Origin of the sequence: Mycolicibacterium chengduense, from assembly GCF_033741155.1 — a bacterium.
Taxonomy (GTDB): domain Bacteria; phylum Actinomycetota; class Actinomycetes; order Mycobacteriales; family Mycobacteriaceae; genus Mycobacterium.
Genome location: NZ_JAWQNH010000001.1, coordinates 283,744 through 340,381, shown reverse-complemented (window position 1 = coordinate 340,381; position 56,638 = coordinate 283,744). Strand labels below are relative to the sequence as shown.

Sequence of the window (56,638 nt, the reverse complement as noted above, 5' to 3'; positions counted from 1 at the left end):
CGGTCATTTGGCTGCAGTCCAGCCGCCGGATGCGGCCCTCGACCACCGGGTTGTCGGCGCCCAGCGTCCAGTCCCGGGTCTGGGCATTCGGGTTGGCCTTCGCGTTGGTGTGGTTCAACGCGGAGATGGCGTCCAGGTGCTGGTCGTCCAGCCCGTAGCGGCGGTCGTACTCGTCGGCGATCCGCGAGAACATGTGCGGCCACATGAACGTCGCCTCGGCGCCCTCGTGGCCCGTCCACGCCGCTGCCCCGAGGTGTCCTGCGGCGATGTCACCGGGCACGGTCTTTTCCAACTCGAGGCCGAGCACCAGCGCACAGTCGTAATTGCCCGCCCGCAGATCGGCGATCGCGGCCAGGGCGGCGATGCTGCCCGAGGCGCACGCGGCCTCGTGCCGGGCGGCGGGGACGTCCCATAGCTGGTTCTCGACCGTGGCGGGCATGGCGCCGAGGTGCCCCTGGGCTGCGAACATCTCACCGAAGGCGTTGCCGACGTGCACGACGCCAATGGCGGCACCAGGGGCCGTCGCGGCCGCCAGCGTCTCGCGCACCACCTCGGCGGTCAGCACCGCGAAATCGGCGTCCTCGCGGTGCAGGTTGCGGGCGAAGTCGCTCTGATAGCCGCCCAGGATCCACACGCCGGAGTTCACCGTGCGGACGCTACTACAACTAACAGAGTAAATCCGCGGAATCGTGGTCATGCTTGCCCGGACACTTTCCGGCAAACGAGGGATTGAACGGGAGCAAAACGGGGAACCCCCGGTGTGCCGTCAAAGGGGAGGGTGAGGCCAGACCATGGAAGTGGTGTTCTTCGTTGCGGGAGTGCTCAGCGGCGTCGCGCTGATCCGGCTGTTCATCGACATCAACCGATCCGGTGAGCAAACCATCGAACGGATGCGGCAACACTGGGAGTCCGGTAGCAGGTGACGCAGTCGGCTCGCTGGTTTGCGGCGGGGGCGCGCGGGGGATCCCCCGGGCATGGCTGAACACCCGACCGTCGGCGTCGAAGAAGAGTTCCTGCTCGTCGACCCCGGCGCCGGTGAACCCGTCCCGCGTAACCGGGAGGTGGCCGATCGCGCCGAAACCCTGGGCGTCGAACTGCAATTGGAGCTGACCAGCTGTCAGGTCGAGACGACGTCGTCGGTGGCGCATCGAGCCGAAGAACTGCGAACGGAGTTGGCCGGGTTACGCCGGGGAGCGGCGCAGGCGGCCGCCGACGCCGGCGCTCGGCTGCTGGCTGTCGGCCTCCCACCGAGCGTCCCGCACCACTTCCCGGTCACCGATAAGCCGCGCTACCGGGAGATCGGGGAGCGGTTCGGGATGATCGCGCACGAGCAGGGCATCTGCGGATGCCATGTGCACGTGGCGGTTCCGGACCGCGAGACGGCCATCGAGGTGAGTAACCGGTTGCGCCCGTGGTTACCCACCCTGCTCGCGTTGTCGGCGAATTCGGCGGTGTACCGCAGTGCCGACACCGGATACGCGAGCTGGCGCAGCGTGCTGTGGGCGCGCTGGCCGACCGCCGGGCCACCGCCGCATTTCGAGAGTGTCGCCGAATACGACGCGCTGGTGGAGATCATGCGTGCCTCCGGAGCCGCCCTTGATGACGGGATGGTCTATTGGGATGTCCGTCCGTCGGCCAAGTTTCCGACCGTCGAGGTGCGGGTGGCCGATGTGCCCGCCACGGTCGGGGACACCGTGCTGCTGGCGGCGCTGGTACGCGGGCTGGTGATGACGGTGCTCGACGATATCGAGCAGGGCTGGCCGGTGAAACCCGTGTCCGGACATGCCCTGACCGCCGCGTACTGGCGGGCGGCACGCGATGGCTTGAGCGGCTCGGCGCTGGATCTGATCGACAGTCATGCGCTGGTGCCGGCGCCGCAGATGCTGGAACTGATGCTGGAAGAGGTGACACCCGCGCTGCAGGCCGTCGGTGACTACGAGACCGTGCACGCGGAGTTGCAACGGGTGCGCGCCGACGGCAACGGTGCCAGCCGAGCCCTGGCGGCCTGGCGGCGCCGAGGAGAAGTCTCCGACGTCATCGACGAGGTGGCACGGGCGACGTTGGACGGGCTCGGGTGAAAACCGCAAAAAAGTGCCCCCGGCAGGATTCGAACCTGCGACACCGGCTTTAGGAGAGCCGTGCTCTATCCCCTGAGCTACGGGGGCCAGGGACGGTGGAAGCTTACCGAAGCCGGGCCCACGGACCTACGTCAGCGGCAGCTCGGCGAAGATCGGGGTGGTCGGGGTGCTCGAACCCTTGCCCGGCTCGACGGTGAATGCCAAGGCCGTCGCATTGCCCAGATCCGGCAGCACGGCAGTGGTCGACGGTGCGACCGCGGCCTGATCCATGGTGCCGGCCGACTCCGGTCCGTTACTGCGCAGCAGCCACATCTGGTACACGGTGCCGTCCGCGGGCGGCGCGACGTTGTTCATCACCAGCACGCCGGCGTTGCGCTCCTTGGAGAACACCACGGTGGCAGTACCGCCGGTCGGGATCGGGCCGGACACGGTGCGCACGTCGGGCGCGGCGAACACCTGTTGCGCGGTGGTCGGTGCGGGAGTGGCGGGGCGCAGGGCGATACCGATTCCGACACCGCCGGCGGCAACGATGATCGCCGCGGCGGCGGCCAGCACGGCCGTGCGCCAGCGCTTGGGGCGAAGTTCGCGCACCTGGGCGGGATCGATGGCGGCCAGAATCCTGGCGCGCAGTTCGGCCGGCGGCTCCACGGCGGTGGCGGCCGACGCCCGCGCCATGGCCTCGCGCACGGCAACCACCTCTTCGGCGAACTGGCGGGCCACCTGCGGCGGTGCGTCCGCCAGGTGCCGCTCGACTTCGCCGTCGTCGACGGCGTGCAACGCGTACGGCGTCGCCAGCGTCATCACCTCGTGCTCAACCGGTTCGGTCATGCGGTCCCCAGACAACTACGCAATGCGCGCAGACCGTCGCGCATCCTGGATTTCACGGTGGCCAAGTTGGCCGAAAGGCGTTCCGACACTTGTCGATAGGTCAGCCCACCGTAGTAGGCCATATCGATGCACTCGCGTTGCACATCGGTCAGCGAGCCCAGACAGTCCACCACCCGGCGATGTTCGTCGGCGGTGATCACCGAATCGGCCACATGGTCGGTCGGGGTGTCGAGGGTGGTCGCGCCGTAGCGCGATTCGCGTTGACTGGCCGACTGCTCGGAGCGCACCCGGTCCACGGCCCGCCGGTGCGCCAGCGTCATGAGCCAGGACAGGGGCGAGCCCGCCGACGGATCGTACGAGTCGGCGTTGTGCCACACCTGCAGGTAGATCTCTTGAGTGGTCTCTTCGCTGTAGCCGGGATCGCGCAGCACCCGGACCACCAAGCCGTACACCCGGGCTCGGGTGTGGTCGTAGAACTCGGCGAATGCCTCGGCGTCACCACGGGCGACCTCGCGCAGCAAGACGTCGAGGTCGGCACTCACGAGCGGTAGCCTAACGTCAAGCACGCTCACACCACCCATAGGTTCGTGGTTGTGCATCGGCGGCCGCCCTCGAATTGGTTTCTCATCGGCATTCGGCGCGGCCCCCGGCTCGGATGGGTTGGGTACGGACAGTCGGCGGGCCCAAATTTGTTAAAGCTCACATCGTCGGCTGCGCTCGGTCGCTTCTGCGACCGTCGCCGAACAGCGCGTTGGCAGGGCTTTCCTGGTGATATGGCAGGCTTTATTGACAACGAGTGAGTTGGCTCACATACTCGTACGGCGGAGTGTTAACGTTCACATTTGGATGTTGCGGTCGCGATGAGCGGGCAGGGCCCGCCGCGCTGAGCGCGTCCACGTGTCTGCAGGAGGAAAAATGCGAAAACTGAGCTGGTGGGTGGCCGTGCTGATGGCCGGCGCCCTGGCATCGGTCGGTTGCGGCCGCTCCACCGAGAGCGCCGGGACGGGCACATCTCAGAAGGGCACGATCGGCATCGCCATGCCGACCAAGTCCTCCGAACGGTGGGTTGCCGACGGCCAGAACATGGTCGACCAGTTCAAGGCCATGGGCTACCAGACCGACCTGCAGTACGGCGACGACGTGGTGCAGAACCAGGTGTCCCAGATCGAGAACATGATCACCAAGGGTGTGCAGCTGCTGGTGATCGCGCCGATCGACGGGTCCTCGCTGACCAACACCCTGCAGCGCGCCGCGGACGCGCACATCCCGGTGATCAGCTACGACCGGTTGATCAAGGGCACCCCGAACGTCAACTATTACGCCACCTTCGACAACTTCAAAGTCGGTGTCCTGCAAGCCAAGTACATCGTCGACAAACTGAACCTCGCCGGCGGTGCCGGGCCGTTCAACATCGAGCTGTTCGCCGGCTCACCCGATGACAACAACGCCACCTTCTTCTTCGACGGCGCGATGAGCGTGCTCAAGCCCTATATCGACAGCGGCAAGCTGGTGGTCCGCAGTGGCCAGACCTCCTTCGACCAGGTCGCCACCCTGCGTTGGGACGGCGGGCTGGCGCAGTCCCGGATGGACAACCTGCTCAGTCAGGCCTACACCACGGCGCGGCTGGACGCGGTGCTCTCGCCGTACGACGGCATCTCGCGCGGCGTCATCTCGGCGCTCAAGAGCTCCGGCTACGGCAATGCCGCCAAACCGCTGCCGATCGTCACCGGCCAGGACGCCGAACTGGCTTCCGTGCAGTCGATCGTGGCCGGCGAGCAGACCCAGACCGTGTTCAAGGACACCCGTGAGCTGGCCAAGGCGGCGGTGCAGGAATCCAACGCGGTGCTCACCGGTGGCACACCCATGGTCAACGACACCAAGAGCTACAACAACGGCGACAAGATCGTGCCCGCCTACCTGCTGGACCCGGTCAGTGTGGACAAGTCCAACTACCAGAAGGTGCTGGTCGACTCCGGTTACTACACCAAGGACCAGATTCAGTGACGGCCCCGCCGATCGCCCCGCCGCTGTTGGAGATGCGCGGCATCACCAAGGAATTCCCCGGTGTGAAGGCGCTGTCCGGGGTGGACCTGACCGTGCGGGCCGGCGCCATCCACGCCATCTGCGGTGAGAACGGCGCGGGTAAGTCGACCCTGATGAAGGTGCTCAGCGGGGTGTACCCGTACGGCAGCTACGACGGCGAGATCTTGTTCGACGGCAAGCCGTGTGAATTCCGGGACATCCGCTCCAGCGAACGCGCCGGTATCGCGATCATCCACCAGGAACTCGCGCTGGTGCCCTACCTCTCGATCGCCGAGAACATGTTCCTGGGCAACGAGATCGCACGCCGCGGGGTGATCGACTGGGGCCGCACCCTGCATGAGGCGCAGACGCTGCTGGACCGCGTCGGTCTGCGGGAAAGCCCGCAGACCCGGGTCTCCGATATCGGCGTCGGCAAGCAGCAGTTGGTCGAGATCGCCAAGGCGCTGTCCAAGGATGTCCGGCTGTTGATCCTCGACGAACCGACCGCCGCGCTCAACGACGCGGACAGCCGCCACCTGCTGGACCTCATCGTGGAGCTGCGCGAGCACGGCATCACCTCGATCATCATCTCGCACAAGCTCAATGAGGTGATGCAGGTGGCCGACTCGGTGACCACGCTGCGCGACGGCCGCACCATCGACACCGTGCCGGTCGACGAGCAGCTCACCGAGGACAAGATCGTGCGCGCCATGGTCGGGCGCGATCTGGTCGACCGGTTCCCGTCCCGGGACGGATGCGAGATCGGTGACGTGGTGTTCTCGGTGGCGAATTGGACCGTGCTGCACCCGATCGACCAGCAACGCAAGGTGGTCGACGATGTCACCCTCAATGTCCGGGCCGGGGAGATCGTCGGTATCGCCGGGCTGATGGGCGCCGGCCGCACCGAACTCGCGATGAGCGTGTTCGGGCGATCCTACGGTCGCTACGTCGGCGGCAAGGTGTTCAAGGGTGAGCGCGAGATCGACACCAGCACCGTGCCGCGCGCGATCGACAACGGGATCGCCTACGCCACCGAGGACCGGAAAACCTTGGGGCTGAACCTGATGGACAGCATCGCCACCAGCATCAGCCTGGCGTCACTGGACAAGGTCAGCCACCGGACGGTCATCGACCACCACGAGGAGACCCGCATCGGCGAGCAGTTCCGCGCCTCGATGCGGATCAAGACCGATTCGGTACAGACCGCCACCGGCAAGTTGTCCGGCGGCAACCAGCAGAAGGTGGTGCTCAGCAAGTGGCTGTTCACCGATCCCGACGTGCTGATTCTCGACGAACCGACCCGTGGCATCGATGTCGGCGCCAAGCACGAGATCTACGTGCTCATCAACGAACTCGCCGCCCGGGGCAAGGCGGTGCTCGTCATCTCGTCCGAACTTCCCGAGTTGCTGGGTCTCTGCGACCGGATCTACACCCTCAGTCAGGGCCGGTTGACCGGTGAGGTGCCCCGCTCGGAAGCGACCCAGGAAAACCTCATGCACTACATGATGAAAGGCTCCGCGTGACCATCACCACCAAGCAAACGTCACCGGGCAGCGCCCCACCGCAGAGCCCGGACGGCTCCGGCGCGCCCGCCCGCGGCGGAAATGCGTTGTCCCGTTTCCTGATGTCGCATGTGCGGCAATCGGGCATGGTCGTGGCGCTCATCGCCATCCTGCTGCTGTTCCAGATCTGGACCGGTGGCATCGTGCTCAAACCGCTGAACGTCACCAACATCATTCAGCAGAACGGCTACATCCTGGTGCTGGCCATCGGGATGGTCATCGTGATCATCAACGGTCACATCGACTTGTCGGTCGGGTCGGTGGCCGCCTTCACCGGTGCCATGGCCGGTGTCCTCATGGTGCGCAACGACGTGCCGTGGCTGTTGGCGACGCTGCTGTGCATCGGTATGGGGGCGCTCATCGGGGCCTGGCAGGGCTTCTGGATCGCCTACGTCGGCATCCCGTCGTTCATCGTGACTCTGGGCGGCATGCTGGTGTTCCGCGGCGCCACCCAGTACCTGCTGGAGGGACAGTCGATCGCGCCGATGCCGCGCGGCCTGGAACAGATCAGCAGCGGGTTCCTGCCCGAGCTCGGCAACGCCGCGCTGTACCACTGGCCGACCGTGATCCTGGGCGCTATCGCGATGGTGGCCACCGTCGTCATGCAGATCCGCAGGCGCCGCGCGCAACTGCGCTACGGACAACACGTTTCGAGCACGACGCTGTTCATCGCCAAGTGCGTCGGGATCGTCGCGGCGCTGGCCGCGGTCACCCTCCTGTTGGCCAGCTACCGCGGCGTGCCGATCGTCGGCATCATCCTGGTGGTGCTGACCCTGGTGTACGCCTTCATGATGCGCAACACCGTGTTCGGTCGTCAGGTCTACGCGGTGGGCGGTAACGCCGCGGCCGCCAGCCTGTCCGGGGTCCGCAACAAGCGCGTCACCCTGCTGGTGTTCGTCAACATGGGAATGCTGGCCGCCGTCGCGGGACTGTTGTTCGCCGCGCGGCTGAACTCCGCGACGCCCCAGGCCGGCATCAACTTCGAACTCGAAGCCATCGCCGCCGCGTTCATCGGCGGGGCATCGTCGAGCGGTGGTGTGGGCACCGTCTTCGGCGCCATCATCGGCGGCCTGGTGCTCGGTGTGTTGAACAACGGGATGTCCATCATCGGTATCGGCAGCGACGTCCAGCAGGTCATCAAGGGCCTGGTGCTGCTGGCCGCCGTCGGCTTCGACATCTACAACAAGCGCAGGGGCGGACGGTAAACCCGGTGCCCACCTTGCCTTCGCCGCTGTCGGCCCTGGTCGGCAAGACCGTGACCACCCTCGCCGATGGCCGTCGCCTGATCTACTTCGACGAACTCGATGCCGACGGTCGGATGCGGCGGACGGGTGGGCTGACCGACACCAGAAACCTCGAGCCGTTGGTGGCCGATTCGCACCTGCGGTATGACGTGCTGACCGGGGAGTGGGTCACCATCGCCGCACAACGGATGGACCGGACGTTCCTGCCGGCCGCCGACGCCTCACCGCTGGCACCCACCCGCCCCGGCCTGCCGGCCACCGAGATCCCGGCCCCGGACTACGACGTGGTGGTGTTCGAGAACCGGTTTCCGGCGCTGTCCGAACACGCGGGGGCGACGGCGCCGCTGGTCGACGGCGAGGCGTTGTGGCCGCAGGCCCCGGGCCGGGGCAGCTGCGAGGTGGTGTGCTTCACCAGTGACCCCCATGCCAGTTTCGCCGAGCTGGGGCATCGGCGGGCCCGCACCGTCATCGAGGCGTGGGCCGACCGCACCGCCGAACTCTCGCAGCTACCCGAGGTGCGGCAGGTGTTCTGCTTCGAGAACCGCGGCCGCGAGATCGGGGTGACCTTGACGCATCCGCACGGACAGATCTACGCCTATCCGTTCCAGCCACCGCGGACCCGCGCCCTGGTGGAACAGGCCCGCAAGCACGCCGCGGCGACCGGACGTAACCTGATGGCCGATGTCCTTGCCGCCGAACAGCATTCCGGTCGTCGGCTGATCATCGCCGGTGACCACTGGACGGCTTACGTGCCGGCGGCGGCACGCTGGCCACTGGAGATCCAGCTGGTTCCGCACCGGCACGTGCCCGACTTCCCGGCACTGTCGGGCGCCGAACGCGAGGAGTTGGCCGCGGTCTACCTCGACTTGCTGGCCAGGGTGGACCGCTTCTTCGACGGGGTGGCGCAGACGCCGTATATCGCGGCGTGGCATCAGGCGCCGATCGGCCCGGACCGCGACCACGCGCGTCTGCACCTGCAGTTGTTCTCGCTGATGCGCTCACCCGGCCGGATGAAGTATCTGGCCGGTTCGGAATCCGGTATGGGCGCCTGGATCAGCGACACCACACCGGAGCGCATCGCTGATCGGTTACGGGAGGTGGCATGAGAACGTCGACCGTTCGTCGCGTCGTGAACAGGCTAAACATGGTGGAGCCCGTTGCGCACGAAGAGCTTTGTGATCGGGCAGCCGCGCTGTTCCAGGACCGATTCGGTGGCGGACCCGACGGGGTGTGGGTGGCACCCGGTCGGGTGAATCTGATCGGCGAGCACATCGACTACATCGGCGCCAAGGTCATGCCTTTCGCGCTGCCGTACGCCACCGCGGTCGCGGTGCGGGTGAACAACCATGACCGGCTGCGGATGGTGTCCACCGGGCATGACGAGGGCTGGGAGGGCAGCGTCGCCGACGTCGCGCCGCGCCAGCCCCGCGGTTGGGCCGGATACGTGGCCGGTGTGCCGTGGGCGATGACCTACCACGACACCATCGCCCGCATCCCCGGCCTCGATATCGCCGTGCACTCGTCGGTGCCGCAGGGTGCGGGACTGTCCAGCTCGGCCGCGCTGGAGTCGGCGACGGCGCTGGCCATCGCCGAGTTGTTCGGCGCGGCGACCGACGATGCGGGCCGGCGCACGCTGGCACGGGACTGCATCACCGCGGAGAACGTGGTGGTGGGTGCGGCCACCGGCGGAATGGACCAGTCGGTGGCATTGCGCGCCAAACCCGGACACGCAATGCTGCTGGACTGCAGCACGTTTGGGGCCGAGTATCTTCCGTTCGACTGCCGGCCGTCTGGACTGGCGCTATTGGTGATCAACACCAACGCCGCGCACCGGCTGGTCGACGGCGGCTACGCTCTGCGCCGTTCCCGGGTGGAACGCGTGTGTGCCCGCATCCCGCGCACCGCGCTGTACGACAACGACGATGTCGACGCCGTCCTGCACTGCGCCGACGCCGACGATCCCGCGCTGCGGCGGGTGCTACGGCATGTGCTGACCGAGATCCGCCGGGTCACCGCCACCGCGACCGCCCTGCGCTCGGGCGAGATCGCCGCCGTCGGACCGCTGCTGTCCGCGTCGCACGTATCGCTGCGCGACGACCTGGTGGTCAGCTCGCCGGAACTCGACTCCGCGGTGGATGCCGCCCTGGCGGCCGGGGCCCTCGGGGCGCGGATGATCGGCGGTGGGTTCGGCGGATCGGCGCTGGCGCTCATCCGGTCCGATCGGGTCGGCTTCATTATCGAGGCGGCCCGCCGGGCCGCCAGGGACAACGGATTTCCGGAACCGGATTTCCTCTGTGCGATTCCCAGCGCGGCGGCGCGCCGGGTCTACTGACCGTCGGCGCGGTAGCTGATCGACCACGACGCCGACCAACTGTCGCCGGGCTCCAGCCAGCGCAGTCCCGCCCCGCTGTTGAGCGCATCGGCGGGGGCGGTCATCGGCTCGACGGCCACCGCGGTGACGAACCGGTCACCCATCGGGTAACGGCGGGTGGTGAACACCTGGATGTACGCGAATTGTTCGTCGGCCCAGACGGATACGGTTTGACCGTCGGGAGCCCGTAGCGAGTGCAGGCTGCCGCCGTCGGTGATGTGCAGTCCCGTCCAAGCGTCGTCGAGATCGAGGTCGGCCACCCGGCGGCCGGCCCGCAGATCCCAGTAGCCGCCCTGCACCGGACTGGTGCCGGTCGGATTCAGGCGTTCGTCGACATCGATATGGGTGTCGGCGGCCACGGTCAGGGTCAACTCGGAGGTCGGGACACCGCCGATGCACAGGAACGGGTGCGTGCCCAGCGCGACCGGCGCCGGATCCTGCCCCAGGTTGTCGACGGTGTGTGTGGCGTGCAGTCCGTCGTCGGTCAGCCGGTAGGTCACCCTGGTGTCCAGGTGGAACGGATACCCGTGCTGCGGAAAGACCTGCGCACTAAGCGTTACCGTGTTGTCGGTCTGCTCGAGGCGGCGGTACTCGGAGAAACACAACAGCCCGTGCAGCGCGTTGCCGCGCTGCGGTTCGGTGACATCGAGGAGCTGGGTGGTGCCGCGGTAGCTCCATCGGGCGTCGCGGACCCGGTTGGGCCAGGGGGCCAGCACGGTGCCAGAGTAGAACGGCCGCTGCCGATCGGGAGGGTAGCCCGGTGTGAGGTCGACACCGCCGACTGCCAACGTCCTGATGGCCGCGCCGACACCGGTGATGACCGCATGGACCGGCCCTTCCGCCAGGGTGTATTCCACGCCGTGGACGGTACGTTCGGTTGTCTGCACTAGCGCTTCCTGGGTGGTGCGGTGCTGTCCCGGATGACCAGATCCGAAGGCAACAGCGAGGTTTCGCATTCGGCACCGGTCAGCTGGGCCTTCACCATGGCGATGGCCTGGTGGCCGACCGCGGCGAAATCCTGTCGGATGGTGGTCAGTGCCGGGATGAGGTACGGGGCTTCGGGGATATCGTCGAACCCCACCACGCTGATGTCCTCGGGTACCCGCCGGCCCGCCTCGGCCAGCGCGTGCAGCACGCCGATGGCCATATGGTCGTTGGCGACGAAAACCGCGGTGAGGTCCCGGTCGGCGGCGATGTCACGGCCCAGGGCATAGCCGCGGGCCGCGCTCCAGTCACCCTTGTGTTCCGGGCGCGGCGCCAGCCGGGCCGCCAGCATGGCGTCGAGGTAGCCCTTGGTGCGGCCCGCCGCCTCCGGCCAGCCGTCCGGGCCTGCGACATGGGCGATCTCGGTGTGCCCGAGCTCGATGAGATGCGCTGTGGCGGTGCGGGCTGCGCCGACCTGATCGACCCCGACCGACAACCCGGAGCCGGACAGGTCGCCCTCCACGACGACCACCGGGACGCCGAAGTCCTCGGAGTACACCACGTTGAGGGCGTCCTGCTGCGCCGCGATCATCACGATGGCCTCGACCGCGAGCCGGGACAGGTGGTCGAGTGCGCCGCGGATCTCCTGCCGGGTGACGGCGGTCAGTGTCACCGAGCTGGAGAAGAACCCCGCTTCGCGAGCCGATTCCTCGACCGAACGCTGGATGCTGGACGGGCCGTACTGGGCGGTGCTGCTGCCGATGATGCCGATGATGCCCGACTTGCTGGTGACCAACGCGCGCGCCACACTGTTGGGCCGGTAGCCGAGTTGCGCGATGGCGTGCTGCACCCGTTCGCGGGTTTCGGGCCGGATACTGCTGGACCCGTTGATCACTCGGGACACCGTCTGGTGTGACACACCGGCGAGCCGGGCAACGTCGGACATGACTGGCTTGCGGCTCATCGCTCCATTATTGCCGCGGCTCATGTGGTCGGCCTCACCAGGACACGCTGAACCAGCACGAAGACCAGCAACAACGCCCCGGTCATGATTCTGGTCCAGTAGGAGTCCAGGCTCGCGGCGGTGACGAAGGTTTCGATGGTGCCCAACACCAGTACCCCGATCAACGCGCCGGCCACATACCCCACGCCGCCGGCCAGCACGACGCCGCCGATCACCGCGGCGGCGATGGTGTCCAGTTCCAGCCCGACGCCGTTGAGGCTGTACCCGGAGAGCTTCTGCACAGCCAGCAGAATCCCGGCAAGGGATGCGCAGAACCCGCTGATGACGTACACCGACACCCGGGTTCGTCCGGCGTCCAGGCCCATCAGTTGGGCCGAATGCCGGTTGCCGCCGACGGCGTAGACGGTGCGGCCGAACCGGGTCAGGTGCAACACGTAGAGGGCCACCATCACCACGGCCAACGCGATGATGACCGGCCAGCGAATGAACTTGTCGTCGTAGAGATACAGGTAGTGCAGGCCAAGGGTGCGGACCGCGGGATCCTTGATGGGCAGCGAATCGACACTGATGACGTAACACATCCCACGGGCGGCGAACATGCCGGCCAGTGTCGCCACGAACGGCTGCACGTCGAAGTATTCGATCATCACGCCCATGATCAGCCCGAGCGCCGGGCCGACGAGCATGACGGTCAGCATCGCCACCGGTGTGGGCCAGCCCAGTTGTAGCGTCTTGGCCAGGATCACCGTCGACAGCGCGACCACGGACCCGACACTGAGATCGATGCCGCCGGTGAGGATCACGAACGTCATCCCGACCGCCAGCACGATGAGATAGGCGTTGTCGACGAAGAGATTGAGGAAAACCTGGCTGGGACTGGCGAAGTCGAAGCGGTTGAGCACGCCGGCGAACAACACCACGAAGAGCACCAGGGTGGCGATCGGGCCGGTGAACCGGCCGGCGGCCAGCCGGCGGATGCTCGCGGTCGGGGCCGTCAACGTGGCTGTCATGCGTGCACCTTCGGCTCGACGGGATCGGCGACCGGCGTCGGTGGTGTGGGCGCGGCGGGCCGGACCCGGCGGGTGAACAGCGCCCGGAACCGGGCCGACTGCAGCAGGCATACCGCTACCACGACAAGGGATTTGAACACCAGGGTGACCTCCGGCCGAATGCCGAGGGTGTACACGGTGGTGGTCAGGGATTGGATGATCAGCGCCCCGATCAACGTGCCGGTCAGGCTGTAGCGGCCACCGAGCAACGAGGTGCCGCCGATCACGACGGCCAGGATGGCATCCATCTCGATCCACAGGCCGGCGTTGTTGGCGTCGGCTGCGGAGATGTTCGAGGCGATCATCAATCCGGCGATGCCGGCGCACAGCGCGCAGAACACGTACACCGCGAAAACGATGGTGCGGCTGCGGACTCCGGCCAGTCGGCTGGCTTCGGGGTTGATACCGACGGCCTCCAACAGCATGCCCAGCGCAGTGCGTCGGGTGAGCACGCCGATGACGACGAAGATGGCCAGGCTGACCAGGATGGCCACGGGCAGGCCGAAAAGGTAACCGGCGCCGAGCACTTTGAACGGTGCGCTGGTCACGGTGACGATCTGGCCTTCGGTGACGAACAGTGCGATCCCGCGCCCGGCCGTCATCAGCACCAGCGTCGCGATGATCGGCTGTATGCCCAAGAGCGCCACCAGCGTCGCGTTCCAGAGGCCCAGCACGCAGGACACCAGCACCGCGACGGCCATCGCCGACAGCACGGTGCCCGGGCTGTCCGGGGTCGGTGACGCCGCGATATGGGCGCAGGCCACGGCTCCGGCGATGGCCACCACCGCGCCGACGGAAAGGTCGATTCCGCGCGAGGCGATCACCAGCGTCATGCCCAGTGCCACCAGCAGGATCGGTGCGCCGTTGCGCAGGATGTCGATGAGGCTGCCGTACAGGTGGCCGTTCTGGATCCGAATGCTCAGGAACCCGGGGGACAGCGCGGTGTTCACCGCGAGCAGGGCGACGAGGGCCAGGAGTGGCCAGAACAGTTGATGGGCAACGAGTTTCTTGATCATGACGGGCTCGCCGCGATCAGTTCGGTCAGATTGTCGCTCTGATCGGAGTCCACCTGGGCGACGTTGTGCCGGTCGCGCATCACCGCGATGCGGTGCGAGACCCGGCTGACTTCGTCGAGTTCGGCGGAGATGAACAGCACCGCCATACCATCGGCGGCCAGGTCGGTGACGAGTTGCTGGATCTGGGCTTTCGCCCCGATGTCGATCCCGCGGGTCGGTTCGTCGAGGATGAACAGTTCGGGCTCGGTGATGAGCCAGCGGGCCAGCAATACCTTCTGCTGGTTGCCGCCGCTGAGATTCTTCATCAGCGCGTCGGGTCGGCGGGGCCGGATGTCGAGGGCTTCCATGTATTTGTCCACCAGGTCGTTCTTGGCCTTGGCCGACAGCGGTCGGGCGAATCCGCGCCGGGCCTGCAGGGCAAGAACCAGATTGTCGCGCACCGTGAGCTCGCCGAAAACACCCTCGTCCTTGCGGTTCTCGGAGGTGAAGGCGAAGCGGTGAGCGATGGCCGCGCGTGGGGTGCGGATGCCGGCCTTTGTGCCGTTGACCGCCAGCGCCCCGGTGGTGGCCCGGTCGGCGCCGAAGATCAGCCGGGCCAGTTCGGTGCGTCCGGACCCGAGCAAGCCGGCCAGGCCGATGATCTCGCCGCGGTGGATGTCCAGGGTGACCGGTGCCACGGCAGGTGGCCGGCCGAACCCGTCGAGCGACACCACCGGTGTGGTGTTGACGTCGACCGTCGTGCGGGCCGCGTTGTCGGCAACCTCCTCGAGGACATCCGCCGCGCGGCCCAGCATGGCGGTGACTAGTTGCACCCGGGGCAGCTCGGCGGTCGGGTATTCGCCGACCAGCTTGCCGTTGCGCAACACGGTGATCCGATCGGCGATCGCGTAGATCTGATCGAGGAAGTGCGACACGAACAAGATGGCGGTCCCCGCGTCCCGCAATCGCCGGATGACACCGAACAATTCGGCCACCTCCCCGGTGTCCAGACTGGAGGTCGGTTCGTCCAGGATGAGCACCCGGGCCTTGGCCGCGGTGGCCCGGGTGATCGCGACCAGCTGCTGGACGGCGATCGGATGGGAGCCCAGCCGGGACCGGGGGTCGATGGTCAGTTCGAGCTCGGTGAGCAGTTCGGCGGCACGGCGGTGCAGCGCCCGGTAGTCGATCCGGCCCCAGCGCCGGGGCTCGCGCCCCAGCAGGATGTTCTCGCCCACCGACAGATTCGGGCACAGGTTTACCTCTTGGTAGACGGTGCTGATACCCGCTTCCTGGGACTGGCGTGGGCTGCCGAAGGATCGGGGAACCCCGTCGAGCAGGATCTGCCCCGAGTCGATGGGGTACACCCCGGTCAGTGCCTTGATGAGCGTGGACTTGCCGGCGCCGTTCTCGCCCATCAGGGCGTGCACCTCGCCGGGCAGCAACCGGAAGTCCACGCCGTCAAGCGCTTTCACGCCGGGGAACTCGATACCGATATCCCGCATCTGCACCACGGCGGCATGCTGGTCCATGAGTCGGTCGCTCAGTACTGACGCGAGGGCAGGGCTTTGATCGCCTGCTGCTGATCAAAGGCCTCGTCGGGGGTCACGATCCGCGGCGGAACCTGCTCGCCGGCAGCCACCTTTTTGACCAGATCCATCAGCTGGGGGCCGAGCAGGGGGTTGCACTCGACGATGTAGTTGAACTTGCCGTCGGCCAGGGCCTGCATACCGTCATGGGTGGCGTCGATCGCGACGATCTTGATGTCCTTGCCCGGCACCTTGCCCGCAGCTTCGATGGCATCCATCGCGCCGAGGCCCATATCGTCGTTCTGCGCAAACACCACATCGATCTGCGGGGTGGATTTCAGCAGCGCCTCCATCACCTGCTTACCGCCGGAGCGGGTGAAGTCACCGGTCTGCGATGCCACGACGTGCAGGTTCGCGTTGGCCGAGATCCCTTCCTTGAAGCCGGTATTGCGGTCGATGGCGGGGTCGGCACCGGTGGTGCCCTCCAGCTGGACGATGTTGACCGGGCGCGGCGTGTTGGCGTACTGATCGGCGACCCAGCGTCCGGCGCGACGGCCCTCTTCGACGAAATCTGCGCCGATGAAGGTCTTGTAGACGTCCTTCTCCTGGGTGTCGATGGCCCGGTCGGTCAGGATCACCGGGATGTTGGCGTTCTTGGCCTCCAACAGCACGGCGTCCCAACCGGTACGCACCACGGGACTGAAGGCGATGACATTGACCCCTTGTTGGATGAACGAGCGGATCGCGGTGATCTGCTTCTCCTGTTCACCGTTGGCGTCGGCGAACTTCAGGTCGATGCCGGCGGCCTTGGCGGCACTCTTGATGGACTCGGTGTTGGCGGTGCGCCAGCCACTCTCGGCGCCCACCTGGGCGAAGCCCAGGGTGATCGCGCCCCCACCGCCGGCCGGGCTGCCGGTGCCGCCGCCCGGCGCCTTCCCGCTACCGCAGGCCACAACGGTGGCCGCGATCGCGGCGACACCGATGACGGTGGTCAATGCTCGTGTCAGGACGGTCTTCTTCACGCCGTACTCCTGTTCGCTCCCGGGCGCCGGACGGTACCGCGCAGCCGGACAGATGTGGTCGGTGTGACCCGGCCGCGACGAAAGTGGCCCGCGTCACAGTTGTGGATGTTAACGATCACCTCAAGCGAGGTCAACCCTCGGAGTGGCATCGACGAGAGCCAGTATCGGCTGGATATCGGCCTTGCCGCCGAATCAAGCGCAATCGCGAAGTCGGCCGCGGGCGGGGTGGGGGCCCGTTGACCCACCGTCCATGTTCACGTTAACATCGACGGTGTGATGCAGCGCACAGGTGTGCACCGGTATCGGAGGGTGGTTGTGATGGACCGTACGAGCGATGCGCGGGGCGAGGCTCGCCGATGAGCGTCGACAAGTATGTGGTCGGTATCGACTTCGGCACGCTGTCGGGACGGGCCCTGGTCGTCCGGGTCGCCGACGGCCACGAGATGGCCTCGGCCGAGCACGTCTACCGGCACGGTGTGCTCACCGAGGCGCTACCCGGGGATAGTGGTGTCCGGCTACCACCGGACTACGCACTGCAGGTGCCCGAGGACTATGTCGACGTGCTGCGGTTCGCGGTACCCGAAGCGGTGGCCACCTCCGGGATCGATCCGGCCGATGTGATCGGGGTGGGCACCGACTTCACCGCCTGCACCATGGTGGCGGCCCGCTCCGACGGAACACCGCTGTGCGAGCTCCCCGAATTCGCCGACCGCCCACACGCTTACGCGAAATTGTGGCGGCACCACGCCGCCCAACCACAGGCCGACCGGATCAATACGCTGGCCGCCGTCCGCGGCGAATCCTGGCTACCCCGCTACGGCGGGTTCATCTCCAGTGAGTGGGAGTTCGCCAAGGGGCTGCAGATCCTGGAAGAGGATCCGGAGATCTACGCCGCCATCGACTGCTGGGTGGAGGGCGCGGACTGGATCGTCTGGCAGCTCACCGGACGCTATGTGCGCAACGTCAGCACCGCCGGTTACAAGGCCATCCGACAGGACGGGGCTTACCCGTCCAAAGAGTTCCTGGCCGCGCTCAACCCGGCGTTCGTCGACTTCGTCACCGACAAGGTGGAGCAACCCATCGCTCAACTGGGCGCCGCGGCAGGCACGCTGACCGCCCAGGCCGCGGCATGGACCGGGCTGCCTGCGGGAATTGCGGTGGCCGTGGGCAATATCGACGCCCACGTCACCGTCGCCGCGGCCGACGCCGCCGAACCCGGCCGGTTGGTCGCCATCATGGGCACCTCGACCTGTCATGTGATGAACGGCAGACAACCCCAGGACGTCCCGGGCATGTGCGGCGTGGTGGAGGGCGGTATCACCGTCGGGCTGTGGGGGTATGAGGCCGGCCAGTCCGGGGTGGGGGACATCTTCGCGTGGTTCATCAAGAACTGCGTGCCCGAACAGTACGTCCGCGAAGCGGCCGAACGCGGTGTGTCGGTACACGAGTACCTGTCCGACCTGGCGGCTCGGCAGGCCATCGGACAACACGGCTTGGTCGCCCTGGACTGGCACAGCGGTAACCGATCGGTGTTGGTCGACCATCACCTCTCCGGGGTGATCGTCGGGCAGACCCTGGACACCACCTGCGTCGATCAGTACCGCGCGCTGCTGGAGGCCACCGCCTACGGCACCCGGATGATCGTCGAGACCTTCAACAACGCCGGGGTTCCGGTCGACGAGTTGGTGGTCGCCGGCGGGCTGATCAAGAACCGGCTGCTGATGCAGATCTATGCCGATGTCACCGGTCTGCCGCTGTCCTGTGTGACCTCCACCCAGGCTCCGGCGCTCGGTGCCGCCATCCACGCCGCCACCGCCGCCGGCGTCTACCCCGACGTGCCGACCGCATCGGCGACCATGGGCGGGCGCACCAGGAGCGCGTTCCTGCCCATCGCGGAGAACGTCGCGCGCTACGACGCCCTGTACGCCGAATATGTGACGCTGCACGACTGGTTCGGCCGCGGCAACCAGATGATGCGCCGGCTGCGGGCCATCCGCGCCGCAGCCGCCCAACCCGATATGGTGAGGACTGCCCAGTGACCGTGACTTCCGAAGTGTTCCAGACGATTACCGAGCTGCGACGGCAGGTGTGCGATCTGCACGCCGAGCTCACCCGCTACCAGCTGGTGATCTGGACCGCGGGCAACGTCTCCGCACGCGTCCCGGACAGGGACCTGATGGTCATCAAACCCTCTGGGGTTTCCTATGATTCGATGAAACCCGAACAGATGGTGGTCTGCGATCTGTTCGGGGAGCTGGTCGACGGCGAGCTCTCACCGTCGTCGGACACCGCCGCGCATGCGTATGTGTACCGGCACATGCCGGAGGTCGGCGGGGTGGTGCACACCCATTCCACCTATGCCACTGCGTGGGCGGCCTGCGGCGAGCCCATTCCGTGCATCCTGACGATGATCGCCGACGAGTTCGGTGGTCAGATCCCGGTGGGACCGTTCGCGCCGATCGGGGACGATTCGATCGGGCGCGGCATCGTCGAGACCCTGCGCGGCAGCCGCTCGGCAGCGGTGCTCATGCGCAATCACGGCCCGTTCACCATCGGTCCCGACGCCCGGTCGGCGGTCAAGGCCGCGGTCATGCTCGAGGATGTCGCCCGCACCGCCTTCATCAGCAGGCAGCTCGGCACCCCCAGTGAGCTGCCCGCCGACGCCGTCACCTCCTTATACGAGCGCTACCAGAACATCTACGGCCAGAAAGAAGCCTGATGCCCACCACCACGGAAAAGCCCGAGAACAAAGAGATCTGGTTCGTCACCGGCAGTCAGTCGCTGTACGGCCAGGACATCCTGGACCAGGTCGCCGAACAATCCCAGGTGATCGCCGACCGCCTGGACGCCAGCCCCGACCTGCCGGTGCCGGTGGTGTGGAAGCCCGTCGTCACCACCAGCGACGCCATCTACCGCCTGCTCAGCGAGGCGGGCACCAGCGAGCGCTGTGTCGGCATCATCGCCTGGATGCACACCTTCTCCCCGGCCAAGATGTGGATCCGCGGACTCAACGCGCTGCGCCAGCCCCTGCTGCACTTTCACACCCAGTTCGGTGTCGAGATCCCCTGGGACAGCATCGACATGGACTTCATGAACCTCAACCAGGCGGCACACGGGGATCGCGAGTTCGGCTACATCCAGACCCGGCTGTCGGTGCCGCGCACCACTGTCGCCGGCCATGTCGGCAACCCCGACACCACCGCGCGGATCGGGTCCTGGGCCCGCGCCGCGCTGGCCGCCGCCGATTTGCGCGGCCTGCGGCTGGCTCGGTTCGGTGACAACATGCGCGATGTCGCGGTGACCGAGGGGGACAAGGTCGAGGCCGAATCCCGCTTCGGCGTTTCGGTGAATTCCTACTCGGTCAACGAGTTGGTGGCCTCGGTCGATGCCGCCGCGGATGCCGATATCGACAAGTTGGTGCAGGAATACCAGGACCGCTATGTCGTGGCCGAGGAGCTGCGGACCGGCGGCGAGCGCCATGACACGCTGCGTGAGGCCGCCCGCATCGAGATCGGCTTGCGGCAGTTCCTCGAAGAGGGCGGATTCAGCGCCTTCACCACGAATTTCGAGGATCTCGGCGGGCTGCGTCAACTGCCGGGTATCGCCGTGCAGCGGTTGATGGCCGACGGCTACGGGTTCGGGGCCGAAGGGGATTGGAAGACCGCCGCCATGGTGCGCGCGGTCAAGACGATGGGCACCGGCCTGCCGGGCGGTACGTCGTTCATGGAGGATTACACCTACGATCTGACGCCCGGCGCCGAGACCATCCTCGGCGCGCACATGCTGGAGGTGTGTCCCAGCATCGCCGCGCAGACCCCGACGGTGGAAGCCCATCCGCTGAGCATCGGTGGCCGTGCGGACCCGGTGCGGATGCGTTTCACCGCGGCGTCCGGTGATGCCGTGGTGCTGGGCATCTGCGATGTCGGTAGTCGATTCCGGTTGGTGGCCAACGAGGTTCGGGTGATCGAACCGCCGGCCCCGTTGCCGAGCCTGCCGGTGGCATGCGCGGTGTGGGAACCGCTGCCGTCGTGGTCGACGTCGACCGAGACCTGGTTGATGGCGGGCGGACCGCACCACACCGTGCTGACCACCGCGGTCCCGGTATCGGCCATCCGGGATCTGGCGACCATCGTCGGCACCGAACTGGTGACCATCGACATCGATACCGTCACCCACGAGTTCGAGCGTGAATTGCGCTGGAACTCGGTGTATTACCACCTGGCCGACGGTCTGTGAGGGCTACCTGAGCTCGGCGATGACCTTGCCGAACGCCTCGGCATGGCCGGCCTGCACCACGAAGTAGGTGACGCCGAACTCGTCGCGTAACCGGCGCAGCTTGTCGGCCTGGTCGGCGACCGTGCCGGAGAGCACGCCGGGATGCGCCAGCAGTTCCTCATCGGAGGCGTCCGGGGCGAACCGCCGCGTCATCTTCAGGTCCGGGATCCCGGAACCGTCGGTGGGGACCGCGGTGATGGCCACGTTGAGCTCCAGATCGGCGAAGCGATCGCCGGCGACGCCGCGGAGGAACGCGACGCGGTCGGCCAGCTCACCGGTGACCCCGATGGTGGCCGCCCACTTGGCGGCGACGGTGAGCAGCCGGTCGCCGCCGCCGGCGATCACGATCGGTGCGCCGGGCACCTGCTCGGCCAGGTAAGCCGTCACGTGCTCGAGGTAGTCGATGCGCTGCCGTGCTGCCGGGAAGGGCAGCTCGGCGGCGTCGAACTCCTCCTTCACATAGCCGGCGCCCAGCCCGACCTCGAACCGGCCGCCGGACAGCTCGTGCAGCGCGGCGACGTCGCGTGCGAGCAGGGCAGGCTTGTAGAAGCAGGCATTGAGGACGAACGTGCCGAGGCGCAGCGTGTCGGTGGCGGCCGCCGCGGTCGCCAGGACCGGGAACGGTGCCGGCGCGCCCAGATGGTCGGGGACCAGAATGACGTCGTAACCGAGCTTTTCGGCGAGTCGGGCGGCTCCGCGGACGACGCCGGCCGAGGTCGCGTCGCGCATGCCGAAGCCGAAACGGAAGTCGGGAGCCATGGGGAGATATTAGGCCGTCTAGCTGATGGAAACAGGTTCGCGCGATCTGCGAGACTGGAGTTCAGAAGATCTGATCAGCGGATGAGGAGCAGGATGGCCGGCATGCAGATGCGTCATGTGGACCGTCGGCCCCTCTATGAGCAGGTCAGCGAGCGGCTCCGGGAATTCATCGACACCAGCGACATGCAACCGGGCGACAAGCTGTCCAACGTCAAGGACCTTGCTGCACAGCTTCAAGTGGGTCGGTCTTCGGTGCGGGAGGCGATCAACGCACTGCGCGCCCAGGGGATCGTCGAGGTACGGCACGGCGACGGGATCTATCTCCAGCAGCGGCCGGAGGACGTCATATCCTCGCTGGCCACCGAACTCGTCGAGACGCATGTCGACCATCCGTACATCTGGGAGACGCGGCAGGCACTGGAAACCCAGTGTGCGAGGCTGGCGGCGGTGCGCGCCGACGAGGCCGACCTGACCGAACTCGCCGACGCGCTCGAGCAGATGCAGACCGAGATCGACGCCGGCGAGCCCGGTCTGGAAGGCGACCGGCGTTTCCACCTCGGCGTCGCCGCAGCCTCGCACAATCCTGTGTTGATCAAGCTGCTCAAGGGGTTGCGGGAACCCCTCGACCGGACCTCGGAGACCTCGCTGACCCGGCCTGGGCAACCGTGCCGGTCCCTGGCCGATCATCACGAGATCCTGGCCGCGATTAGCCGTGGCGCACCGGCGGAAGCGGCCGAGAAGATGCTCACGCATCTCGTCGGCACCACGGATCACCTGATCAACCGCGGCTGACCCAGTTCGGGTCGCGGCGATGGCGGACTGCTGCTACAAAAGATCAGGTGATCAGATCACCTGATCTTTGGTCTGACGAAAGGGTCAGCGATGGGCTCGTCATTCATTGCCGCACACAACCTGTGGTCACCGGAGCAGAAGGAGGCGGCCGACCGGCTGATCGCCCAGCTGTCGGAGCTCGAACTGCGCCAGGTCCGGATCAGCTGGGGGGATCAGCACGGGATCCTGCGCGGTAAGACCCTGGAGGTCGGCCACTTCGTCTCCGCGATGACCGAGGGCAAGGACTTCCAGACCGCGACCCTGATCTTTGACACCACCAACAATCCGGCGGTGCCGCCTTTCGCGGCCCGCGGCTTCGGCGACGAGCGGCTCACCGGACTTCCCGACGGCGTGCTCGTTCCGGACCCGACCACGTTCCGGGTCCTGCCATGGGTCGGCGGCACCGGATGGGTTCTCGCCGAGTTGTATTACCGCAACGGCGAGCGGGTGCCGTTCGACACCCGTGGAGTGCTCCAGCGACAACTCGCCGCCCTGGCCGACGACGGATACACCTACACCACCGGCGCCGAACTCGAGTTCTACATCACCCGCCTGGTCGACCCGAAACTCACGTTCGCCGACTCCGGCTGGCCGCCGGCCCCACCGAGCGTGACCGCGCTGTCGCACGGGTACCAGTACCTCACCGAGAACCGCGGCGACGAAGCCGACGGCATTCTCAGCATCCTGCGGGACAACATCGTCGCGCTGGGGATGCCGCTGGCCACCGTCGAAGACGAGTGGGGGCCGGGCCAGGTCGAGATGACCTTCGATCCGCTGCCCGGCACGACCACTGCCGACAATGTGCTCCTGATCCGCAGTGCGATCAAGCAGATCTGTCGCAGGCACGGCTACCACGCCACGTTCATGTCGCGGCCTGCGTTCCCCAACATCGTCTCCAGCGGCTGGCATCTGCACCAGTCCCTCGGCGCCGCCCACGCCGCCAACGTCTTCCCTGGCGAGAACGGCACGCTGCTCTCCGACGTGGCGATGCACTTTATGGCCGGACTGCTCGAACATGCCAGGGCGAGTTCGGTGCTGACCACGCCCACGATCAACGGCTACAAGCGCTACATCGCCAATTCTTTTGCCCCGGATCGGATCGCGTGGGCCGAGGAGAACCGGGGTGCGATGATTCGGGTCTCCGGTGCGCGCGGTGACGGCTCGACGCATCTGGAGAACCGCATCGGCGAGCCGGCTGCCAACCCGTACTTGTACTTGACGTCGCAGCTGATCAGTGGTCGGGACGGCATCGCACGAAAACTTGACCCCGGCCCGTCGGCCGATGAGGCCTATCTGGCCGATGTGCCATTGGTACCGGCCACTCTGGAGGAGGCCTTGGGCTGTTTCGAGAGCAGCGAGCTGATGCGCCGTGAGCTCGGCGATGTTTTCGTGAACTACCTGAGCACGGTGAAGAGAAACGAGGTCGCCCGGTTCAACGCCGCCGTGACCGACTGGGAACAGCGCGAATACTTCGAAGTGTTCTGAGATGACGTTCGAAACAACACTGAAAGTCATCGCCGAACACCGGGAATCACAGCCAGGCCCACACACGGTCACCGTCGCCGCGGCGCAACTCGGAGGCCCCTGGCTGAAGTCTGCGAACAGGCTGGCCAGGATCGCCGAGGCGGCGCGGGTGGCGTCCGCCACCGGCGCCACCGTGATCGCATACCCGGAGACGTACTTGTCCGGATATCCGTTCTGGCCGCCGCGCACCGATGGTGCGCTCTTCGACCACGCTGACCAAAAAGACTGTTATGCCTACTATCTGGACTCCGCGATCGAGGTCGGTGGGCCCGAACACCGCGAGCTCGAAACCATGGCCGCCGATCTCGGTGTCGGACTTGTTGTGGGTGTATCAGAACGCGGACGCGATCTCGGTTCCGGCAGCGTCTGGTGCACATTGCTGACCATCGATCCCGTCCTGGGGTTGGTGGGGCACCACCGCAAGCTGATCCCCACGTATGACGAGCGGTTGATCTGGGCCCAGGGCGACGGCGCGGGCCTACGGACGCACCGGTTCGGGCCTGCGGTGGTGGGCAGTCTGAACTGCTGGGAGAACTGGATGCCGCAGGCGCGCAACGCGATGTACGCCCAGGGCGAGACGGTGCACATCGGCTCGTGGCCGGGGTCGAGCACGCTGACCGCCGACATCACCCGCTTCGTGGCCGCCGAGGGCAGGGTGTTCAGCGTGGCCGCCTCGGGCCTGATCACCGCGGACTCCATTCCAGAAGACTTCCCGCTGGCGGCGCGGCTGCGCGAGACATCCGAGCAGATTGTGTTCGACGGCGGCAGCGCGGTGGCGGGCCCGGACGGAAGATGGTTGATACCACCGGTCGTCGGTGTGGAAGGGGTGCTGGTTGCCGACCTCGACCTGGCGAGGGTGATGCAGGAACGGCTGAACTTCGATGTCACCGGCCATTACGCCAGGCCCGATGTCTTCCGAACCGAGGTGAATCGGCGACGTGGCGGCGCAGTGCACTTCACCGAGTTGCCGGCTGTCGAACCATGACTGTGTCGTGCAGGGAGCTGATTCCTGGTGATCCCACGCCAGACTAATGACGGCCCAGGCAATCCGGTGCGGTGGCTGCACGGCCAGGGCGTGCCGCACCGGGTTCGCGACGTCGAGACCGAGCCACGGCCGACACTGGGGAATTCGCGTCATCGGTGAATGTTGCGGCGCAGCGGCTCTATGCATCCTTCTTCGTCAATGCCACGACCGCGCCGCCGTCGCGAGGCCTCGCACCAGCGCCGCGGTCGCGGGGCACAATCCGTCGTCACCGAGGAGACCGCTACGCGGGCTGATGCCGCGCACCCGTGGAGGCAGCTCCAGTTGGGCACCACCCTCGCGTGGCACGTTCACCGGGTTGTCGGGGTGTAGTCCGCGTAGCTCGCGCGGAATGGCGTCCAGGTCGGTGACCACGTGGTAGCCGGGCAGCGCGAGGTGCCCGGCCAGATGGGCGCCCAGCCGGCCATTGCGCCCGCCGACGAGCAGCTGGGTGCTGCGGCCGATCCGCCCGTAACCGTGCACCGCGACCGCCACGTCGACGTGGTCGAGAAAGGCTGCCAGCACCGCCGACTCGTCACGTCGGTAGCGCGACGAGGCCAGATGGTGTGGGTAAAGCGGTGGATGGTGCACCGTGTAGACCGACGCTCCGGCCGCCGCAGCGGCACGCTCGGCGATGACATCGGTCATCCTCTCCAGGCCGCCACCGTGGATGGCCAGGAATCCGAACCGGGACCGCAAGGTGCTCGTCTCGTGCACCGCGGGGTCGGCCAAAAGCTCTGAAAGTGTCTGCGGCCCGCCAGAATTCGATATGCGTTCGGTGCTGGGCCAATGCGCCGGATCCCACCGGTGCAGGAAGTCGATCCAGCGTTGTGGGAGCCGATGGTGGCGTGCGCCGTCGATCACCCGCTCCAGGTATCCGGGCCTGGGCGCGCCGGCTTCCACCCGCGGATCGATGTACACCCAGGCGTCGTGCGGGCCGTCGGCAGTGTGTACCAGCAGCCGGTCGCGCCGGTAGCGCACCGGGACGCCCTCGGCGCTGTCCAATGTCGTGAGGTCGTGACCGCTGACCTGCCACAGCACGCCGTGCACCACGGCGCCGGGCAGTGGCTCCACCGTCGCCACCCCGCGTTCGTTGATCAGCCAGTCGTGATCGGCCAGCGTCGCCGGCCGCGGATTGCGGGCGTCCGGGCAGCGGCGCGCCATCTGCTCGACGCACAGATTGGATCCGTACGCAAAATAGATGTGCGGCAATGTCATTCAGCTACGCACGGTCAGGTAGATCAGCACGACGTTGAGCACGCTGATGATGCCGGCCGCCAGCCAGCCCAGCGCGGTGGTGACGCGGTGGTTCACGTCGGCGCCCATCAGCGACCGGTCGCTGGTCAGCCAGACCAAGGGGATCAGCGCGAACGGGATGCCGAATGACAGCACCACCTGCGAGATGACCAGGGCGCGGCTCGGGTCGACCCCGACGGCCAGGACCACCAGGGCCGGGATGAGGGTGACCAGTCGGCGCAGCAGCAACGGGTAGGTGCGGCGCAGCAGGCCCGACATGATCATCGCGCCGGCGTACGCGCCGACCGACGTCGATGCCAGGCCCGAGGCCAGCAGGCCGATTGCGAAGAACAGCGCCACCACCGGGCCCAGTGTGTCCCGAACGGCCGCGTGGGCACCCTCGATCGAGTCGGTACCGGTCATGCCCTGCAGATTGGTCGCGGCGACCAGCAGCATGGCCATGTTCACCGCGCCGGCCACCAGCATGGCGATGCCGACGTCGACGCGGGTGATCCGGAGCAGTCTCCGGCGCGGCGCGCCGGCTTCGGGTTGGCCGTGCCGGTCCCGCGACAACCCGGAATGCAGGTACACCGCGTGCGGCATGACCGTGGCACCGAGCATGGCGGCGGCCAGCAGCACGCTCTCCGCGCCCTCGAATCGCGGAACAAGGCCCGCCGCGACGTCACCGACCGCCGGGGGTTCGACGAAAAGACTGGTGAGGAAGCCGATTGCGATGATCAGCAGCAAGCCGGTGATCACCCGTTCGAACACCTGCTGGCCGCTGCGGTTCTGCACGGCGAGCAGGAGCATGGACACGACACCGGTGATGATCCCGCCGACCAGCAGCGGCAGGTCGAACAGCAGATGCAGGGCGATGGCGCCGCCGACGACCTCGGCCAGGTCGGTGGCCATCGCGACCGTCTCGGCTTGCAACCAATAGGCGATCCGGGTGGGGGTGCGGGTGTTGTCGGCGACCGCTTCCGGCAGCGAGCGGCCGGTGACCAGTCCCAGTTTCGCGGAGAGGTACTGGACGAGGCCAGCCATCACATTGGCCACCAGGATCACCCACACCAGCAGGAAGCCGAACTGGGCGCCGGCGCTGACGTTGGCCGCCACATTGCCGGGATCGACATAGGCGATGGCGGCGACGAACGCGGGCCCGAGCAGCGACCAGCCCGGTCGCCGCACTCGCGTCGTTGTGTCCTCGAGCAACTCGGCCTTCCCCTATCCGGTGTAGCGAATAGAAAAGTTAGGGTAGCCGAAAACCGAGGATGGTCAACTCACCGGGGTCAGCCCAGCCCGATGATGATCCCGCCACCGCCGTAGGGCCAACCGTAGAACGGGCCGTTGTTGTTCGCCGGTGGGGACGTCACGATCTGGGTGTGCCCGGGCGACGAGCACTGCGTCGTGGTCGGGCCGGTCTTTACGCAGTCGGGCGCAGCCGCCGCGGGCGGCGCATAGATAAACACCGCGAGCGGCGCGGCCAATAGCGCCGGCAGCGAGCGGATGAGCATCGGGCCTCCTAGCGGTGACCGCCCCCGCCACCGGCGTCACCGCCGATGATCAGTGCGGGTCCGTAGAACTCGTCGTCCCACGGGTAGGGGTAGGTGGGCTCGGCCGGTGGTGAGGCGTTGAGCTGAACGTTGCCGGGTGTGGCGCATTCGGTTGCCGCGCCACCTGCCTCGGTGCCGCCGACACTGGTGCACGACGGCAGATTCGAGTTCGGATCGGCCGCGGCGACCGGTGCCAGCGCGAGAGCGGCCGCGGCCAGGAGCGAAGAAAGCACGAGCATTGACCGCATAGGTGAGGCCCCTCACGTCGGATTTGGGCGTTAAGCCCCAGCGTACAACCCTTTCCCGGTGATCAGCGGCAGGTCCAGGGTGGTCACGATGCCCGGTTGGGCGGCCACCACCGCCGGGATGGCGTTGACGACGCGGGCCGCGGTGGCGACCAGCCCGGCGTGGTTGTGGTCACCCTTGCGGCTGCTCAGGCACAGGTCGAGTGCGTACGACGGCTCGCCGGTCACTTCGACGCGGTAGGAACCGCCTTCTTGGGCCGGCTGCGGCCACTCCGGGCACAGATCGGCCCGCAGCCGGGTGACGTGCTCGAGCACCACCGCGGGATGCCCCTTCACCATGCCGCGCACCTCGAAGCGCATGGCCGCGGTGCTGCCCTCGGGGATGTGTCCCGAGGCGATGTCGAAATCCTCCGGGGCGGGCACCCGCACGTGGGTTTCGGTGACCTCGTCGAGTTCGATGCCCAGCCCCGCGGCGAGCTGGCGTACCACCGACCCCCAGGCCAGGCTCAACACGCCCGGCTGGAGCAACATCGGCAACTCGTCGAGTGACTTCCCGAAGCCCATCACGTCGAACATCACCGTGGCGCTGTCGTAGGTGGCGTAGTCCACGATCTCCATGCAGCGGATCTGTTCGATGGACTGGCAGGTGCCGGCAAGGGCAAGGGGCAGAAGGTCATTGGCGAAGCCCGGATCGATCCCGTTGACGAAGATGGACGACGATCCCGCCTTCGCGGCGTCCTCGATGGGCGAGATCAACTCGGTGGGCAACACCTGCCAGGGGTACTGCAGGAACACCGCGGCACTGCCCACCACGTTCACGCCGGCGGCCAGGATCCGCCGATAGTCCTCCAGCGCCTCGGGTAGCCGGTTGTCGGCCATCGCGGTGTACACGGCGCAGTCGGGTCGGGTGGCCAGCACCTCGTCGAGGTCGTTGGTGGCGGTGATACCGGTGGTGATATCAAGGCCGGCAAGGGTTCCCGCGTCCTGACCGGCCTTGGCCGGCGAGGAAACCCAGACCGCGGTGAGTTCGTAGCCCGGGTCGGTGATCAACTGGCTCAGCGCGTGCCGTCCGACGTTTCCGGTGCCGATCGCGGCGACTTTGATGACCATCTCTAGGTGCTCCTCACAGGTCCGGGATGGGCAGGTCGAGGTTCGGATAGGTGAGGCCGCCGTCGACCTCCAGCGTCTTGCCGGTCAGGTAACCGCCCGCCGGTGACGCCAAATAGACTGCGGCCGCAGCGATATCGACCGGGTCACCAAGTCTGCGCATCGGCGTGACCTTCTCCATGGGCTCGCGCAGCGAGTCGTTGGAGGCCACCACGTCCAGTGCCGAGGTGAGGATGGAACCGGGCGCGATGGCATTGACCCGGATACGCGGGCACAGATCGAGCGCGGCCAGCCTGGTGTAGTGCGCCAGGGCGGCCTTGGCCGTGCCGTAGGCGACGAACGCGCGCCCGGCCAGCCGGCCCATCGTCGAGGTGATGTTGATGATCGAACCCCCGCCGGAGTGTTCCAGCATCAGCGGGACCGCCGCCGATGTCAGGGCGTGCGCCGTGCCGACGTTGAAGGTGAACGCGTCCTTGAGGTCCTTCGTGGAGGTGTTCAGCAGGGGGCTCGGCATGGTGCCGCCGACGTTGTTTACGACGATGTCTAGTTTGCCGAACGCGTTGACGGCCTCGCCCGCGAGCGCGGCGGTGGCTTCCGGGTGGGAGAGGTCGGCCACCACGATGTGCGCCTTGCGTCCAGCGGCGGCGACCTGCGCCGCGACCTCTTCGAGCTGGGCCTGGGTACGTGCCGCGATCACTACGTCCGCACCGGCTTCCGCGAATGCGACGGCGATCGCCGCGCCCAGTCCGCGGCCCGCTCCGGTGACCACCGCAACCTGATCGTCAAGCCGGAATCTGTCCAGAATCATGCATGCTCCATCTCTCGTCCCGCGTCACCGTAGCAAGGGGTCCACGCCTTGGGGGCGAGATTCTGGAACACGTTCTAGTTGAGCAGTCCCGCTGCTTCCTACTTCTTGGCGGCGGCCTTCTTGGCCGGAGCTTTCTTGGCGGCTTTCTTGGCGGGGGCTTTCTTCGCCGGTGCCTTCTTGGCGGGCGGCTTGTCGCCCTGACGCGCCTTCACACTGGCTTCCAACTTGGCTAGCAGATCCGACACATCGTCGGTCTCGTCCAGGTTGGTCGGCTGCTCCTCGGTCGTGAAGGCCTCGCCACCTTCGAGTTTGGCCTGCACCAGTTCGTGCAGCTCGTCCTGGTAGGTGTCGTGGAACTGCTCGGGATGGAAATCGTCGGTCATCGACTCGACCACCTGCCCGGCCATCTTCAGCTCGGCCGGCTTGATCTCGACTTCCTTGTCCAGCACCGGGAAGTCCGGATCGCGGATCTCATCCGGCCACAGCAGCGTGTGCACCACCATTACCTGGCGCTTGCTGAAATCCTTCACCCGCAACGCCGCCAGTCGCGTCTTGTTGCGCAGCGCGAAATGCACGATGGCCACCCGATCCGTCGACGCCAGGGTCTGAGCCAGCAGGACATAGGACTTCGACGATTTGGAATCCGGCTCCAGGTAGTAACTCTTGTCGTACATCAGCGGGTCGAGCTGGTCGGCGGGGATGAACTCCACCACCTCGATCTCGCGGCTGCGTTCCTCGGGCAGCGTCGCGATGTCCTCGTCGGTGATCACGACGGTCTGCCCGTCCTCGGATTCGTACGCCCGCGCGATATCGCGGTACTCGACCACCTCGCCGCACACCTCGCAGGTCCGCTTGTACCGGATCCGCCCGTTGTCCTTGGCGTGCACCTGATGGAATTTGATGTCGTGGTCCTCGGTGGCGCTGTACACCTTCACGGGGACATTCACCAGACCGAAGGCGACCGAACCCTTCCAGATAGACCGCATGCTCAACCGTAACAGCGGGTAATACCGTTATGTGGTGGAGCGCTACGGCCGGGTGAAATTGACCAATCCCGATAAGGTGCTCTATCCCGCCACCGGCACCAGCAAAGCCGAGGTCTTCGACTACTACCTGGCCGTCGCCGATGCGATGGTGCCCCATATCGCCGGGCGGGCGGTCACCCGGAAACGGTGGCCCAACGGTGTGGACGAGCCGTCGTTCTTCGAGAAGCAACTGGCCTCGTCGGCGCCGGAGTGGCTGGACCGATGCGCCATCGAACACAAATCGGCGACCACCGTCTACCCGGTCATCGACACCCGGGAGGGGCTGGCCTGGATCGCTCAGCAGGCGGCGCTGGAGGTGCACGTCCCGCAGTGGCGCTTCGTCGACGGCAAGCCGGGACCGGCCACCCGGATCGTGTTCGACCTCGACCCCGGCGAGGGGGTCGACATGGCTTTGATCTGCACGGTGGCCCACGAGGTCCGGGACCTGATGGCCGATATCGGGCTCACGACCTATCCGCTGACCAGCGGGAGCAAGGGGGTGCACCTGTACGTGCCGCTGGCCGAGCCGGTCAGCTCGCACGGCGCCTCGGTGCTGGCGCGCCGGGTGGCTCAGCAGTTGGAGAAAGCCATGCCGCAGCAGGTGACGGCCACCATGACCCGAAGTTTGCGCGCGGGCAAGGTGTTTCTGGACTGGAGTCAGAACAGTGCCGCCAAGACCACGGTCGCTCCCTACTCGCTGCGCGGGCGCCACGAGCCGACGGTCGCTGCCCCGCGAACCTGGGACGAGATCGCCGATCCCGGCCTGCGTCATCTCCGTTTCGACGAGGTGCTGGCGCGGTTGGAGCGCGACGGCGATCTGCTGGCCGGCCTGGACGACACCCTGGTGCTGCCGGACAGACTCACCACGTACCGCAGCATGCGCGACGCCGGCAAGACACCGGAGCCGGTGCCGGCGGCGGCCCCGGTCACCGGCGCGAACAACCGATTCGTCATCCAGGAACACCATGCCCGCCGGTTGCATTACGACTTCCGGCTGGAACGTGACGGCGTGCTGGTCAGCTGGGCCGTGCCGAAGAACCTGCCCGCCGAATCGGCGGTGAACCACCTGGCCGTGCACACCGAGGACCACCCGCTGGAGTACGCGACCTTCGAGGGGACGATCCCCAAGGGGGAGTACGGCGGCGGAGAGGTGCGGATCTGGGACACCGGGACCTACGAGGCGGAGAAGTTCCGCGATCCGGACCCGATGAACGGCAAGAGCGGCGAGGTCATCGTCACCTTGCGCGGGGACCGGATCTCGGGCCGCTATGCCCTGATCCAGACCGACGGCAAGAATTGGCTCGCGCACCGGATGAAGGAACAGCCCGCGATGAGCGCGGCCGAGATCAAACCGATGCTGGCCACCCACGGCTCGGTCGCCGACTTCACCCCGGCGCAGTGGGCCTTCGAAGGCAAGTGGGACGGCTACCGAATGTTGGTCGAGGCGAATCATGGCGCCTTGCAGTTGTATTCGCGGCGTGGACGCGATGTCACCGCCGAATACCCGCAACTACGGACACTGGCCGCTGATCTGGCCGATCACCACGTGCTGCTCGACGGCGAGGTGGTGGCGCTCGATGCCCACGGCGTGCCCAGCTTCGGGGCCATGCAGAACCGTGGGCGAGAGGGCCATGTCGAGTTCTGGGCCTTCGACCTGCTGGCGCTGGACGGCAGGCCCCTGTTGCGGGTCAAGTACCGCGACCGTCGAAAACTGCTGGAGACGCTGGCTTCCGGCGGGGAACTGATCGTTCCGCCGCTGCTGCCCCAGGATGATCCGCTCGGGGACGCCCGGCGTCGGGGCTTAGAGGGTGTGGTGGCCAAGAAGTGGGATTCGACGTATCAGCCGGGCCGGCGGTCATCGGCATGGATCAAGGACAAATTCTGGAACACCCAGGAAGTGGTCATCGGCGGTTGGCGGGCCGGGGAGGGTGGACGGACCAGCGGGATCGGCGCGCTGTTGGTCGGCATTCCGGCCGGGGATGGACTGCAGTTCGTCGGCCGGGTCGGCACCGGCTTCACCGACAAGATGCTCGGCGACCTGCGCGCGACCCTCAGGCCGCTGGAGACCGACGAAACGCCCTTCAACGCAACACTTTCCACCATCGACCGGCGCGGGGTGACCTTCGTCCGGCCGGAACTCGTAGGCGAGGTGCGCTACAGCGAACGCACCTCTGATGACCGGCTGCGCCAGCCGAGTTGGCGGGGGCTGCGGCCGGACAAGGCGCCGGACGAGGTGGTCTGGGAGTGAATACGGCCGCGGATGCCGATGTCACTCGCGTGGCCGCCTCAATTCGCGACGTGACGTCACGCCGAGTTTGGCGAAGATCCTACTGAGGTGCCACTCCACGGTGCGCGGACTGATGAAGAGATGACCCGCGATTTCAGAGTTCGTGTAGCCTTCGCCCGCCAGTCGGGCGATGTAGGTCTCCTGCCGTGTCAGCGTCGCGGTCGTACGCCCGGTGTGCTCTTTCGGCATGGTCTCACCCGCGGCCCGGAGCTCCCGGCGGGCCCGCTCGGCAAAGCCGTCGGCTCCCATGTGGCGGAACCGCTCGTAGGCGACCCGCAATTCGTTGCGCGCGTCGGCCCGGCGGTTCGCCCGGCGCAGCCACTCGCCGTAGATCAGGTGCGTGCGCGCAGCCATGACCGCCAGTGGCGAACGATCCAATTCTCTTATTGCGGTGTCAAACTCGTGCTCGGCCGCTGGACCGGTGGTCGTCAGTGCTCTGGCCCGCGCCGCGTATCCCAGTGCGGTGGCGGTTCCGGTCGCCTCGGCGCGCTCGACCACCTGTGCGGCCGCCGTTTGCGCGGTGCGCATGTCGCCGGACCGGGTGGCGGCCTCGACCATTTCGGTGAGCAGATGGCCGTACATCCCCACGTCGTCGTAGTCCAGGGCCGCCGTGCACACCGCGAGGGCTTCGTCGTACTGACCGAGGCCGTTGTGCAGGATGGCCAGCGCGAAGAGGACGACGGTGACCTCGCTGCCTTCCCCTCGGGCCGTCGCGTCCTCGATTGTGCCTCGAGCGAGTTCTCGGCCGAGTTCCTCTTGTCCGCGGCAAGCGGCGAGATAGGACTGGATGGACCGGTGTGGCGGCGCCCCGGTTGCAGTCGAGATCGCATCCGACTGCTCGAGCAGATCCGCCGCCTGTGCGAAATCGCCCGCGGTGACGCAGACCCCGGCATAGGTGGTCAGCGCTGCGGGCAAGATGGTCAATTCCCCCGCGGCGCGGAGAAGCTCGAGTTGGCGAGCGTTCAACGAGCTGTAGATGTCCTGATCGAACAGATCGAGCAGCACGCGCAGGGTGATGTCGTGTGACCGCGGGTCCGCTACGCCGGCCTCGTCTTCCTTCAGGTACTGGTCGATGGCACGTTGCAGTACCGGCGCGGCGACGGCGTGCCCCTCGGTGAGGCGCAGGATGAGTCCGTCGAGAAACAGATCGGCGGCCCTGAGCGGGCCGGAAGGTGCCGGAGCCAGTCGCGCCGCGGCGGCGATCGCCGCCGCGGAGGACTGCTCATCGGTGGAGAGACGGCCGACGATCATCGCCGCCACCAGTGCGTCGAGATAGGTGTCGCGCGCGAGCACCGGATCGAGCGCTCCGAGTTTTTCGGCGGCCGCCAACAGCAGTGGGGGTGCGTCTCGTCCCCGTTGGGTGGTGAAAGCGATCTTGGCGCGCAGCAGATCGACTCGCGCGCTGAGGAGTTCGTCGTCAGCGGCCGCTACGGTCGCCAGCAGCCGGGTTGCTGCCTCAGCGTCACCGGCGTCCAACTTGGCCAGGGCAGCGTCGAGTGCCCGCTCGGCCCGCCGAAAGGGGTCCGGGGTCAGCTCGACGGCATAGGCCAGAAATGCCGCGGCGGCGGCCGCTCCGGCGCGGCGGCGGGCGTGCTCGGCGCACTCCAGGAGTTCCACGGCCACGCTCTCGTCAGGTGCGGTCGTGGCGTGGGCACGATGCCAGGCGCGGTGCTCGTCTGCTGCGGGACCCGTGATGACGGTGGTCAACGCGGTATGCACCCGCCTGCGTTCGGCAACGGACGCGTTGCGGTAGACGGCTGAGCGGACGAGCGGATGGCGGAAGCGTAACCGCGGTTCGACGGTGATCAGGCCGCTGCGCTCCGCAGGAGTACTGGCATCGGCATCGAGGGAGAGCTGTGCGGCTGCATCCCACAGCCATCCCGAGTTGCCGGTCGGCTCCGCCGCCGCGATGAGCAACAGAGTTCGCGTCGCCGGCGGCAGCTCGCGTAGGCGCTGTTCGTACTCCTGCTCGATCCGTCTGGTGACCGACGACGCTGCCGTCAGTCCGTATCCGCCTGCCAGCACGGCGGGTGCCATGGCATGCCGAAGTTCGAGTAGGGCCAACGGGTTTCCCTCGGCTTCGAACAGAATGTTGGCTCGGACGGAATCGTCCAATTGGCCCGGCATGACCGCCATGAGCAACGTGTTGGCGTCGGCGTGGCCGAGGCGGCTCAGATTCAGTTCGGGCAGGCCCGCCAACTCCGGTGGAGCGCCGGGTGCGCGGGTCGCGAAGATCATGACCACCGGGTCGGCGAGAAGCCGGCGCGCGGCGAAGCTCAGCGCCTGGAGTGACGCACGGTCCACCCACTGTGCGTCGTCGATCACGCAAACGGTCGGCCGCTCCGCACCGGCCTCTCCGAGCAGCGTCAGCACCGCCAGGTTCACCAGGAGCCGGTCCGGCGCGGTGCCATCCTGCAGACCCAGCGCCACCCGCAGGGCGTTCTTCTGCGGGCCCGGTAACCGGTCCAGGTGCGCAAGGATCGGACCGCACAATTGCTGCACGCCGGCGTAGGCGAGCTCCATCTCCGATTCCGCTCCGCTGATGCGGATGGTGCGGACGTCGTTGGCCTTGGTGAGTGCATCGGCGAGCAACGCAGTCTTTCCGATGCCGGCTTCGCCGTGGATGACGAGGACGCCGCTCGCACCGGTTCGCACCCGGTCGCACAGCGCGGCGAGCTGCTGTTGCTCCTCCTGTCGACCGACGAGTGTGCTGCCGCCCATGCCGGTGATCTTGACATGTCGGCCGGCTTACAGCGACGGAAGCCACAAACGCGGCGGTGCCCCCGGGGGCCTACTTGTTTTCACCCGTCCCGGGGTTTTCCCGGGGTGGACAGGGCCTCGTCGGAGTGTGTGATCACTACACCGAGCCAGCACACGCGAAGGGGTCAAACGATGGCCAGCACCGTCCACGAGGTCACCTATGATCTGCTCCGAACGTTGGGTTTGACCACAGTTTTCGGTAACCCGGGTTCCACCGAACAGACATTCCTGCAGAATTTCCCCGACGACTTCACCTATGTGCTCGGCTTGCAGGAGGCCTCGGTTCTGGCGATGGCCGATGGCTTCGCCCAATCGACCGGCAAACCCGCCCTGGTCAACCTGCACACCGCCGCAGGCACCGGCAACGCCATGGGCAGCCTCGTCGCGGCGTACCGGTCCAACACCCCGTTGATCGTCACTGCCGGTCAGCAGACCCGCGAAATGTCCTTGTGCGAACCGTATCTGAACAATCCCGATGCCACGGTCATGCCGCAGCCGTGGGTCAAATGGTCCTACGAGCCCGCGCGCGCAGAAGATGTCCCTGCGGCATTCATGAGGGCCTATGCGGTGGCCACCCAACCGCCGGCCGGACCGGTGTTCCTGTCCATTCCACTCGACGACTGGAACAAGCCGGCGCTGGGCACCGCGGTGGTCAGAACGGTCAGCCGGCGGGTCGAGCCGGACACCGAGCGGCTCAGCGAATTCGCCGACCGGATCAGCCGGGCCAAGCGGCCATTGCTGGTGCTGGGGCCTGAGGTGGACCGCGCGGGTGGCTGGGGTGCCGGCATCGCCTTCGCCGAGAAACTGGGGGCTCCCGTGCGCGGCAGCGCACTGTCGGACCGTTGCTCGTTCCCGGAAGACCACCCGCTCTACCGTGGTCCGCTTCCGATGACGATCGCCGGGGTCAGCGATGCCCTCGCCGGGCACGACCTAGTGATCGTGATCGGTGCGCAGGTGTTCCGGTATTACCCGTACGTCCCCGGTGACTACCTGCCCGAAGGCACGGCAGTCCTTCAGGTCACCGCCGACCCGCACCTCGCCGCGACCGCACCGGTGGGTGACAGTTTGATCGGCGATCCGCGGGTTGTGCTCGAACAGCTTCTGCATCTGGTTGCGGCGCCGCCCGATCGGCAGCCGCCCGCCGGTCCGGCCAGACTGCCGTACGCCGACCTCCCCATGGCATCCGCACCGTTGACATCCAACGACGTGTACGCGGCGCTCAGCTCGGTCAAGCCCGAAGACGCCGCGGTCGTCATGGAGTCGACCTCTACGCTGGCCGACCTTCTCACGTGGTGGCCTACCCGACGTCCCGGCAGCTTCTTCGCCACCGGAAGTGGAGGAATCGGCTGGGGCGTGCCTGCGGCGGTGGGGATCGCCCTCGGGGATCGGGCCTGCGGCGTCAAACGGACCGTTATCGCTTCGATCGGCGACGGTTCATTCCAGTACTCGATCCAGGCCATCTGGACGGCGGCACAGCACAAGCTCCCGGTGGTATTCGTGGTTCACCGCAACGGCGAGTACGCCATCCTCAAGTCGTTCGCGCTACTGGAGGAAACGCCCGGCGTCCCCGGACTGGACCTGCCTGGGCTCGATATCGGAGCCTTGGCAACGGGTTTCGGATGCCGAACGGCGACAGTGGATGGCACGGAGGGCCTCATCCGCGAGTTCAAGGCCGCCCTGGCGGCCGACGGGCCCACCGTCCTGGTGGTGCCGACTCAGCCGCAGCTGCCGTTCCTGGGGTGAGATATGCCGGTCTACACGTGCACGACGGTGCAATCGATGTTGAGTGCGGATACCAAGGCCGACCTCGCGGCGGAGTTCACGCGCATCCATTCGATGATCAACCACGTCCCGGGCACGTACGTCAACGTCGTCTTCCATGAGCTCGCCCCCGACCAGGTCTATACCGGTGGGCGCGCGGCCCACCCGTTGTTGATCAACGGGTGGGTCCGCACCGGCCACCCGGAAGCCCAGAGTAGCCAGTTGGTAGCGGAAATCGCGGCTGCGGCAACACGGGTGACCGGTGTTCCGGCGGAGAGGGTCCTGGTGGTCATCCAGAACAGCTCGGCCCATCTGGCCATCGAAGGTGGCCGGGTGCTACCCGCGCCCGGTGAAGAGGAAGCCTGGCTGCGCGCGCAGAAGGATAGCGATTGACATGCCGAGTACCCCTTTGCAGATCGAACGGTTCGCAGCGGCCGCCGCCGCGCACGGTGAGGTGACTGTCGATCCGAGCCTCCTTGCCGAACGCGGCCGCGACTTCTGGGGTGTCGGGGGAGTGGCGGATTTGCTGTTGCGTCCGCACGGTCGGTACGCCATCGCGCCGATCATGCGGTTGGCCGCCCAACACCGGGTCGCGATCGTGCCGCGCGGAGGAGCGTCGAACTGCTCGGGTGGCATGATGCCGGCAACGGGTCGGGTATTGCTCGACTTGTCCGGTCTCGATCAGATTCTGCACGTGGATGTCGAGAAGCGCTGCGCTCGTGTCGAACCGGGTGTGATCAATTCGGATTTGCAAGCGGTGCTGGCTCCATACGGATTGTGCTTCTCGCCCGATCCGGTATCGGCGCACCTGGCCACCGTGGGCGGCAACATCATCGAGAACGCCGGTGGACCGCACGCGTTGAAGTATGGGGTCACCTACAACCACATCCTGAGCGTCGACATCGTGCTGTCGGACGGTTCGACAGCGACCTACCGCGCCGACGACGATGGTCCTGATCTGCTCGGAGTCCTCGTCGGCTCGGAAGGAACTCTTGGGATCGTCACCGAAGCCACCGTCGCGCTGCGGCCGGTCGCCGAGGTGACCCACAGTCTGATGGGTGCGTTCGCCAGCGCCCGGGAAGCCGCCGACACCATCGCGGCGATCATCGCCACCGGTGTGGTGCCCGCCGCGGTGGAATGGTTGGACAGATCGGGAATCGCTGGGCTGCAACAGTTCTATGAAACCGGCTATCCACTGGATGCGGATTCCATTGTGCTTATCGATGTCGACGGGACCGCAGCGGAGGTGGCGCGCGAGCAAGCGGTCGTGGAACGGGTGTTGCGCGAACGGGCGACCGAGGTGCGGGTCGCGGAGAGTGAGTCGGACCGCGACGCGCTGTGGTACGGCCGGCTCAACGCCCCCAACTCGGTGGTGCAGAGCGGCAAGGGCTTTTTCATCGGCGATGTCACGGTGCCGCGTGACCGAATCCCGGAGATGCAGGAAGTCATCCAAACCACTGCGGCACGCCACCGCGACGGGTTGTTGTTCATCGCGGTGTGCGGGCACGCCGGTGACGGTGACCTCCACCCCACGACGTTCTATGACAAGGACAACCCGCTGGCTGCGTCCGCCCTGGAGGCAGCCAACAACGAGATCATCGAAGCTGCATTGCAATTGGGTGGGACCATCACCGGTGAGCATGGTGTCGGAACCGAGAAGGTTCAGTTCATGACCAAGCGCTTCACCGACGTGGAGATCGCCGCGCAACGGGCGGTCAAGACGGCGTTCGATCCCGCCGGACTGCTCAATCCCGGGGTGATGCTGCCGGACCGCAGTGTCGAGGAGCCCGACGTCGGTGCCTTCGGTGCTGCGGTCCGTGCGGCCCTGAGCGGTGGGTTACCCCCCGATCCGGGTGCCCCGTTCACCACTGGCGGGATGGTGGACATCGTGGTCAACCTCGGCAATCTCAGTCTGGTCGTCGGTGCGGACGCCACGATCGAAGCGGTGCAGCACTACCTCGACGAGCACGGTGTCACCTGTGTCGCGATTCCGACGTCAAGCACAAAACGCACTATCGGCGAACTTGTGGCCACCGCCACCGGCGCCGAGCGCGACCGCGTCAGACATGCGCTGCTCGGCGCCGACGTCACCGTGATCGACGGGTGCCGCCCTGCCCGCTTCGGCGCCGAAACCATGAAGGATGTCGCCGGGTACGACACCAAGCGGCTCTACATCGGTGCGCGTGGCGCATTCGGTGCGTTCCGATCGTTGATCTTCAAGGTCAGCGTCAAGGTCTGACTGTCTGACGGTTCGCGGCAGCGGGCAGGGCAGGTTCAAACACCCTGCGGCTGAACATCCTTCGTGGGAGGTGAGCCAGCCTCGTCCACAGCGTTAGGTGCCGGCGCGACCTGTTTCGGGGGCGATGGGGCCGACCACCCGTGGTAGCCGAGTGCCACACTGACGGCGGAATAGACCGCGGCCTCGGTCCACATATAGCCGACACCCCAGCGCCTGCCCAAAAAGACCGGCTCGCTGATGATGCCGCGCCGGGTTGCCACGGCGTACGCGGCGTGCGCGTAGGCCAACGCGGCGAACGATCCCGACAAGAACTTGCTGACTTCGCGGTTCATCACTGACTCCTCCTCTGCCGCCGGCATTACGACGGCCACTTCAGTTTCGAACCGACCCGCATCGATGACTAGGGACCAAGGTCCCCGGCGGGCCGCGCCGAGCAAGGACTGACGGCCCGTGTCCTGGTGGCCCTATGACTCTTCCCGGGGTCCCTGGCCATTTCTACGGTGATCGACAGGCGACGCATGAGCGCGCCGACGATCCGGAGGAGCGGCACCATGAAGGTTCACAACATGATGACATTGTCGGTGCTGACCGCGGCGGGATCGGTCGCCGCACTTGCACTGCTCACCCAGCCAGCACCGGCCGGAGCGGATACGCCGGCAGTGGGAGGCGATTGCGCGTCCGCTCAAATTGGCGACGCCGCAACGGGACCCGACGGGGCGGCACTTCGATGTATGGCCGACGACCAAGGCAAGATCCACTGGCTTCCCGATACCCACGCAGTGTCCACGATCGCGGATCTGCAGGCCTCCGGATATTCCGTGACCGTCGACCGGGCCGGAGACGGGTCGCTGCCCGATTGCAAGGTGATCGAAGTGCACAACCCGATGACCGTCACGTCGACGAACTATGGGGGCACGTCGCCGGGCGGGCCCGGCTCTCATGGCGACAAACACCACACCACCATCGTCGTCAACAAGACCATCGACGTCAGCCTCGATTGCACCGGCGGCTAGGAGACCGCCCACCGCAATCACCTGCACGAAAGCAGGCGGCGAATCTCTGCCGTGTCGCTCATCGGTTAGCGACACGGCGAGACGATCTTGTTGATCGGTCAAATACCTTCGCAAACAGCATCAATCGCTGCCCACGATTTCAACGAAAATTTGCTGAGCCCTGGATATGCTGCTCATGCAGCAAACACTACTTTGCTGCCCTCATTGAATCGATCCAACCGAAGGGGGAGCGGTGGACGCTCTGAGCAATGTTCGTGACCGGATGACACCGATGGTGGCGTTGACCGGCGCCGTGGCGATTGCGGCGGCGGGCGCCGTCGCGGCGCCGCCTGCGCTACAGGCCGCCGAACACATCGCACCCACGGTGGTGCGCGAAGTGAAGTCGGTGCCGGTGGAACTGGCCGCATCGAACTTCTTCGCACCGTATTACGCGATGCCGGCGGGGCTGGCCGGGACCGCCATCACCATCCCGTTGTTCGTCGTGACCTTGGCCGTCGACAACGTCGTGAAGGGCACCACCCAGGTGCTCACCAACCTCAACGTGGATAAGCGGCTGGCGCAGCAACCCGTCGTCCTGATGCATTCGCTCGTGTTCCCGATCGCCACCGGCGCACAGATCGCACTGGCCAGTGGTCTGGACGGCACGTACGTCTACGGCAAATTCACTCCGGCTCAGGCCCTGAACTTCTTCGTCGATGCGGTGAAGGCCGCCGTCGACGGTTTCGTCGCCGCCGAGAAGGCGTTGTTCACCCAGCCGGCCGTCACGGCCAAGACCGCGATCAACGATGTCGCTTCACCGGCAATCGCGGAGCCCGGCACGACGGTGACGCTGTCCACCGCGTCGGCAAGCGTGCCGGCGAAGGTCGCACCCAAACACATCGCCACAACGCCGACCGCCGCGGCGCCGGAGCAATCGACAGCGCAGACAGCAGATACCGAGAAGGCAACGGGCGACACCGAGAAAGCCGAGCCCGCCGTGGCAGACACCCCCGTCGTCAAGAAGCCCACCTGGAAGCGGCCCACGTTCAAGCTGCCGACACTCAAGCTGCCGACACTCAAGCTGCCGACCTTCAAACTGCCGGCTCCCAAGAAGACCGCCACGACCACCGGTACTGCCGCGGGTTCCGTAAGCCCATCGTCGCCGTCCAAGGCCGACGCCGGGTCGAAAGATGCCGGCTCAGAGGGTTCTTCGAAGTAGTCGGATACCGGGCTCGGGCAGCCGTTGGCGCTGCCCGAGTCCTCTCCGTCAGCCGGTGAGCGTCGCGCGGCCGGCCTCGATGGCTTCCTGCATGCCCCTGGTGGCCAACGCGTCGGCCAACTCGTTGTCGCCGACCCCCGAATGACCTTTCACCCAGAACCATTCGACGTCGTGCCGGGCGCACGCCGCTTGCAGTCGCTGCCACAGATCGACGTTCTTCACCGGCTCCTTGGCGGCGGTCAGCCAGCCGTTGCGCTCCCAGCCCAGTACCCACTTGGTGATTCCGTTGCGCACGTAGGTGCTGTCGGTATAGAGGTGCACCAGCACCGGGCGGGTCAACGCCTCCAGCGCCATGATCGGCGCGGTCAGTTCCATCCGGTTGTTGCTGGTTTGGCCGGCGTCGCCGCCGGACATCTCGCGGACATGCGCACGGTGTCGCAGCACCGCGCCCCAGCCGCCGGGGCCCGGATTGGGCCGGCACCCGCCGTCGGTGTGGATGATCACGGGGTCGGTCACCCGTCGAGCTTAAGTGGCGGCGGGCTGGGGGTACCACCCGCTTGCGGGGGAGAGCGAAGCGACCGGGGAATGTGTTCGGAGATCATCGCCGTCCGAACCGACATTCCGAGCGCGCGGTGATCGAGGGTGGTGATCCGGCGTCCCGGCTGCACCGCGTCCTTGACCGGGGTGGCGCGGTCACCGAAGAACGCTGCCGTCGCGTCGATATCGGCGACGGTGTAGGTGATGCCCCACAGCGATGACGGCCCGGCACTGGCCACCCCCGGCGTTCCGACCACCTCGACGATCACCGGTCCGAAGCGGAAGAAGATCTGCCGGATCGGCCGGCCGCCGAGCTGCGCGTCGCGTTCGCGGCGCGGCTGCATCCCGATCGACGCCAACGCCGCGACGGTCCGCCGCAGATCGGGGGAGGCCACCACGATGTGGTCGATCGCGATGGTGCCGTTGGCGTGTGTGGCCGGATCCGCGGGCGCGGCGTCCGAACGTCTGGTGGGGATGCCGTCGAGAGACCCGTCGACGTCGGCACCGACGGCGACACCGCTTAGTGACCATCCGCGGATGCCGGTGCCGTTGGCGCGCCCGGTGAGTCGGATACGCACGCCGCCGATGTTGCTGATGTCGCCGGGACCGACACTGAACCCGGCGCCGGTCCAGGCCTGCGGAGGATCGGCCACCTCGATCTCGTCGACGGTCATGTCTTGATTCTGCGGGTCGGCACCCGGCCCCGGCTAGCTCATCGGGTCTGCGCGGACACGTGCCCGTTGTTAGTCTCCGCGTGTGAATCGCCTGTACGCAGTGCCTCTTGCGGTCCTCGCCTGGTTCGGTGCCACCGCTGTCGGCACTGCTGACCCGGGCGATCCGGTCGTTGCCCTCGGCAAGTGCTACGACCCGGGCGGGTCCGTCGTGCAGCGGCCGGCCACCTTCGACTACAACTGCGACAGCACCGGAGTGTTGCAGGACATGGTGTGGAGCACCTGGGGTGCCGACGGTGCCCGCGGTACCGGTACCGACAGTTCGGTGCAATGCCAGCCCAACTGCGCGCAGGGCACGCGATTGGTGAATCCGGTTGTGGTGCATGCCTGGAATCCCCAGCCGGCCACGGATGCGGCCTGCCCGGCCGATGTCCGGTACTTCGCCGACCTCACCATCGCCTATCCGCAGGGGGCGCCGCCGTGGATCGCACCGGGCACGCAGTGGTCACCCGGTACCGATTTCGTGACCGTCGACGGCGCGCCGGCCGTGCACTTCTCCGGGCTGGGGCCGATGTGCTCGTAAACAAGGTTGTGCTCTTAGACAACAGAGTGTGCCTAGACCAGAGAGTGGCAGCCCGGCGCCGTCGGTGTCATCGTGGTTCTCATGAGTAGTCCAGATTCACCCGAAGAGACCGCAGGCCTGTACAGCGTGGACGACGACGACCAGCTGCCCCAAGAGGACACCCTGCTCGACCGCGGCGTCGACGATCTACTCGACGAGGGCTACTCGCCGCCGGAGAAGTGGCAGGAGCCCCGCGATCACGACACGCTCGACGAGTTCCTGGCCGCCGAGGTGCCCGACCCGGCCATGGCGCTGGACGACAACTTCGTCCCCGACGAGCAGGCCGGCGACGACGAGGTCGGCGACGTGCGCTCCGGCCGGCTGGTGGCCCCCGACCAGGGTTTCGGTGTCGACAGCGAAGCAGATCTCGTCGGCACCGACGTCGGGATCGACGGTGGGGCGGCCTCCGCGGAGGAGGCCGCGGTGCACGTCATCGACGACTGACGGCGCGAGCGTCCCGGAAATGCCGGGGATCGCGGCGTGTCACTGTGCAGACACGGCCGCTCGGCGACGAGTGGTGCGCTGCAGGAAGACGGAGAGGGTGAGCACCGCCAGGCCAGCCAGCGTCAGCAGGGCGCCGGCCGCGGCCGGCGCGGTGTAGCCGTAACCCGCGGCGATCACCACACCGCCGATCCAGGCGCCGGTGGCGTTGGCGATGTTCAGCGACGAGTGGTTGAGCGCGGCGGCCAAGGTCTGGGCGTCGTGCGCGACGTCCATCAGCCGGGTCTGCAGAGCCGGGCCGATCGCCGATCCGGCGGCGCCGATGAGGAACAGCCCGAACAGCGCGGTCCACGGGTTGTGCGCGGCCAGCACGAACAGGGCCAGCACCACGCCGAGTGCGGTGATGGCCAGGTACAGCGCGCGGACCACCGAGATATCGGCCAGCCGGCCGCCGGCCAGGTTGCCGATCACCATGCCCACCCCGAACGCCATCAGGGCCAGCGGGACCAGCGCGCGCGGCAGGCCCGCGACATCGGTCATGGTGGTGGCCACGTAGGTGTACACGGCGAACATCCCGCCGAAGCCCACCATCCCGACCAGCAGAGCCAGCCACACCTGCACCCGGCGCAGTGCCCCCAATTCGGTGAGCGGGCTGGTGACGTGCATGGAGCGCAGGTTGGGCACCCAGAACCAGATGGCGGTCAGGGTCACCAACCCGATGGCCACCACCAGGCCGAAGGCGCTGCGCCAGCCGAAGTGCTGGCCGAGTGCCGATGCGGCGGGCACTCCCACGACGGTCGCCACGGTCAGGCCGGTCAGCACGTGGGCGACGGCCTTCGCCCGGTTCTGTGGCCCCATCAGGTGTGCGGCCACCAGCGCGGCGATGCCGAAGAAGGCGCCGTGCGGGATGCCCGCGACGAATCGGGCGGCCACCAGGGTGCCGTAGGTCGGGGCGAACACGCTGGCCAGGTTGCCCAACGTGAACAGCGTCATCAAGGCCAGTACCAGCGTCTTGCGGTTCACCCGGGCCGTCAGCGCCGCGATGAGTGGGGCGCCGATCACCACGCCGAGGGCATAGGCGGAGATGACGTGGCCGGCCGCCGGCTCGGAGACGTGCAGGCTCGCCGCGATATCGGGGAGCAGGCCCATCGCCACGAACTCGGTGGTGCCGATGCCGAAGCCGCCCAGCGCCAGCGCCAAGACGGCCAGCCAGCGCACCGTCGGATCGGGCGCGACGACAGAGGGGGGCCGGTGCGACCGGGCAATGGTGCGGGACACGTGTTCAGCGTAGGACCACTTAGGTCGCATGGACAACCGACTTTTGTCTCCATCGGGCGAAAGTGGCACAACTTACGTTTTCGGTGTTCAATCGGGTCATGGCCACCGTCGGCGACATCTTCACCTTGATCAGGGATCGGGGTGAGACGACGCGCGCCGATATCACCGCCGTCACGGGACTGTCCCGAACCGCGGTGGCCGCGCGTCTCGCGGCCCTCATCGAGGTCGGGCTGGTGCTCGAGGGTGAACAGGCCCCGTCGACCGGTGGTCGTCCCGCCACCACCCTCAGCGTCAACACCCGCGCCGGCGTGGTGCTGTCGGTGGCAGTCGGCATCAGCCGCACCCGGCTGGCGGTGTGTGATCTGGCCGGGGTGATCCTGCGGCTCTCGGATATCGATCAGGAGGTGGCCCTGGGGCCCGACGATCTGATGCCCGACGTGGTCAAGGGTCTGGACGTCCTGCTGGAGGACCACCCCACCGCGACGGTGTACGGCATCGGGTTGAGCCTGCCCGGACCGGTGGACCGCGAGCGTGGTTGCAGCCGTGATTCGCCGATCTTGCCGGGCTGGGACGGTGCGGCCTTGCGGCCGTACTTCGCGGATCGGTTTCCCGCGATCCCGGTGATCCTGGACAACGACGCCAACGCGATCGCACTCGCCGAACGCGGCGGTGACCTCGAAGGCCACAGCGACCTGCTGGTGCTGAAGGCCTCGAGTGGGCTGGGTGCCGGCATCATCGCCGGCGGCGCGCTGCAGCGCGGGGTGTCCGGCGCCGCAGGCGAATTCGGCCATAACAAGATCGCCGCCGCCAAGGGGCGCCCGTGCCGGTGCGGCGACACCGGATGTCTGGAGACCGTCGCCGGCGGCTGGGCCATCGTGCACGAGTTGCAGCAGCGCGGCTACACCGTCCGACACCTGCGCGACGTGGTCGAGCTGGCCAACGGCGGTGACCCCGAAGCCCGCCGGATGATCCGCGACAGCGGGCGGTACGTGGGCGAGGGCATCGCCCCGGCGGTGAACCTGCTCAATCCCAAGGTGCTCGTCATCACCGGGGATATGGCCGGCGCCTACGACATCTTCGTCGCGGGATTACGAGAAGCGTTGTACGGCAACGCAACCGCGATGGCCACCCGGGAACTCGACGTGGTGGCGTCGGCGTACGGCGGTGCGGCGGCACCCGTGGGCGGTGCCGCCATGGCGCTGGACGGGGTGCTCAGCGCCCGCGCCGTCGACGCACTCGTCGCCCGGACGTGACGGCGCCCGTTCGAGTCAGCCGTTGGCCTTCGCGATGACGTTCTCGGCGAACCACTCCAGGTTGCGGATCTTGTCGTCCAGCGGCTCGGTGTCCGCACCCATGATGTAGGGCACCCGGAAGCCGACGATCACGTCGGTCACGCCTTTGTCCTCGAGGCGTTTGACGCCGTCGAGGGTGAACCCGTCGATCGAGATGACGTGGATCTGGAACTCGCCCGCCTGACCGATGCGCTCCTCGGTCTCGCGGTACTGCTGCAGCTTTTTGAGCAGCGGGTCGAGTTCCTCGGGATCGCCGCCACCGTGCATCCAGCCGTCGTTGCGGGCAGCGCGCTTGAGGGCGGCGTCGGCGTGCCCGCCGACCAGGATGGGTACCGGTTGGCTGGGTGCGGGCGTCATCTTGATGCTGGGGATGTCATAGAACTCGCCGTGATATTCGAAGTACTCGCCGGAGGTGAGACCCCGGATGACATCGATGCACTCGTCCATCCGCTTACCGCGCTTGGCGAACGGCACGCCCATGATCTCGTAGTCCTCGGGCCACGGGCTGGTCCCGACGCCCAGCCCCAGCCGGTTGCCGAACAGCGCGGCCAGGGATCCGGCCTGCTTGGCGACCAGCGCCGGCGGCCGGATCGGCAGCTTCAGCACGAAGATGTTGAAGTGCAGATTGGTGGTGACGGCCGATAGTGCGCCGATGAGCGCAAACGACTCGATGAAGGCTTTGCCGTCCAGGAATTCGCGGTTGCCGTCCGCGGTGTACAGGTATTTGGAGTCCGACACCTCGGGGTAGGCGATGCTGTCCGGAATGGTCATGGCGTGGTAGCCGGCCGCATCGGCCGCTTTGGCGAGCGGGATGTAGTAGCTCGGGTCGGTCATGGCTTCCGCATAAGTGAACCGCATGAGGTGATACTAGAACGTGTTCTAGTTCTGTGTGCCGGATTGGGGCGGGGCATGATGTGCGGGTGCCTGCCGCCTGGCTCACTCGCAACGTCCGTGTGCTCTCGGCGGTGTCGTTTCTGCAGGACACCGCCAGCGAGCTGCTCTACCCGCTGCTGCCGATCTACCTGACCACGGTGCTGGGCGCGCCGCCCGCGGTCGTCGGCGCCATCGAGGGCGCGGCCGAGGGTGCGGCGTCGCTGACCAAGCTGGCCTCCGGCCCGCTGGGCGACCGCTTAGCCCGGCGCCCGCTCATCGCCACCGGCTACGGCATGGCCGCCCTCGGCAAGATCATGGTGGCGGCGTTCGCGTCGTGGCAGGGTGTCCTCGCAGGTCGAGTCGTCGACCGGCTGGGCAAGGGGCTGCGCGGCGCCCCGCGTGACGCGCTGTTGGTGGTCGACGTCGACGACGCGCATCGCGGCCGGGTGTTCGGCTTCCACCGCGCGATGGACACGTTCGGTGCGGTCATCGGACCGCTCATCGGGCTGGCCGGCTACGAGCTGCTGAATCATCAGATCGCGCCGCTGCTGTGGGTGGCCGCGGTGCCGGCCATCCTCAGCGTGGCGCTGGTGTTCCTGTCCCGCGAGCGCCGGCGCCCGGCGCACGCGACCCGGCCGCCGATCTTCGCGCACGTGAAAGACCTGCCGGGCCGGTACTGGCGCACCGCCGGCGTACTCGTTGCATTCGGAATCATCAACTTCCCCGACGCGCTGTTGTTGCTGCGGCTCAACGAGATCGGCTTCTCGGTCGTCGAGGTGATCCTGGCCTACGTCGGGTACAACGCCGTCTACGCGCTGAGCAGCTATCCGGCCGGGGTGCTGGCCGACCGGATCGGCCGGATCCAGGTGTTCGGCATCGGCCTGGTGTTCTTCGCAATCGGTTACGCGGGGTTGGGCCTGACCGACGATCCGGTGGCGGCCTGGCTGCTGATCGGCGTGTACGGACTGTTCACCGGGTGCACCGACGGGGTGGGCAAGGCGTGGATCTCGTCGCTGGTCGGCCCGGAAACGCAGGCCAGCGCGCAGGGCGTCTTCCAGGGCGCGAGCGGATTCGCCATCTTGTTCGCCGGGGTGTGGGCGGGGCTGGCCTGGGGTGCCGGTGACGGCCGGGGCGCCGTGCCGCTGCTGATCTCCGGCGGTGTCGGCGCCGTGTTCGCGGTCGCCGTGCTGGTGTTCGGCTATGCCAAGCGGAAGGGCGGCGAGCCCGCGCCGGCGATCTGATAGCCGCCCTGCTGGGAGCGCTCGGTGTACTTGCCCTGCACCGTGTTTCCGTCGACGGTGACGGTGACGGCGCCGCGCGGGGTCTCGGTAAGCTCGTCGAACACCGTGCCCTGCCAGTGGTACTTCCCGTCGATCGGGTCCAGGTGCCCGGTCAGCCGGACCCGTACCGCCCGGCCGTTCACGGTGGCGGGGCCGTCGTAGATGTCCTCGACGAACTCTCCGTCGTCGTCGTCGTTGGCGGGCGGCGCCGCGCAGCCCCCCGTCGCGGGCAGGAAACCGGAACGTCGCCACACCCGCCGCGCGATCGGGCCCAGCAAGCCGACCTCGTCGAGGAACGCCGCCAGCGGGGCGAAACCGGAGATCTGGGTCTGCTTCCGGTGGGTCGAGGCACGCGCCATCCGGCGGGCCGCGCGGGCGTCCAGACCGACCCGGGCGTACTGCACCTTGTTGGTGAACAGGAAGCGGAAGAACAGCCCGCCTGCCCCGTTGAGGTTGCCGATCCAGAACCGCTTCCACCGGGACATCGTCGGCGTGCGTTTGCGCAGCCCGTCGCGGGCGAACTGGATGTGGCGCGCCTCCTCGGTGACGTGAATGCGCATGAGCCGCTGCACCATCGGCTGCAGTTCGGGGTCGTCCATCATCTGCCGCTGCAGCGAGTCGAAGATCTCCTCGCCGATCAGTGCGGCGACCCACAGCACCGAGCCGCGGAAGATGAACGGCAGGCCGTTGATGATGATGCGCTGATACAGCCTGGGCCGCACCGGCTCCGCGCCGACCTTGGCGATCGCCTTGCCGAACATCACCATGTGCCGGGTCTCGTCACCGAGTTCGGTCAGCTCGTAATGGGTGGTACTGGCCGTCGGATCCTGATGCATCATCTTGCGCAGCAGCGCCTGGTTCAGGATGTTCTCGAACCAGATGCCGGCCGACAGGGTGTTCACCAGCTCCTGGCGGGACAACTCGATCCGTTCGGCCCGGGTCATCGCCTCCCACAACGGGGTGCCGTACAGGGACACCACCTTGGGCGGCAGGAAGAACTTGTCGGGTTCCAGCGGGGCGTCCCAGTCGATGTCGACGATCGGGGCGTACGACTTGCGCACCGATCCCTTGAGCAGCCGTTCGGCGAATTCCGCGCGCGTGGTCTGCGTCTTCAACGAAGCCGTCATCGGTGACGTCCTTTCGAATCCCGTGTATGGACGCTACGTCCGCCCCGGGCGGGTAGTCAATACCCCGGGTATCGGATACCTGAGGTCCACCGACATCGACGAAATGGCGCAATCTGCTCGCACTTTCCCGCCCGTGTGCGCAAATGGGCGGTCGGCTAGCCTTCGTGGGTGCGCACCATCCATGTCATCGGTATCGGCGCGGGTGACCCCGACTACGTGACAACACAGGCGATCTCGGCGCTCAACGACACCGACGTCTTCTTCGCGATGGACAAGGGCGAGACCAAGGACGATCTGGTCGCGTTGCGCCGGTTGATCTGCGAGCGGTTCATCACCGAACCCAACTACCGGTTCGTCGAACTGCCCGATCCCACACGGGGCACCGAGGGTGAATACCGCGACAACGTCGAGCAGTGGCATGCCGCCCGGGCCCGCCTGTGGGCGAGTGCCATCGAAACCGAACTCGGCCCCGACGGTGTCGGAGCCTTTCTGGCCTGGGGCGATCCCTCGCTGTACGACAGCACACTGCGCATCCTGGAGCGGGTGGCCGAACACGTCGCGTTCGACTTCGACGTCATCCCGGGCATCACCGCCATCCAGGCACTCACCGCGCGACATCGCATCGCGCTCAACGGAATCGGCGCACCGGTGCTGATCACCACGGGGCGCCGACTGCGCGACCACGGGCTGAGCGAGGACGCCGTGGTCATGCTCGACGGCGACTGCTCGTTCTTGACCTGCCCGCCGGACACCCGAATCTGGTGGGGGGCTTACCTGGGCACCCCGGACGAGTTGCTGGAGGCCGGCACCGTGGGCGAGGTAGGGGAGCGGATCGCGGCACGGCGCGCGGAGGCCCGGGCGCGGCACGGCTGGATCATGGACATCTACCTACTGCGAGGAGCCCGTCGATGACCTCTTTCCTGCTGCGCGCCGGACTGACCGGGCTGGCCCTGTGGGTGGTGACCCTGTTCGTGTCGGGCATGCGCTTCGTCGGCGGCGATACGACGCTGCAGCGGGTCGGCATCGTCTTCGTGGTCGCCGTCATCTTCGGTCTCGTCAACGCGGTCATCAAGCCGATCGTGCAGATCATCTCCATCCCGCTCTACATCGTGACGCTCGGCCTGTTCCACGTCGTGGTCAACGCGTTGATGCTGTGGATCACGTCGTGGATCACCGAGCACACCACGCACTGGGGCCTGTTCATCGACGATTTCTGGTGGACTGCGATCTGGGCGGCCATCGTGCTGTCCATCGTCAGCTGGCTGCTGTCGCTGCTCATTCGCACCTGACCGGCTGATACTTGTTGCGCCGCAGCCATGTTCGACCGGTCCGTGGCCTGACCGGCGTCGATCATCGCCAGGTCCGCCCTGGGAATGCCACACTGGACCCATGCCCGAACTGCCCGAGGTCGAGGCGCTTGCCGATCACCTGCGCCGGCACGCCACCGGACGAACCATCACCCGCGTGGACGTGGCGGCCCTGTCGGTGCTCAAGACCTTCGACCCGCCCGTCACCGCGTTGCACGGCCAGACCGTCACCGGTGCGGCGCGCTGGGGCAAATATCTCGGCCTGCAGGCCGGCGAGCTGTACCTGATCACCCATCTGTCCCGGGCCGGCTGGCTGCGCTGGTCCGACAAACTGGCCTCGGCACCGTTGAAGCCGGGCAAGGGGCCGATCGCCCTGCGCGTACATTTGGGAGCCGCCCCGGCGGCGACATCGCAGGGGGTCGGCACGGGCTTCGACCTCACCGAGGCCGGCACCCAGAAACGTCTCGCGGTCTGGGTGGTCACCGACCCGATGGCCGTCCCGCAGATCGCCGCGCTCGGACCCGACGCGCTGTCGCTCGGACCGGCCGAACTCGCCGAGGTGCTGGCCGGGCAGAGTGGTCGCATCAAGACCGTCATCACCGACCAGAAGGTGATCGCCGGCATCGGTAACGCCTACAGCGACGAAATCCTGCATGTGGCAAAGCTTTCCCCGTTCGCCACCGCGGGCAAGCTGACGGCCGACCAACTCGGTGCGCTGCACGACGCGATGGTGACGGTGCTGACCGATGCCGTCACCCGGTCCGTGGGCCAGGGTGCGGCCACGCTGAAAGGTGAGAAGCGGTCCGGGTTGCGGGTGCACGCCCGCACCGGGCTGCCGTGCCCGGTGTGCGGGGACACCGTGGCCGAGGTGTCCTTCGCCGACAAGTCGTTCCAGTACTGCCCGACCTGCCAGACCGGCGGCAAGAAGCTGGCCGACCGCCGGATGTCCCGGCTGCTGAAGTAGCGCGAGCGGGCCGCGGGCGAGTTATCTAACTGGGTTATTCTGCTGCGATGACCCGCCAGAAGATCCTCATCACCGGTGCCAGTTCCGGGCTAGGCGCCGGTATGGCGCGCGCCTTCGCTGCCAAGGGCCGGGACCTGGCCCTGTGTGCCCGCCGCACCGACCGCCTCGACGAACTCAAGGCCGAGATCGCCGACAAGCACCCCTACGTCAAGGTGGCGATCGCCGCCCTCGACGTCAACGACCACGAGGCCATTCCGCGGGTGTTCGGCGCGCTGTCCGACGAGCTGGGCGGTATCGACCGCGTCATCGTCAACGCCGGCATCGGCAAGGGCTGGCCGCTGGGCGAGGGCAAGCCGTGGGCCAACAAGGCCACCATCGAGACCAACCTGATCGCCGGCATGGCGCAGATCGAGACGGCGCTGGAGATGTTCAAGAAGTCCGGTGGCGGGCACCTGGTGCTCATCTCGTCGGTGCTCGGGAACACCGGCGTGCCCGGCGGTAAGGCCGCCTACTGCGCCAGCAAGGCCGGGATGACGTCACTGGGTGAGTCGCTGCGCGCCGAGTACGACAAAGGCCCCATCCGGGTCACCGTCGTCGAGCCCGGCTATATCGAGTCGGAGATGACGGCCAAAGCCGGGAGCACCCTGCTCATGGTCGACAACGAGACCGGCGTGCGCGCCATGGTCGACGCCATCGAGAAGGAGAAGGGCCGCGCGGTGGTCCCGCGTTGGCCGTGGGCGCCGCTGACGCAGATCATGCGGTTGCTGCCGCCGAAGTACACCAAGCGATTCGCCTGATTTTCCCAAAAGTCACGTTTAGGCGGTCGTGACCACCGGGTAGTCGACACCACATGATGGTGAAACTGATGAAGATGACGCCCCTTTTGTTCACAGGTGCGGCCGCTGCCGGAGCCATCGCGCTTGCCCCGGCGGCATCCGCCGAACCGATGCCGCCGGCACCGCCGGCCCCCGGCTGCTACAACCCTGACGGCACCCCGTGTACGCCGTCGGCGGGCCCGCAGGGCGCGGGCGCCGAGATCCCGGGTGGCCCGGGCGCGCAGGCCGGCGCCGACGGTCATGTCTCCGCGGGTGTGCCCGGTGGCCCGTGGGCCGAGGCCGGCCCCGGCGGAGGTGTCGCGTGTGTGCCCGGTGGTCCGTGCCGGACCATCGACCTGCCCGGCTGACCGATGTGTGATGTCGGCGCGCTTACCCGCGCTCACCGCGGGTAGGCGCGCCGAATCATCAGGCGATGCGCCCTCTTTCGACGCGGTAGCGGCGCACCAAGGCATCGGTGGAGGTGTCGGTCTGTGGCGCCGGTGACCCGTCGCTGGTGAGCACCGGCAGCAGGGCCTTGGCTTGTGTCTTGCCCAGTTCCACGCCCCACTGGTCGAACGAGTCGATACCCCAGATGACCCCCTCGGTGAAAACCTGGTGCTCGTAGAGCGCGATCAGCTGTCCGACCACCGACGGGGTCAGCTTGGTTGCCAGGATCGAGGTGGTGGGCCGGTTGCCCGGCATCACCTTGTGCGGTACCACGGCGGCGGCCGTGCCTTCGGCCGCAATCTCCTCGGCTGTCTTCCCGAACGCCAACACCTGGGTCTGGGCGAAGAAATTGCTCATCAACAGGTCGTGCATGCTGCCGGTGCCGTCGGCGGTGGGCAGATCGTCGGTGGGCTGACTGAAGCCGATGAAGTCCGCCGGAATCAGCCGGGTGCCCTGGTGCAGCAACTGGTAGAAGGCGTGCTGACCGTTGGTTCCCGGTTCCCCCCAATAGATTTCACCGGTGCTGGTGGTCACCGGTGAGCCGTCGGCCCGCACCGATTTGCCGTTGGACTCCATGGTGAGTTGCTGTAAATAGGCGGCGAACCGCGACAGGTCGTTGGAATACGGCAGCACCGCCCGCGACTGGGCGCCGAAGAAGTTGTTGTACCAGAGCCCGATCAGGCCGAGCAGGACCGGGGCGTTCTCGGTCAGCGGCGTGGTGCGGAAATGTTCGTCGATCAGGTGGAAACCCGCGAGGAACTCCGCGAAGCGCTCCTTGCCGATGACGGCCATCACACTCAGCCCGATCGCCGAATCCACCGAATACCGGCCGCCGACCCAGTCCCAGAAACCGAACATGTTGGCGGTGTCGATGCCGAACTCGTCGACCAGGCGTTTGTTGGTGGACACCGCCACGAAATGCTTGGATACCGCGGCGTCGCCGAGGGCATCGGTCAGCCAGCGTCGCGCCGCAGTGGCATTGGTCAGCGTCTCCAGGGTGGAGAAGGTCTTCGACGCGACGATGAAAAGCGTTGCGGCAGGGTCGAGTCCGTCCAACTTGGCCACCAAGTCGGCAGGGTCGACGTTGGACACGAAGCGCGCCGAGATGCCGGCGTCGGCGTAGTGGCGCAGCGCGTCGTACACCATCACCGGGCCCAGGTCCGAGCCACCGATACCGATGTTCACCACCGTGGTGATGCGCTCTCCGGTGGCGCCGGTCCACTCACCGGAGCGCAGCCGATCGGTGAACGCGCCCATCGCGTCGAGCACCTCGTGCACATCGGCGACGACGTCCTGCCCGTCGACGGTCAGCTGCGCCCCTGGCGGCAGTCGCAGCGCCGTGTGCAGCACGGCCCGGTCCTCGGAGGTGTTGATGTGTACGCCGGAGAACATCGCGTCGCGGCGGCCCTCCAGGTCGGCGGCTTTGGCCAGATCGACCAGCAAATCCAGGGTTTCGCGGGTGACGCGGTGCTTGCTGTAGTCGATGTAGAGGTCGCCGACGGTCAGCGTCAGTTCGGTGCCGCGGGCCGGATCCTCGGCAAAGATCTCCCGAAGATTCTTCGACGCGAGCTCGTCGTGGTGACGTGCGAGCGAATGCCATGCGGCCGTTGCGGTGATGTCAGCACTCATTCTTCAGACCTTAGTGCGGCGTGCGTGTCGAGGGTGTACATGATGGATGTATGCACACCGAACACTTGGCAGAGCTCATCGCATCCGTGCCCACCGGACTGTGGATCGGCGGTGAGGAGCGCGCCGGCTCGTCGACGTTCGAGGTGCACAATCCGGCGACCGACGAGGTGATCACCTCGGTGGCCGACGCGACGCCGCAAGACGGTATCGACGCACTCGACGCCGCGGCGGCCGTGCAGGCCGACTGGGCCGCCACCCCGCCGCGCGAACGCGGCGAGATCCTGCGCGCGGTGTTCGAGACCATCACCGCGCGGGCCGAGGACGTCGCCACGCTGATGACCCTGGAGATGGGCAAGGTCATCGCCGAGAGCCGCGGCGAGGTCAAATACGGCGCCGAGTTCTTCCGCTGGTTCTCCGAGGAAGCGGTGCGCATCGACGGCCGCTACACCCACAGCCCGGCAGGCACCGGCCGCATCCTGGTGACCAAGATGCCCGTCGGGCCGTGTTACGCGATCACGCCGTGGAACTTCCCGCTGGCGATGGGCACCCGCAAGATCGGCCCGGCGCTGGCCGCCGGCTGCACCATGATCGTCAAGCCCGCGCAGGAAACCCCGCTGACCATGCTGCTGCTGGCCAAGCTGATCGACGAGGCCGGGCTGCCGAAGGGCGTGCTGTCGGTGCTGCCCACCTCCGATCCCGGTGCCCTGACCACCGCGCTCATCGACGACGGCCGGCTGCGCAAGCTGACGTTCACCGGCTCCACCGGCGTCGGCAAGGCACTGGTGAAGCAGTCGTCGGACAAGCTGCTGCGGACGTCGATGGAGCTCGGCGGAAACGCGCCCTTCGTGGTGTTCGACGACGCCGACGTCGACGCCGCCGTCGAGGGCGCCCTGCTGGCCAAGATGCGCAACGGCGGCGAGGCCTGCACGGCGGCCAACCGGTTCCACGTCGCCAACGCGGTGCGCGCGGAATTCACCGAGAAGCTGGTCAAGCGAATGAGGGAGTACCAGCTGGGCAACGGCCTCGACGATGCCTCGACGCTGGGCCCGCTGATCTCGCCCAAGCAGCTGGGCATCGTCAACGACCTGGTGTCGGATGCGGTGCAGCGCGGAGCGGAGGTCGCCGTCG

Annotated in this window: 54 protein-coding genes and 1 tRNA gene (2 of these 55 running past the window's edge); 29 read left to right on the top strand and 26 right to left on the bottom strand. The window is 67.2% G+C overall.

Annotated features, from left to right (window positions below; all coding sequences use genetic code 11):
- Positions 1–646, bottom strand: the 5' portion of a protein-coding gene (locus tag SBI67_RS01700) for an acetyl-CoA acetyltransferase (RefSeq protein WP_318978904.1). 548 nt of this gene lie to the left of the window's left edge; 646 of the gene's 1,194 nt are visible here — the first part of the coding sequence; the start codon lies at positions 644–646; the stop codon falls past the left edge of the window.
- A 145-nt stretch (positions 647–791) separates the two neighbouring features.
- Here SBI67_RS01700 and SBI67_RS01695 point away from each other — a divergent pair, with 145 nt between their 5' ends.
- Both SBI67_RS01695 and SBI67_RS01690 read left to right on the top strand, forming a co-directional pair.
- On the top strand, positions 792–923 hold the full coding sequence (locus SBI67_RS01695; RefSeq protein WP_318978903.1) for a hypothetical protein: 132 nt from the start codon (positions 792–794) through the stop codon (positions 921–923).
- A gap of 51 nt (positions 924–974) precedes the next feature.
- Entirely contained in the window at positions 975–2,078 is a 1,104-nt protein-coding gene (locus SBI67_RS01690) for a glutamate--cysteine ligase 2 (protein WP_318978902.1), read from the top strand.
- Between the two features lie 14 nt (positions 2,079–2,092).
- On the opposite strand, the gene SBI67_RS01685 is transcribed toward SBI67_RS01690, so the two are convergent.
- From SBI67_RS01685 to SBI67_RS01675, 3 genes are all read right to left on the bottom strand, one after another.
- Positions 2,093–2,165 (bottom strand) — tRNA-Arg (locus tag SBI67_RS01685).
- A gap of 39 nt (positions 2,166–2,204) precedes the next feature.
- Positions 2,205–2,906, bottom strand: coding sequence for an anti-sigma factor (locus SBI67_RS01680; RefSeq protein WP_318978901.1), 702 nt, complete (start codon positions 2,904–2,906; stop codon positions 2,205–2,207).
- Positions 2,903–3,487, bottom strand: a complete 585-nt coding sequence (locus tag SBI67_RS01675) for a sigma-70 family RNA polymerase sigma factor (protein ID WP_318978900.1) — start codon at positions 3,485–3,487, stop codon at positions 2,903–2,905. Before SBI67_RS01675 ends, SBI67_RS01680 begins: the two co-directional genes overlap by 4 nt.
- Positions 3,488–3,821: 334 nt before the next feature.
- Here SBI67_RS01675 and chvE point away from each other — a divergent pair, with 334 nt between their 5' ends.
- From chvE to galK, 5 genes are read left to right on the top strand one after another with little or no spacing between them, the layout of a single operon-like run.
- Complete coding sequence (chvE, locus tag SBI67_RS01670; protein WP_318978899.1) at positions 3,822–4,910, top strand: multiple monosaccharide ABC transporter substrate-binding protein; 1,089 nt, start codon at positions 3,822–3,824, stop codon at positions 4,908–4,910.
- 32 nt (positions 4,911–4,942) lie between these two features.
- The gene (mmsA, locus tag SBI67_RS01665; protein ID WP_318979542.1) at positions 4,943–6,451 is read left to right on the top strand and encodes a multiple monosaccharide ABC transporter ATP-binding protein; all 1,509 of its coding nucleotides are present in this window, start codon (positions 4,943–4,945) and stop codon (positions 6,449–6,451) included.
- Positions 6,448–7,695 (top strand): multiple monosaccharide ABC transporter permease, encoded by a 1,248-nt coding sequence (gene mmsB / locus SBI67_RS01660; RefSeq protein WP_318978898.1) that lies wholly within the window; start codon positions 6,448–6,450, stop codon positions 7,693–7,695. Before mmsA ends, mmsB begins: the two co-directional genes overlap by 4 nt.
- Before the next feature lie 5 nt (positions 7,696–7,700).
- Positions 7,701–8,840 carry a galactose-1-phosphate uridylyltransferase gene (galT, locus tag SBI67_RS01655; protein WP_318978897.1) on the top strand — a complete coding sequence of 380 codons (1,140 nt, stop codon included), beginning with the start codon at positions 7,701–7,703 and terminating at the stop codon, positions 8,838–8,840.
- Between the two features lie 38 nt (positions 8,841–8,878).
- The gene (gene galK / locus SBI67_RS01650) at positions 8,879–10,066 is read left to right on the top strand and encodes a galactokinase (protein ID WP_318978896.1); all 1,188 of its coding nucleotides are present in this window, start codon (positions 8,879–8,881) and stop codon (positions 10,064–10,066) included.
- On the opposite strand, the gene SBI67_RS01645 is transcribed toward galK, so the two are convergent.
- The 6 genes from SBI67_RS01645 to SBI67_RS01620 are packed head-to-tail and all read right to left on the bottom strand — an operon-like array spanning position 10,060 to position 16,585.
- A complete protein-coding gene (locus SBI67_RS01645; RefSeq protein ID WP_318978895.1) occupies positions 10,060–10,962 on the bottom strand; it encodes an aldose 1-epimerase family protein in 903 nt (300 codons plus the stop codon). The genes galK and SBI67_RS01645 overlap by 7 nt on opposite strands.
- A gap of 29 nt (positions 10,963–10,991) precedes the next feature.
- A complete protein-coding gene (locus SBI67_RS01640; protein WP_318978894.1) occupies positions 10,992–11,993 on the bottom strand; it encodes a LacI family DNA-binding transcriptional regulator in 1,002 nt (333 codons plus the stop codon).
- A 20-nt stretch (positions 11,994–12,013) separates the two neighbouring features.
- Complete coding sequence (locus SBI67_RS01635; protein WP_318978893.1) at positions 12,014–13,003, bottom strand: ABC transporter permease subunit; 990 nt, start codon at positions 13,001–13,003, stop codon at positions 12,014–12,016.
- Positions 13,000–14,058: an ABC transporter permease gene (locus tag SBI67_RS01630; protein ID WP_318978892.1), complete on the bottom strand. Its 1,059-nt coding sequence runs from the start codon at positions 14,056–14,058 to the stop codon at positions 13,000–13,002. The genes SBI67_RS01635 and SBI67_RS01630 overlap by 4 nt, the downstream gene beginning before the upstream one ends.
- Positions 14,055–15,566, bottom strand: coding sequence for a sugar ABC transporter ATP-binding protein (locus SBI67_RS01625; protein WP_318978891.1), 1,512 nt, complete (start codon positions 15,564–15,566; stop codon positions 14,055–14,057). Before SBI67_RS01625 ends, SBI67_RS01630 begins: the two co-directional genes overlap by 4 nt.
- Positions 15,567–15,577: 11 nt before the next feature.
- A complete protein-coding gene (locus tag SBI67_RS01620; RefSeq protein ID WP_318978890.1) occupies positions 15,578–16,585 on the bottom strand; it encodes an ABC transporter substrate-binding protein in 1,008 nt (335 codons plus the stop codon).
- 356 nt (positions 16,586–16,941) lie between these two features.
- Between SBI67_RS01620 and araB the strand changes: the two genes are divergently transcribed.
- The 3 genes from araB to araA are packed head-to-tail and all read left to right on the top strand — an operon-like array spanning position 16,942 to position 20,821.
- Positions 16,942–18,624 carry a ribulokinase gene (gene araB, locus SBI67_RS01615; protein ID WP_318978889.1) on the top strand — a complete coding sequence of 561 codons (1,683 nt, stop codon included), beginning with the start codon at positions 16,942–16,944 and terminating at the stop codon, positions 18,622–18,624.
- The gene (locus SBI67_RS01610; RefSeq protein ID WP_318978888.1) at positions 18,621–19,304 is read left to right on the top strand and encodes an L-ribulose-5-phosphate 4-epimerase; all 684 of its coding nucleotides are present in this window, start codon (positions 18,621–18,623) and stop codon (positions 19,302–19,304) included. Before araB ends, SBI67_RS01610 begins: the two co-directional genes overlap by 4 nt.
- Entirely contained in the window at positions 19,304–20,821 is a 1,518-nt protein-coding gene (gene araA / locus SBI67_RS01605; RefSeq protein WP_318978887.1) for an L-arabinose isomerase, read from the top strand. Before SBI67_RS01610 ends, araA begins: the two co-directional genes overlap by 1 nt.
- Positions 20,822–20,824: 3 nt before the next feature.
- Here the strand turns inward: araA and SBI67_RS01600 are convergent, their stop codons facing one another.
- Positions 20,825–21,619: a TIGR03621 family F420-dependent LLM class oxidoreductase gene (locus tag SBI67_RS01600; protein WP_318978886.1), complete on the bottom strand. Its 795-nt coding sequence runs from the start codon at positions 21,617–21,619 to the stop codon at positions 20,825–20,827.
- Positions 21,620–21,721: 102 nt separating this feature from the next.
- Here SBI67_RS01600 and SBI67_RS01595 point away from each other — a divergent pair, with 102 nt between their 5' ends.
- The 3 genes from SBI67_RS01595 (at position 21,722) to SBI67_RS01585 (ending at position 24,959) form a co-directional block, all read left to right on the top strand.
- Complete coding sequence (locus SBI67_RS01595) at positions 21,722–22,411, top strand: FadR/GntR family transcriptional regulator (protein ID WP_318978885.1); 690 nt, start codon at positions 21,722–21,724, stop codon at positions 22,409–22,411.
- Between the two features lie 90 nt (positions 22,412–22,501).
- Positions 22,502–23,935 (top strand): glutamine synthetase family protein, encoded by a 1,434-nt coding sequence (locus tag SBI67_RS01590; protein WP_318978884.1) that lies wholly within the window; start codon positions 22,502–22,504, stop codon positions 23,933–23,935.
- Between the two features lies 1 nt (position 23,936).
- Complete coding sequence (locus SBI67_RS01585) at positions 23,937–24,959, top strand: carbon-nitrogen hydrolase family protein (RefSeq protein WP_318978883.1); 1,023 nt, start codon at positions 23,937–23,939, stop codon at positions 24,957–24,959.
- A 195-nt stretch (positions 24,960–25,154) separates the two neighbouring features.
- Here SBI67_RS01585 and SBI67_RS01580 read toward each other — a convergent pair whose 3' ends face one another.
- The 7 genes from SBI67_RS01580 to ku form a co-directional block, all read right to left on the bottom strand.
- Positions 25,155–26,213, bottom strand: a complete 1,059-nt coding sequence (locus tag SBI67_RS01580; RefSeq protein ID WP_318978882.1) for a poly-gamma-glutamate hydrolase family protein — start codon at positions 26,211–26,213, stop codon at positions 25,155–25,157.
- Entirely contained in the window at positions 26,214–27,443 is a 1,230-nt protein-coding gene (locus SBI67_RS01575; RefSeq protein ID WP_413232383.1) for an Nramp family divalent metal transporter, read from the bottom strand.
- Positions 27,444–27,520: 77 nt separating this feature from the next.
- Complete coding sequence (locus tag SBI67_RS01570; protein WP_318978880.1) at positions 27,521–27,745, bottom strand: hypothetical protein; 225 nt, start codon at positions 27,743–27,745, stop codon at positions 27,521–27,523.
- An 8-nt stretch (positions 27,746–27,753) separates the two neighbouring features.
- Positions 27,754–28,023: a hypothetical protein gene (locus tag SBI67_RS01565; RefSeq protein ID WP_318978879.1), complete on the bottom strand. Its 270-nt coding sequence runs from the start codon at positions 28,021–28,023 to the stop codon at positions 27,754–27,756.
- Positions 28,024–28,062: 39 nt separating this feature from the next.
- Positions 28,063–29,139: an NAD(P)H-dependent amine dehydrogenase family protein gene (locus SBI67_RS01560; RefSeq protein ID WP_318978878.1), complete on the bottom strand. Its 1,077-nt coding sequence runs from the start codon at positions 29,137–29,139 to the stop codon at positions 28,063–28,065.
- 13 nt (positions 29,140–29,152) lie between these two features.
- Complete coding sequence (locus SBI67_RS01555) at positions 29,153–29,944, bottom strand: SDR family oxidoreductase (protein ID WP_318978877.1); 792 nt, start codon at positions 29,942–29,944, stop codon at positions 29,153–29,155.
- Between the two features lie 98 nt (positions 29,945–30,042).
- Positions 30,043–30,930, bottom strand: coding sequence for a non-homologous end joining protein Ku (ku, locus tag SBI67_RS01550; protein ID WP_318978876.1), 888 nt, complete (start codon positions 30,928–30,930; stop codon positions 30,043–30,045).
- 31 nt (positions 30,931–30,961) lie between these two features.
- Here ku and SBI67_RS01545 point away from each other — a divergent pair, with 31 nt between their 5' ends.
- On the top strand, positions 30,962–33,217 hold the full coding sequence (locus tag SBI67_RS01545) for an ATP-dependent DNA ligase (protein WP_318978875.1): 2,256 nt from the start codon (positions 30,962–30,964) through the stop codon (positions 33,215–33,217).
- Positions 33,218–33,238: 21 nt separating this feature from the next.
- Here the strand turns inward: SBI67_RS01545 and SBI67_RS01540 are convergent, their stop codons facing one another.
- On the bottom strand, positions 33,239–35,977 hold the full coding sequence (locus SBI67_RS01540) for a helix-turn-helix transcriptional regulator (protein WP_318978874.1): 2,739 nt from the start codon (positions 35,975–35,977) through the stop codon (positions 33,239–33,241).
- A 171-nt stretch (positions 35,978–36,148) separates the two neighbouring features.
- Between SBI67_RS01540 and mdlC the strand changes: the two genes are divergently transcribed.
- Genes mdlC through SBI67_RS01525 form a run of 3 tightly spaced genes read left to right on the top strand, consistent with a single transcriptional unit; the run spans position 36,149 to position 40,016 of the window.
- Entirely contained in the window at positions 36,149–37,759 is a 1,611-nt protein-coding gene (gene mdlC, locus SBI67_RS01535) for a benzoylformate decarboxylase (protein WP_318978873.1), read from the top strand.
- A gap of 3 nt (positions 37,760–37,762) precedes the next feature.
- A complete protein-coding gene (locus SBI67_RS01530) occupies positions 37,763–38,170 on the top strand; it encodes a tautomerase family protein (protein ID WP_318978872.1) in 408 nt (135 codons plus the stop codon).
- Position 38,171: 1 nt separating this feature from the next.
- Positions 38,172–40,016 carry an FAD-linked oxidase C-terminal domain-containing protein gene (locus tag SBI67_RS01525; RefSeq protein ID WP_318978871.1) on the top strand — a complete coding sequence of 615 codons (1,845 nt, stop codon included), beginning with the start codon at positions 38,172–38,174 and terminating at the stop codon, positions 40,014–40,016.
- A gap of 35 nt (positions 40,017–40,051) precedes the next feature.
- Here SBI67_RS01525 and SBI67_RS01520 read toward each other — a convergent pair whose 3' ends face one another.
- Positions 40,052–40,348, bottom strand: coding sequence for a hypothetical protein (locus SBI67_RS01520; protein ID WP_318978870.1), 297 nt, complete (start codon positions 40,346–40,348; stop codon positions 40,052–40,054).
- 219 nt (positions 40,349–40,567) lie between these two features.
- Between SBI67_RS01520 and SBI67_RS01515 the strand changes: the two genes are divergently transcribed.
- Positions 40,568–41,029 carry a hypothetical protein gene (locus SBI67_RS01515; RefSeq protein ID WP_318978869.1) on the top strand — a complete coding sequence of 154 codons (462 nt, stop codon included), beginning with the start codon at positions 40,568–40,570 and terminating at the stop codon, positions 41,027–41,029.
- A 232-nt stretch (positions 41,030–41,261) separates the two neighbouring features.
- Positions 41,262–42,227 carry a hypothetical protein gene (locus SBI67_RS01510; protein WP_318978868.1) on the top strand — a complete coding sequence of 322 codons (966 nt, stop codon included), beginning with the start codon at positions 41,262–41,264 and terminating at the stop codon, positions 42,225–42,227.
- Positions 42,228–42,275: 48 nt separating this feature from the next.
- Here the strand turns inward: SBI67_RS01510 and rnhA are convergent, their stop codons facing one another.
- Positions 42,276–42,743, bottom strand: coding sequence for a ribonuclease HI (rnhA, locus tag SBI67_RS01505; RefSeq protein ID WP_318978867.1), 468 nt, complete (start codon positions 42,741–42,743; stop codon positions 42,276–42,278).
- On the bottom strand, positions 42,740–43,438 hold the full coding sequence (locus tag SBI67_RS01500; protein WP_318978866.1) for a VOC family protein: 699 nt from the start codon (positions 43,436–43,438) through the stop codon (positions 42,740–42,742). Before SBI67_RS01500 ends, rnhA begins: the two co-directional genes overlap by 4 nt.
- A 100-nt stretch (positions 43,439–43,538) precedes the next feature.
- Between SBI67_RS01500 and SBI67_RS01495 the strand changes: the two genes are divergently transcribed.
- Together SBI67_RS01495 and SBI67_RS01490 are read left to right on the top strand one after the other, a co-directional pair.
- Complete coding sequence (locus tag SBI67_RS01495) at positions 43,539–44,018, top strand: hypothetical protein (RefSeq protein ID WP_318978865.1); 480 nt, start codon at positions 43,539–43,541, stop codon at positions 44,016–44,018.
- 81 nt (positions 44,019–44,099) lie between these two features.
- Positions 44,100–44,501 carry a DUF5709 domain-containing protein gene (locus tag SBI67_RS01490; protein ID WP_318978864.1) on the top strand — a complete coding sequence of 134 codons (402 nt, stop codon included), beginning with the start codon at positions 44,100–44,102 and terminating at the stop codon, positions 44,499–44,501.
- 39 nt (positions 44,502–44,540) lie between these two features.
- On the opposite strand, the gene SBI67_RS01485 is transcribed toward SBI67_RS01490, so the two are convergent.
- Positions 44,541–45,806, bottom strand: a complete 1,266-nt coding sequence (locus SBI67_RS01485) for an MFS transporter (RefSeq protein WP_413232382.1) — start codon at positions 45,804–45,806, stop codon at positions 44,541–44,543.
- Positions 45,807–45,874: 68 nt separating this feature from the next.
- Here SBI67_RS01485 and SBI67_RS01480 point away from each other — a divergent pair, with 68 nt between their 5' ends.
- The gene (locus SBI67_RS01480) at positions 45,875–47,029 is read left to right on the top strand and encodes an ROK family transcriptional regulator (protein ID WP_318978862.1); all 1,155 of its coding nucleotides are present in this window, start codon (positions 45,875–45,877) and stop codon (positions 47,027–47,029) included.
- Between the two features lie 15 nt (positions 47,030–47,044).
- Here SBI67_RS01480 and SBI67_RS01475 read toward each other — a convergent pair whose 3' ends face one another.
- Positions 47,045–47,926 carry an LLM class flavin-dependent oxidoreductase gene (locus tag SBI67_RS01475; protein ID WP_318978861.1) on the bottom strand — a complete coding sequence of 294 codons (882 nt, stop codon included), beginning with the start codon at positions 47,924–47,926 and terminating at the stop codon, positions 47,045–47,047.
- A gap of 56 nt (positions 47,927–47,982) precedes the next feature.
- On the opposite strand from SBI67_RS01475, the gene SBI67_RS01470 reads away from it, so the two are divergent.
- Complete coding sequence (locus SBI67_RS01470; protein WP_318978860.1) at positions 47,983–49,182, top strand: MFS transporter; 1,200 nt, start codon at positions 47,983–47,985, stop codon at positions 49,180–49,182.
- Here the strand turns inward: SBI67_RS01470 and SBI67_RS01465 are convergent.
- A complete protein-coding gene (locus tag SBI67_RS01465; protein WP_318978859.1) occupies positions 49,140–50,348 on the bottom strand; it encodes a diiron oxygenase in 1,209 nt (402 codons plus the stop codon). The genes SBI67_RS01470 and SBI67_RS01465 overlap by 43 nt on opposite strands.
- Before the next feature lie 168 nt (positions 50,349–50,516).
- Between SBI67_RS01465 and cobF the strand changes: the two genes are divergently transcribed.
- The 5 genes from cobF (at position 50,517) to SBI67_RS01440 (ending at position 53,802) form a co-directional block, all read left to right on the top strand.
- Positions 50,517–51,260 (top strand): precorrin-6A synthase (deacetylating), encoded by a 744-nt coding sequence (gene cobF / locus SBI67_RS01460; protein ID WP_318978858.1) that lies wholly within the window; start codon positions 50,517–50,519, stop codon positions 51,258–51,260.
- Positions 51,257–51,637, top strand: a complete 381-nt coding sequence (locus SBI67_RS01455) for a phage holin family protein (RefSeq protein WP_318978857.1) — start codon at positions 51,257–51,259, stop codon at positions 51,635–51,637. The genes cobF and SBI67_RS01455 overlap by 4 nt, the downstream gene beginning before the upstream one ends.
- Positions 51,638–51,737: 100 nt before the next feature.
- On the top strand, positions 51,738–52,619 hold the full coding sequence (locus tag SBI67_RS01450) for an Fpg/Nei family DNA glycosylase (protein WP_318978856.1): 882 nt from the start codon (positions 51,738–51,740) through the stop codon (positions 52,617–52,619).
- 47 nt (positions 52,620–52,666) lie between these two features.
- Positions 52,667–53,416 carry an SDR family oxidoreductase gene (locus tag SBI67_RS01445; RefSeq protein WP_318978855.1) on the top strand — a complete coding sequence of 250 codons (750 nt, stop codon included), beginning with the start codon at positions 52,667–52,669 and terminating at the stop codon, positions 53,414–53,416.
- Positions 53,417–53,484: 68 nt separating this feature from the next.
- Positions 53,485–53,802, top strand: coding sequence for a hypothetical protein (locus tag SBI67_RS01440; RefSeq protein ID WP_318978854.1), 318 nt, complete (start codon positions 53,485–53,487; stop codon positions 53,800–53,802).
- A 58-nt stretch (positions 53,803–53,860) separates the two neighbouring features.
- Here SBI67_RS01440 and pgi read toward each other — a convergent pair whose 3' ends face one another.
- Positions 53,861–55,510, bottom strand: coding sequence for a glucose-6-phosphate isomerase (gene pgi, locus SBI67_RS01435; protein ID WP_318978853.1), 1,650 nt, complete (start codon positions 55,508–55,510; stop codon positions 53,861–53,863).
- 50 nt (positions 55,511–55,560) lie between these two features.
- Between pgi and SBI67_RS01430 the strand changes: the two genes are divergently transcribed.
- Positions 55,561–56,638, top strand: the 5' portion of a protein-coding gene (locus SBI67_RS01430; RefSeq protein WP_318978852.1) for an NAD-dependent succinate-semialdehyde dehydrogenase. Its footprint extends 380 nt past the window's final position; the window shows 1,078 of its 1,458 coding nt (coding positions 1–1,078); its start codon is at positions 55,561–55,563; its stop codon lies off the right edge, out of view.

Coding starts and splice junctions, on each gene's coding strand:
- araB (WP_318978889.1), top strand. CDS start 16,942: ATGAGCGTCGACAAGTATGTGGTCGGTATCGACTTCGGCACGCTGTCG.
- SBI67_RS01450 (WP_318978856.1), top strand. CDS start 51,738: ATGCCCGAACTGCCCGAGGTCGAGGCGCTTGCCGATCACCTGCGCCGG.
- SBI67_RS01580 (WP_318978882.1), bottom strand. CDS start 26,213: ATGACATTGCCGCACATCTATTTTGCGTACGGATCCAATCTGTGCGTC.
- mdlC (WP_318978873.1), top strand. CDS start 36,149: ATGGCCAGCACCGTCCACGAGGTCACCTATGATCTGCTCCGAACGTTG.
- pgi (WP_318978853.1), bottom strand. CDS start 55,510: ATGAGTGCTGACATCACCGCAACGGCCGCATGGCATTCGCTCGCACGT.
- SBI67_RS01555 (WP_318978877.1), bottom strand. CDS start 29,944: ATGATTCTGGACAGATTCCGGCTTGACGATCAGGTTGCGGTGGTCACC.
- SBI67_RS01515 (WP_318978869.1), top strand. CDS start 40,568: ATGAAGGTTCACAACATGATGACATTGTCGGTGCTGACCGCGGCGGGA.
- SBI67_RS01440 (WP_318978854.1), top strand. CDS start 53,485: ATGAAGATGACGCCCCTTTTGTTCACAGGTGCGGCCGCTGCCGGAGCC.
- SBI67_RS01680 (WP_318978901.1), bottom strand. CDS start 2,906: ATGACCGAACCGGTTGAGCACGAGGTGATGACGCTGGCGACGCCGTAC.
- SBI67_RS01540 (WP_318978874.1), bottom strand. CDS start 35,977: ATGGGCGGCAGCACACTCGTCGGTCGACAGGAGGAGCAACAGCAGCTC.
- SBI67_RS01445 (WP_318978855.1), top strand. CDS start 52,667: ATGACCCGCCAGAAGATCCTCATCACCGGTGCCAGTTCCGGGCTAGGC.
- araA (WP_318978887.1), top strand. CDS start 19,304: ATGCCCACCACCACGGAAAAGCCCGAGAACAAAGAGATCTGGTTCGTC.
- SBI67_RS01590 (WP_318978884.1), top strand. CDS start 22,502: ATGGGCTCGTCATTCATTGCCGCACACAACCTGTGGTCACCGGAGCAG.
- SBI67_RS01635 (WP_318978893.1), bottom strand. CDS start 13,003: ATGACAGCCACGTTGACGGCCCCGACCGCGAGCATCCGCCGGCTGGCC.
- galK (WP_318978896.1), top strand. CDS start 8,879: ATGGTGGAGCCCGTTGCGCACGAAGAGCTTTGTGATCGGGCAGCCGCG.
- SBI67_RS01570 (WP_318978880.1), bottom strand. CDS start 27,745: ATGCTCATCCGCTCGCTGCCGGCGCTATTGGCCGCGCCGCTCGCGGTG.
- SBI67_RS01600 (WP_318978886.1), bottom strand. CDS start 21,619: ATGGCTCCCGACTTCCGTTTCGGCTTCGGCATGCGCGACGCGACCTCG.
- SBI67_RS01585 (WP_318978883.1), top strand. CDS start 23,937: ATGACGTTCGAAACAACACTGAAAGTCATCGCCGAACACCGGGAATCA.
- SBI67_RS01630 (WP_318978892.1), bottom strand. CDS start 14,058: ATGATCAAGAAACTCGTTGCCCATCAACTGTTCTGGCCACTCCTGGCC.
- SBI67_RS01560 (WP_318978878.1), bottom strand. CDS start 29,139: ATGGTCATCAAAGTCGCCGCGATCGGCACCGGAAACGTCGGACGGCAC.
- SBI67_RS01490 (WP_318978864.1), top strand. CDS start 44,100: ATGAGTAGTCCAGATTCACCCGAAGAGACCGCAGGCCTGTACAGCGTG.
- SBI67_RS01530 (WP_318978872.1), top strand. CDS start 37,763: ATGCCGGTCTACACGTGCACGACGGTGCAATCGATGTTGAGTGCGGAT.
- chvE (WP_318978899.1), top strand. CDS start 3,822: ATGCGAAAACTGAGCTGGTGGGTGGCCGTGCTGATGGCCGGCGCCCTG.
- ku (WP_318978876.1), bottom strand. CDS start 30,930: ATGCGGTCTATCTGGAAGGGTTCGGTCGCCTTCGGTCTGGTGAATGTC.
- SBI67_RS01485 (WP_413232382.1), bottom strand. CDS start 45,806: ATGCGACCTAAGTGGTCCTACGCTGAACACGTGTCCCGCACCATTGCC.
- SBI67_RS01465 (WP_318978859.1), bottom strand. CDS start 50,348: ATGACGGCTTCGTTGAAGACGCAGACCACGCGCGCGGAATTCGCCGAA.
- SBI67_RS01565 (WP_318978879.1), bottom strand. CDS start 28,023: ATGCTCGTGCTTTCTTCGCTCCTGGCCGCGGCCGCTCTCGCGCTGGCA.
- SBI67_RS01695 (WP_318978903.1), top strand. CDS start 792: ATGGAAGTGGTGTTCTTCGTTGCGGGAGTGCTCAGCGGCGTCGCGCTG.
- SBI67_RS01520 (WP_318978870.1), bottom strand. CDS start 40,348: ATGAACCGCGAAGTCAGCAAGTTCTTGTCGGGATCGTTCGCCGCGTTG.
- SBI67_RS01455 (WP_318978857.1), top strand. CDS start 51,257: ATGACCTCTTTCCTGCTGCGCGCCGGACTGACCGGGCTGGCCCTGTGG.
- SBI67_RS01525 (WP_318978871.1), top strand. CDS start 38,172: ATGCCGAGTACCCCTTTGCAGATCGAACGGTTCGCAGCGGCCGCCGCC.
- SBI67_RS01475 (WP_318978861.1), bottom strand. CDS start 47,926: ATGCGGTTCACTTATGCGGAAGCCATGACCGACCCGAGCTACTACATC.
- SBI67_RS01500 (WP_318978866.1), bottom strand. CDS start 43,438: ATGACCGTCGACGAGATCGAGGTGGCCGATCCTCCGCAGGCCTGGACC.
- SBI67_RS01675 (WP_318978900.1), bottom strand. CDS start 3,487: ATGGGTGGTGTGAGCGTGCTTGACGTTAGGCTACCGCTCGTGAGTGCC.
- SBI67_RS01480 (WP_318978862.1), top strand. CDS start 45,875: ATGGCCACCGTCGGCGACATCTTCACCTTGATCAGGGATCGGGGTGAG.
- SBI67_RS01640 (WP_318978894.1), bottom strand. CDS start 11,993: ATGAGCCGCAAGCCAGTCATGTCCGACGTTGCCCGGCTCGCCGGTGTG.
- SBI67_RS01595 (WP_318978885.1), top strand. CDS start 21,722: ATGCAGATGCGTCATGTGGACCGTCGGCCCCTCTATGAGCAGGTCAGC.
- mmsA (WP_318979542.1), top strand. CDS start 4,943: ATGCGCGGCATCACCAAGGAATTCCCCGGTGTGAAGGCGCTGTCCGGG.
- SBI67_RS01690 (WP_318978902.1), top strand. CDS start 975: ATGGCTGAACACCCGACCGTCGGCGTCGAAGAAGAGTTCCTGCTCGTC.
- SBI67_RS01625 (WP_318978891.1), bottom strand. CDS start 15,566: ATGGACCAGCATGCCGCCGTGGTGCAGATGCGGGATATCGGTATCGAG.